Source organism: Pseudomonas sp. Os17 (genome assembly GCF_001547895.1).
Lineage (GTDB): Bacteria > Pseudomonadota > Gammaproteobacteria > Pseudomonadales > Pseudomonadaceae > Aquipseudomonas.
In genome coordinates this window covers 1845085-1901216 of record NZ_AP014627.1, presented here as the reverse complement: position 1 = coordinate 1901216, position 56132 = coordinate 1845085, and the positions used below count along the sequence as shown (strand labels likewise).

At 63.4% G+C, this 56132-nt stretch carries 57 protein-coding genes; 17 read left to right on the top strand and 40 right to left on the bottom strand.

Features of this window, described 5'->3' with window-relative positions:
- Window positions 1–295 precede the first annotated feature (295 nt).
- Window positions 296–1585: a citrate synthase gene (gltA, locus tag POS17_RS08575; protein ID WP_011060047.1), complete on the top strand. Its 1290-nt coding sequence runs from the start codon at window positions 296–298 to the stop codon at window positions 1583–1585.
- 292 nt (window positions 1586–1877) lie between these two features.
- Here the strand turns inward: gltA and POS17_RS08570 are convergent, their stop codons facing one another.
- The 3 genes from POS17_RS08570 to POS17_RS08560 form a co-directional block, all read right to left on the bottom strand.
- The gene (locus POS17_RS08570; protein ID WP_060838187.1) at window positions 1878–3536 is read right to left on the bottom strand and encodes a cation acetate symporter; all 1659 of its coding nucleotides are present in this window, start codon (window positions 3534–3536) and stop codon (window positions 1878–1880) included.
- Complete coding sequence (locus POS17_RS08565) at window positions 3533–3844, bottom strand: DUF485 domain-containing protein (RefSeq protein WP_016968084.1); 312 nt, start codon at window positions 3842–3844, stop codon at window positions 3533–3535. The genes POS17_RS08570 and POS17_RS08565 overlap by 4 nt, the downstream gene beginning before the upstream one ends.
- A 455-nt stretch (window positions 3845–4299) precedes the next feature.
- Window positions 4300–5151, bottom strand: a complete 852-nt coding sequence (locus tag POS17_RS08560; protein WP_060838186.1) for a glycine betaine ABC transporter substrate-binding protein — start codon at window positions 5149–5151, stop codon at window positions 4300–4302.
- A 330-nt stretch (window positions 5152–5481) separates the two neighbouring features.
- On the opposite strand from POS17_RS08560, the gene POS17_RS08555 reads away from it, so the two are divergent.
- Window positions 5482–7035: a glycoside hydrolase family 17 protein gene (locus tag POS17_RS08555; protein ID WP_060841900.1), complete on the top strand. Its 1554-nt coding sequence runs from the start codon at window positions 5482–5484 to the stop codon at window positions 7033–7035.
- Window positions 7036–7092: 57 nt separating this feature from the next.
- Here POS17_RS08555 and POS17_RS08550 read toward each other — a convergent pair whose 3' ends face one another.
- Entirely contained in the window at window positions 7093–7452 is a 360-nt protein-coding gene (locus POS17_RS08550) for a hypothetical protein (protein ID WP_060838185.1), read from the bottom strand.
- A gap of 234 nt (window positions 7453–7686) precedes the next feature.
- Here POS17_RS08550 and POS17_RS08545 point away from each other — a divergent pair, with 234 nt between their 5' ends.
- Both POS17_RS08545 and POS17_RS08540 read left to right on the top strand, forming a co-directional pair.
- Window positions 7687–8985, top strand: coding sequence for a serine/threonine protein kinase (locus POS17_RS08545; protein WP_060838184.1), 1299 nt, complete (start codon window positions 7687–7689; stop codon window positions 8983–8985).
- Window positions 8978–9766, top strand: a complete 789-nt coding sequence (locus POS17_RS08540; RefSeq protein ID WP_060838183.1) for an MlaA family lipoprotein — start codon at window positions 8978–8980, stop codon at window positions 9764–9766. Before POS17_RS08545 ends, POS17_RS08540 begins: the two co-directional genes overlap by 8 nt.
- Window positions 9767–9910: 144 nt before the next feature.
- Here POS17_RS08540 and POS17_RS08535 read toward each other — a convergent pair whose 3' ends face one another.
- Complete coding sequence (locus POS17_RS08535) at window positions 9911–10834, bottom strand: DUF808 domain-containing protein (protein ID WP_060838182.1); 924 nt, start codon at window positions 10832–10834, stop codon at window positions 9911–9913.
- A gap of 168 nt (window positions 10835–11002) precedes the next feature.
- Here POS17_RS08535 and POS17_RS08530 point away from each other — a divergent pair, with 168 nt between their 5' ends.
- Window positions 11003–11611: a TetR/AcrR family transcriptional regulator gene (locus POS17_RS08530; RefSeq protein WP_060838181.1), complete on the top strand. Its 609-nt coding sequence runs from the start codon at window positions 11003–11005 to the stop codon at window positions 11609–11611.
- Window positions 11612–11761: 150 nt separating this feature from the next.
- On the opposite strand, the gene POS17_RS08525 is transcribed toward POS17_RS08530, so the two are convergent.
- On the bottom strand, window positions 11762–12202 hold the full coding sequence (locus POS17_RS08525) for a GlcG/HbpS family heme-binding protein (RefSeq protein ID WP_016968076.1): 441 nt from the start codon (window positions 12200–12202) through the stop codon (window positions 11762–11764).
- A gap of 269 nt (window positions 12203–12471) precedes the next feature.
- Here POS17_RS08525 and gcl point away from each other — a divergent pair, with 269 nt between their 5' ends.
- The 8 genes from gcl (at window position 12472) to POS17_RS08485 (ending at window position 22004) form a co-directional block, all read left to right on the top strand.
- Window positions 12472–14247, top strand: a complete 1776-nt coding sequence (gene gcl, locus POS17_RS08520) for a glyoxylate carboligase (RefSeq protein ID WP_060838180.1) — start codon at window positions 12472–12474, stop codon at window positions 14245–14247.
- Between the two features lie 149 nt (window positions 14248–14396).
- Entirely contained in the window at window positions 14397–15179 is a 783-nt protein-coding gene (gene hyi, locus POS17_RS08515; RefSeq protein WP_060838179.1) for a hydroxypyruvate isomerase, read from the top strand.
- Between the two features lie 123 nt (window positions 15180–15302).
- Window positions 15303–16196 (top strand): 2-hydroxy-3-oxopropionate reductase, encoded by an 894-nt coding sequence (locus POS17_RS08510; protein ID WP_060838178.1) that lies wholly within the window; start codon window positions 15303–15305, stop codon window positions 16194–16196.
- A 153-nt stretch (window positions 16197–16349) separates the two neighbouring features.
- Complete coding sequence (locus POS17_RS08505; protein WP_060838177.1) at window positions 16350–17630, top strand: glycerate kinase type-2 family protein; 1281 nt, start codon at window positions 16350–16352, stop codon at window positions 17628–17630.
- The gene (gene pyk / locus POS17_RS08500) at window positions 17620–19035 is read left to right on the top strand and encodes a pyruvate kinase (protein ID WP_060838176.1); all 1416 of its coding nucleotides are present in this window, start codon (window positions 17620–17622) and stop codon (window positions 19033–19035) included. The genes POS17_RS08505 and pyk overlap by 11 nt, the downstream gene beginning before the upstream one ends.
- 110 nt (window positions 19036–19145) lie before the next feature.
- Window positions 19146–20066 (top strand): urea transporter, encoded by a 921-nt coding sequence (locus POS17_RS08495; RefSeq protein WP_060838175.1) that lies wholly within the window; start codon window positions 19146–19148, stop codon window positions 20064–20066.
- 21 nt (window positions 20067–20087) lie between these two features.
- Entirely contained in the window at window positions 20088–20912 is an 825-nt protein-coding gene (locus POS17_RS08490; protein WP_060838174.1) for an ion transporter, read from the top strand.
- 90 nt (window positions 20913–21002) lie between these two features.
- A complete protein-coding gene (locus POS17_RS08485) occupies window positions 21003–22004 on the top strand; it encodes a sulfate ABC transporter substrate-binding protein (RefSeq protein ID WP_060838173.1) in 1002 nt (333 codons plus the stop codon).
- 63 nt (window positions 22005–22067) lie between these two features.
- On the opposite strand, the gene POS17_RS08480 is transcribed toward POS17_RS08485, so the two are convergent.
- Window positions 22068–22517, bottom strand: a complete 450-nt coding sequence (locus POS17_RS08480) for a RidA family protein (RefSeq protein ID WP_060838172.1) — start codon at window positions 22515–22517, stop codon at window positions 22068–22070.
- A gap of 147 nt (window positions 22518–22664) precedes the next feature.
- Window positions 22665–23294, bottom strand: coding sequence for a DUF5666 domain-containing protein (locus tag POS17_RS08475; protein WP_060838171.1), 630 nt, complete (start codon window positions 23292–23294; stop codon window positions 22665–22667).
- A gap of 255 nt (window positions 23295–23549) precedes the next feature.
- Between POS17_RS08475 and POS17_RS08470 the strand changes: the two genes are divergently transcribed.
- Both POS17_RS08470 and POS17_RS08465 read left to right on the top strand, forming a co-directional pair.
- Entirely contained in the window at window positions 23550–24758 is a 1209-nt protein-coding gene (locus POS17_RS08470) for an MFS transporter (protein WP_060838170.1), read from the top strand.
- 78 nt (window positions 24759–24836) lie between these two features.
- On the top strand, window positions 24837–25721 hold the full coding sequence (locus POS17_RS08465) for a LysR family transcriptional regulator (protein WP_060838169.1): 885 nt from the start codon (window positions 24837–24839) through the stop codon (window positions 25719–25721).
- Window positions 25722–25729: 8 nt separating this feature from the next.
- Here the strand turns inward: POS17_RS08465 and POS17_RS08460 are convergent, their stop codons facing one another.
- The 11 genes from POS17_RS08460 to ccmA form a co-directional block, all read right to left on the bottom strand.
- Window positions 25730–26872 (bottom strand): hypothetical protein, encoded by a 1143-nt coding sequence (locus POS17_RS08460; RefSeq protein WP_060838168.1) that lies wholly within the window; start codon window positions 26870–26872, stop codon window positions 25730–25732.
- Between the two features lie 127 nt (window positions 26873–26999).
- The gene (locus POS17_RS08455) at window positions 27000–27401 is read right to left on the bottom strand and encodes a hypothetical protein (RefSeq protein ID WP_060838167.1); all 402 of its coding nucleotides are present in this window, start codon (window positions 27399–27401) and stop codon (window positions 27000–27002) included.
- A gap of 14 nt (window positions 27402–27415) precedes the next feature.
- On the bottom strand, window positions 27416–28621 hold the full coding sequence (gene ccmI, locus POS17_RS08450) for a c-type cytochrome biogenesis protein CcmI (RefSeq protein WP_060838166.1): 1206 nt from the start codon (window positions 28619–28621) through the stop codon (window positions 27416–27418).
- Window positions 28618–29088 (bottom strand): cytochrome c-type biogenesis protein, encoded by a 471-nt coding sequence (locus POS17_RS08445; RefSeq protein WP_060838165.1) that lies wholly within the window; start codon window positions 29086–29088, stop codon window positions 28618–28620. The genes ccmI and POS17_RS08445 overlap by 4 nt, the downstream gene beginning before the upstream one ends.
- Window positions 29085–29621, bottom strand: a complete 537-nt coding sequence (locus tag POS17_RS08440) for a DsbE family thiol:disulfide interchange protein (RefSeq protein WP_060838164.1) — start codon at window positions 29619–29621, stop codon at window positions 29085–29087. Before POS17_RS08440 ends, POS17_RS08445 begins: the two co-directional genes overlap by 4 nt.
- Entirely contained in the window at window positions 29618–31606 is a 1989-nt protein-coding gene (locus POS17_RS08435; protein WP_060838163.1) for a heme lyase CcmF/NrfE family subunit, read from the bottom strand. The genes POS17_RS08440 and POS17_RS08435 overlap by 4 nt, the downstream gene beginning before the upstream one ends.
- Window positions 31607–31609: 3 nt before the next feature.
- Window positions 31610–32065, bottom strand: coding sequence for a cytochrome c maturation protein CcmE (ccmE, locus tag POS17_RS08430; RefSeq protein ID WP_016965417.1), 456 nt, complete (start codon window positions 32063–32065; stop codon window positions 31610–31612).
- Complete coding sequence (ccmD, locus tag POS17_RS08425; protein WP_060838162.1) at window positions 32062–32238, bottom strand: heme exporter protein CcmD; 177 nt, start codon at window positions 32236–32238, stop codon at window positions 32062–32064. The genes ccmE and ccmD overlap by 4 nt, the downstream gene beginning before the upstream one ends.
- Window positions 32235–32990, bottom strand: coding sequence for a heme ABC transporter permease (locus POS17_RS08420; RefSeq protein ID WP_060838161.1), 756 nt, complete (start codon window positions 32988–32990; stop codon window positions 32235–32237). The genes ccmD and POS17_RS08420 overlap by 4 nt, the downstream gene beginning before the upstream one ends.
- Window positions 32991–33068: 78 nt before the next feature.
- A complete protein-coding gene (gene ccmB / locus POS17_RS08415) occupies window positions 33069–33737 on the bottom strand; it encodes a heme exporter protein CcmB (protein WP_060841898.1) in 669 nt (222 codons plus the stop codon).
- Window positions 33734–34369, bottom strand: coding sequence for a cytochrome c biogenesis heme-transporting ATPase CcmA (ccmA, locus tag POS17_RS08410; protein WP_060841899.1), 636 nt, complete (start codon window positions 34367–34369; stop codon window positions 33734–33736). Before ccmA ends, ccmB begins: the two co-directional genes overlap by 4 nt.
- Before the next feature lie 196 nt (window positions 34370–34565).
- Here ccmA and fliK point away from each other — a divergent pair, with 196 nt between their 5' ends.
- A complete protein-coding gene (gene fliK / locus POS17_RS08405) occupies window positions 34566–36155 on the top strand; it encodes a flagellar hook-length control protein FliK (RefSeq protein ID WP_060838160.1) in 1590 nt (529 codons plus the stop codon).
- Complete coding sequence (locus POS17_RS08400; RefSeq protein ID WP_060838159.1) at window positions 36152–36481, top strand: EscU/YscU/HrcU family type III secretion system export apparatus switch protein; 330 nt, start codon at window positions 36152–36154, stop codon at window positions 36479–36481. Before fliK ends, POS17_RS08400 begins: the two co-directional genes overlap by 4 nt.
- A gap of 57 nt (window positions 36482–36538) precedes the next feature.
- On the opposite strand, the gene POS17_RS08395 is transcribed toward POS17_RS08400, so the two are convergent.
- From POS17_RS08395 to fliM, 21 genes are all read right to left on the bottom strand, one after another.
- Window positions 36539–36931 (bottom strand): DUF2802 domain-containing protein, encoded by a 393-nt coding sequence (locus POS17_RS08395; RefSeq protein ID WP_016965424.1) that lies wholly within the window; start codon window positions 36929–36931, stop codon window positions 36539–36541.
- Window positions 36932–37414: a chemotaxis protein CheW gene (locus POS17_RS08390; RefSeq protein ID WP_011060011.1), complete on the bottom strand. Its 483-nt coding sequence runs from the start codon at window positions 37412–37414 to the stop codon at window positions 36932–36934.
- A gap of 79 nt (window positions 37415–37493) precedes the next feature.
- Window positions 37494–38396 (bottom strand): CheW domain-containing protein, encoded by a 903-nt coding sequence (locus tag POS17_RS08385; protein WP_060838158.1) that lies wholly within the window; start codon window positions 38394–38396, stop codon window positions 37494–37496.
- Between the two features lie 84 nt (window positions 38397–38480).
- Complete coding sequence (locus tag POS17_RS08380) at window positions 38481–39269, bottom strand: ParA family protein (RefSeq protein WP_047302706.1); 789 nt, start codon at window positions 39267–39269, stop codon at window positions 38481–38483.
- 50 nt (window positions 39270–39319) lie between these two features.
- Window positions 39320–40204, bottom strand: a complete 885-nt coding sequence (motD, locus tag POS17_RS08375; RefSeq protein ID WP_060838157.1) for a flagellar motor protein MotD — start codon at window positions 40202–40204, stop codon at window positions 39320–39322.
- 2 nt (window positions 40205–40206) lie between these two features.
- The gene (locus POS17_RS08370) at window positions 40207–40947 is read right to left on the bottom strand and encodes a flagellar motor protein (RefSeq protein ID WP_016963185.1); all 741 of its coding nucleotides are present in this window, start codon (window positions 40945–40947) and stop codon (window positions 40207–40209) included.
- Window positions 40947–42062: a protein-glutamate methylesterase/protein-glutamine glutaminase gene (locus POS17_RS08365; RefSeq protein ID WP_060838156.1), complete on the bottom strand. Its 1116-nt coding sequence runs from the start codon at window positions 42060–42062 to the stop codon at window positions 40947–40949. Before POS17_RS08365 ends, POS17_RS08370 begins: the two co-directional genes overlap by 1 nt.
- 47 nt (window positions 42063–42109) lie before the next feature.
- Window positions 42110–44383, bottom strand: a complete 2274-nt coding sequence (locus POS17_RS08360) for a chemotaxis protein CheA (protein WP_060838155.1) — start codon at window positions 44381–44383, stop codon at window positions 42110–42112.
- A 12-nt stretch (window positions 44384–44395) separates the two neighbouring features.
- Window positions 44396–45184 (bottom strand): protein phosphatase CheZ, encoded by a 789-nt coding sequence (locus POS17_RS08355; protein WP_047284566.1) that lies wholly within the window; start codon window positions 45182–45184, stop codon window positions 44396–44398.
- Between the two features lie 30 nt (window positions 45185–45214).
- Window positions 45215–45586, bottom strand: a complete 372-nt coding sequence (locus tag POS17_RS08350) for a chemotaxis response regulator CheY (RefSeq protein ID WP_003183998.1) — start codon at window positions 45584–45586, stop codon at window positions 45215–45217.
- Window positions 45587–45751: 165 nt separating this feature from the next.
- Window positions 45752–46492, bottom strand: a complete 741-nt coding sequence (gene fliA / locus POS17_RS08345) for an RNA polymerase sigma factor FliA (RefSeq protein WP_011060003.1) — start codon at window positions 46490–46492, stop codon at window positions 45752–45754.
- Window positions 46489–47319 carry a flagellar synthesis regulator FleN gene (gene fleN, locus POS17_RS08340; RefSeq protein WP_016963180.1) on the bottom strand — a complete coding sequence of 277 codons (831 nt, stop codon included), beginning with the start codon at window positions 47317–47319 and terminating at the stop codon, window positions 46489–46491. The genes fliA and fleN overlap by 4 nt, the downstream gene beginning before the upstream one ends.
- 118 nt (window positions 47320–47437) lie before the next feature.
- A complete protein-coding gene (gene flhF / locus POS17_RS08335; RefSeq protein WP_060838154.1) occupies window positions 47438–48760 on the bottom strand; it encodes a flagellar biosynthesis protein FlhF in 1323 nt (440 codons plus the stop codon).
- Between the two features lie 11 nt (window positions 48761–48771).
- The gene (gene flhA, locus POS17_RS08330) at window positions 48772–50901 is read right to left on the bottom strand and encodes a flagellar biosynthesis protein FlhA (RefSeq protein ID WP_060838153.1); all 2130 of its coding nucleotides are present in this window, start codon (window positions 50899–50901) and stop codon (window positions 48772–48774) included.
- Window positions 50902–51199: 298 nt separating this feature from the next.
- Window positions 51200–52375: a flagellar biosynthesis protein FlhB gene (gene flhB, locus POS17_RS08325; RefSeq protein WP_060838152.1), complete on the bottom strand. Its 1176-nt coding sequence runs from the start codon at window positions 52373–52375 to the stop codon at window positions 51200–51202.
- Between the two features lie 3 nt (window positions 52376–52378).
- Complete coding sequence (gene fliR / locus POS17_RS08320) at window positions 52379–53161, bottom strand: flagellar biosynthetic protein FliR (RefSeq protein ID WP_060838151.1); 783 nt, start codon at window positions 53159–53161, stop codon at window positions 52379–52381.
- A 4-nt stretch (window positions 53162–53165) separates the two neighbouring features.
- Entirely contained in the window at window positions 53166–53435 is a 270-nt protein-coding gene (gene fliQ, locus POS17_RS08315; RefSeq protein WP_011059988.1) for a flagellar biosynthesis protein FliQ, read from the bottom strand.
- 24 nt (window positions 53436–53459) lie between these two features.
- Entirely contained in the window at window positions 53460–54209 is a 750-nt protein-coding gene (gene fliP / locus POS17_RS08310) for a flagellar type III secretion system pore protein FliP (protein WP_011059987.1), read from the bottom strand.
- A complete protein-coding gene (gene fliO, locus POS17_RS08305; protein WP_060838150.1) occupies window positions 54209–54646 on the bottom strand; it encodes a flagellar biosynthetic protein FliO in 438 nt (145 codons plus the stop codon). Before fliO ends, fliP begins: the two co-directional genes overlap by 1 nt.
- Window positions 54647–55108 carry a flagellar motor switch protein FliN gene (fliN, locus tag POS17_RS08300; RefSeq protein ID WP_042940599.1) on the bottom strand — a complete coding sequence of 154 codons (462 nt, stop codon included), beginning with the start codon at window positions 55106–55108 and terminating at the stop codon, window positions 54647–54649. It abuts the gene before it with no gap.
- 55 nt (window positions 55109–55163) lie between these two features.
- Window positions 55164–56132, bottom strand: a complete 969-nt coding sequence (gene fliM, locus POS17_RS08295) for a flagellar motor switch protein FliM (RefSeq protein ID WP_011059984.1) — start codon at window positions 56130–56132, stop codon at window positions 55164–55166.

Sequence of the window (56132 nt, the reverse complement as noted above, 5' to 3'; positions counted from 1 at the left end):
AACCACTACCCAGGGAGTGCGACCCCCAATAAAGCGGGCCCAGAAGCCTACGGAGGTCGGTGGCCGAGTATAGACAGTTAGGCTACTAATGACAACGCAAACGCCTTCCCCTAATAGCTGATTGCGTTAGCCATATAAAAGGCGTAAATGGCGGTGAATTTCGCTAAAAAATCCCTCCCAAAGCCTTCTGGGACAAGACTTTAGGCAAATTGACATTCAGATTTATCTCACTATAGTGGTGCGGGCCCTGCGTGGGGGGTCTGTCTGATGATTTCAAGCATAAATAGGAGGCCACATGGCTGACAAAAAAGCGCAGTTGATCATCGAGGGCGCAGCCCCCGTCGAGCTGCCCATTTTAACCGGCACCGTTGGTCCCGATGTAATCGATGTTCGGGGCCTGACGGCCACGGGCCGCTTCACTTTTGACCCGGGTTTCATGTCGACCGCCTCCTGCGAGTCGAAAATCACCTACATCGACGGCGACAACGGCATTCTGCTGCATCGCGGCTACCCGATCGAACAACTGGCTGAAAAGTCGGACTATCTGGAAACCTGCTACCTGCTGCTCAACGGTGAACTGCCCACCGCCGAACAAAAGGCTCAGTTCGTCAGCACCGTAAAGAACCACACCATGGTTCACGAGCAGCTGAAGAGCTTCTTCAACGGCTTCCGCCGCGACGCTCACCCGATGGCGGTGATGTGTGGCGTAGTCGGCGCCCTGTCGGCGTTCTACCACGACTCCCTGGACATCAATAACCCGCAGCACCGCGAAATTTCCGCCGTGCGCCTGGTCGCCAAGATGCCGACCCTGGCTGCGATGGTTTACAAGTACTCCATGGGCCAGCCGATGATGTATCCGCGCAACGACCTGTCGTACGCGGAAAACTTCCTGCACATGATGTTCAACACCCCGTGCGAGATCAAACCGATCAGCCCGGTACTGGCCAAGGCAATGGACCGGATCTTCATCCTCCACGCCGACCACGAACAGAACGCCTCGACCTCCACCGTGCGCCTGGCCGGCTCTTCGGGCGCCAACCCGTTCGCCTGTATCGCTGCCGGTATCGCCGCGCTCTGGGGCCCTGCCCACGGCGGTGCCAACGAAGCTGTACTGACCATGCTCGACGAAATTGGCGATGTATCGAACATCGACAAGTTCATCGCCAAGGCCAAGGACAAGAACGATCCGTTCAAACTCATGGGCTTCGGTCACCGCGTGTATAAAAACCGCGACCCGCGCGCCACCGTGATGAAGCAGACCTGCGACGAAGTCCTGAAAGAGCTCGGCATCAACAACGATCCTCAGCTCGAACTGGCGATGCGCCTGGAAGAGATCGCCCTGACCGATCCGTACTTCATCGAACGCTCCTTGTACCCGAACGTCGACTTCTACTCGGGGATCATCCTCAAGGCGATCGGCATTCCAACCAGCATGTTCACCGTGATCTTCGCCCTGGCGCGGACCGTCGGCTGGATCTCCCACTGGAAAGAAATGCTCTCCAGCCCTTACAAGATCGGCCGTCCACGTCAGCTGTACACCGGCTACGAGTCGCGCGACATCACCAAGCTGGAAGACCGCAAATAAGACCCGCCTTGCGCACACGTCTTAGCTGCACCGAATACGGCCTCTAACAGAGGTCGTATTTGTTTCTGCCCTCCCCTCCCTACACAGCGCAGTACCCGGTTTGCCGGTGAAGAGCCCCGCACTCCCTCCCCCCCTCAAATACGCTTTGCCTGGCAAGCCCGCACCTACGACCCTGCGCCCGAACTCCGCGCCAGTAGTACAGGACGAGCGGACACAAAAATGCCCCGGTCTCTCGACCGAGGCATTTCGCCATTACGCAGCTTCTATATAGAAGCCGATGCCACCCTCTCGCTTAGTGCGACACCGCCCCACTGGCACCCAGACCGGTCTGCGAACGCACGAACTGCGGGAAGAACAGGGCCCGCTCGTTGACTGCCGAAGCCGACTTGTCGGTGATGGAGAAGAACCAGATACCGATGAAGGCGATGATCATCGAGAACAGCGCCGGGTACTCATACGGGAAGATCGCCTTCTCGTGATGCAGGATCTGCACCCAGATGGTTGGACCGAGGACCATCAGCGCCACCGCACTGACCAGGCCCAGCCAGCCACCAACCATGGCGCCGCGGGTGGTGAGCTTCTTCCAGTACATGGAAAGCAGCAGTACCGGGAAGTTGCAGCTGGCGGCGATGGAGAACGCCAGGCCCACCATGAACGCGATGTTCTGGCTTTCGAAGAGAATGCCCAGGCCGATGGCCAGCACACCCAAGGCCACGGTAGTGATCTTGGAAACGCGGATCTCGTCCTTCTCGTTGGCCTTGCCCTTCTTGATCACGCTGGCATACAGGTCGTGGGACACCGCCGAGGCGCCCGCCAGGGTCAGACCCGCCACAACCGCCAGGATGGTGGCGAAGGCCACTGCCGAGATGAAGCCGAGGAACACGCTGCCACCCACCGCATTGGCCAGGTGCACCGCCGCCATGTTGTTACCGCCGAGCAAGGCACCCGCCGCATCCTTGAAGGCCGGATTGGTGCTCACCAGCAGGATCGCGCCAAAGCCGATGATGAAGGTCAGGATGTAGAAGTAGCCGATGAAACCAGTGGCGTAGAGCACGCTCTTGCGGGCTTCCTTGGCATCGCTCACGGTGAAGAAGCGCATGAGGATGTGCGGCAGGCCGGCGGTACCGAACATCAGCGCCAGACCCAGGGAGAAGGCCGAGATCGGATCCTTCACCAGGCCGCCCGGGCTCATGATCGCCTCACCTTTGGGGTGAACCTTGATCGCCTCGGAGAACAGGGTATTGAAGTCGAAGTTGACGTGCTTCATCACCATCAGCGCCATGAAGGACGCGCCGGACAACAGCAGCACCGCCTTGATGATCTGCACCCAAGTGGTGGCCAGCATGCCGCCGAACAGCACATACAGGCACATCAGGATCCCCACCAGAATCACCGCCACGTGGTAGTCGAGGCCGAACAGCAGCTGGATCAGCTTGCCTGCACCCACCATCTGCGCGATCAGGTAGAACGCCACCACCACCAGCGAGCCGCAGGCCGACAGGGTACGGATCTGGGTCTGCCCGAGGCGGTAGGACGCCACGTCGGCAAAGGTGTACTTGCCCAGGTTGCGCAGGCGCTCGGCGATCAGGAACAGAATGATCGGCCAGCCCACCAGGAAGCCGATGGAGTAGATCAGGCCGTCATAGCCGGAAGTGAACACCAGGGCGGAAATCCCCAGGAAGGACGCCGCGGACATGTAGTCACCGGCAATCGCCAGGCCATTCTGGAAGCCGGTGATCTTGCCGCCCGCCGCGTAATAGTCGGCAGCCGACTTGTTGCGCTTGGAGGCCCAGTAGGTGATGCACAACGTAGCCCCGACGAACACCACGAACATGGCAATCGCCGAAACGTTGAGGGGTTGCTTGTGGACTTCGCCTGTCAAAGCGTCTGCGGCCCAGAGGGCGGGAGCGAAAGCGGCAAGACCGAGTGCTGCGAATAGACGTCGGATCATTGCTGAGCCTCCTTCAGGATCGCGTTGTTCAGCTCGTCGAACTCACCGTTGGCGCGTCGCACATAGATGGCCGTCAGGACGAAGGCCGAGACAATCAAGCCGACACCAATGGGAATACCCCAGGTGATGGATGACGTCGGACTGAGTTTGGCGCCCAGGATCTGGGGCCCATAGGCGATCAACAGGATGAAACCCGAGTAAAGCCCAAGCATGATCGCCGAGAGAATCCAGGCGAACCGCTCTCGCTTGCTGACCAGCTCCTTGAAACGCGGGCTGTTTTGAATCGAGAGGTAAATGCTGTCGTTCATTGTTTTTATCCTCGCAGCACAGATTTTAGGTGGAACCTAGGGTCTGTTGGCGCTTGGTGACGACCGCGACGGTGATCCACTTGGTGCAGGGCAAGGCGCGAGGAGCGCAGTTTGGTTGTTCCAAATAAGCTCCGAGAAACGCAGCCCTGCACCAAGTGGACCCCGTCCCTTCGGTTGCGTGCCAACTTGCGCGAGGCTGCGTTGCGGGATTTGCCAAGGGAATAACCATTGGCAGCATCCCGCGCCTTGCCTCGCACAAGCTGGCCCAGCAACGCGGCTCGCCACCAAGCGTCAACAGACCTTCGTCCACTCTATGCGGCTATGGAGCAGGTTCCAGACGACCTTAGTATTAGAACGACATTAGCCAGCTCGCCAATTTTCCCCGCGAAAAAAACAAGGGCCGCCCGCTGCAAGCAGCGGGCGGCCCCGGGACCCTCTATCTAGACGCCTGGCGGCTATTTAGCCGTCCACTCGGCAACGCGTTCCGGGTGCTTGCCAACCCAGTCCTTGGCCGCTGCCTCCGGTTTTGCGCCGTCTTGAATGGCCAGCATGACCTGACCGATTTCATCCTTGGACGCCCACTGGAACTTCTTCAGGAACGCCGCCACTTCCGGCGCCTTCTTCTCCAGCCCCTTGCTGCCGATGCTGTTGACGGTTTCAGCAGCGCCGTAGACGCCTTTCGGGTCTTCAAGGAAACGCAGCTTCCACTTGGCGAACATCCAGTGCGGCACCCAGCCCGTCACGGCGATGGACTCCTGCTTTTCCTCGGCACGTGTCAGCTCGGCGATCATCGCCGCACCGGAACTGGCCTGCAGCTTGTAGTCCAGGCCGTAGTCCTTGATCGCCTGATCCGTCTTGAGCATCACCCCGGACCCGGCGTCGATGCCAACGATCTTGTTCTTGAAGCTGGTGTCGGTCTTGAGGTCGTCGATGGTCTTGGCCTTGACGTACTCGGGCACGATCAGACCGATCTTGGCGTCCTTGAAGTTGGGGCCATAGTCCACCACCTTGTCCTTGTTCTTGGCCCAGTACTCACCATGAGTCACCGGCAACCAGGCCGAGAGCATGGCATCGAGCTTGCCGGTGGCCACGCCCTGCCACATGATCCCAGTCGCAACCGCTTGCAGCTTGACGTCATAACCGAGCTTTTGCTTGATCACCTCCGCGGCCACATAGGTGGTCGCCACGCTGTCGGACCAGCCGTCGACGTAGCCGATGCTCAGGGTCTTGCTGTCGGCACTGGCCAGAGTGGAGCTGATGGCAAGTACCAGTGCGGCACCTGCGCCTAAGAGTCGTCGCATCTTCATCGTTACTTCCCCGAATAGTGCAGTGCCAGGCGGCTGCCAGGCACGTCAACGTATGGTTATGGTGCACAGCGCCCCCATCACGCCTCACCGCGAACGCGTTCGATCATCAGCGGAGTACTGATGCTTCGATCATCAACCTGCCTTCGCCCGCGACCTGCTCTGTCTGCGACCTCAAGACAACCAGCAACGACATCAGATAGCCATTAACCGGCCCGCCGCCGATCCCATGCCGCAGGCCCGCCCGAACTTTGCATGGCTACAGCATGCCGACCACCAAGCCCCGGACAAATACGGGTAAGATGCCGGGCTTTGTTCTGCTATGGCCTGACCATGTCCGCCTCCGCCCGCTTCCCCTTCCCTGCTTATCTGTTTGCCTGCCTGATCGGCCTGCTGGCCCTTTGCGGCTACTGGTACGGCCTTGGCCAGCCAGTGCATCTGCCCGACGTCGCCAGCGCCAGCCACAAACTGCAATGTGCGTCCTACACGCCGTTCGACAAGGATCAGTCGCCCTTCGACCAGCCGTTCGCACTGCGCCCCGAGCGCATGGATGCCGACCTGGCGCTGCTGGCCACACGGTTCGAATGCATCCGCACCTACTCCATGACCGGACTCGAAGCCCTGCCCGAGCTGGCGCGCAAGCACGGCCTGAAGCTGATGATCGGCGCCTGGGTCAACAGCAACCCGGTGGACACCGAAAAAGAAGTCGACCTGCTGATCGCCTCGGCCAACGCCAACCCGGACGTGGTCAGCGCGGTGATCGTCGGCAACGAAGCCCTGCTGCGCAAGGAAGTCACCGGCGCCCAACTGGCGCGGCTGATTCTCAAGGTCAAGGCCGGGGTCAAGCAGCCGGTGACCTACGCCGACGTCTGGGAGTTCTGGCTCAAGCACCCGGAAATCGCCCCGGCGGTGGACTTCCTCACCATCCACCTGCTGCCCTATTGGGAAGACGATCCATCGAACATCGACGCCGCCCTCAACCACGTGGCCGAGGTGCGCCAGGTGTTCGGCAACCGTTTCGCCCCCAAGGACGTGCTGATCGGTGAAACCGGCTGGCCCAGCGAAGGCCGCCAGCGCGAAACCGCAGTGCCGAGCCGGGTCAACGAAGCCAAGTTCATTCGCGGCTTCGTGGCCCTGGCAGAGCACAACGGCTGGCACTACAACTTGATCGAAGCCTTCGACCAACCCTGGAAACGCGCCAGCGAAGGTGCGGTGGGCGGCTACTGGGGACTGTTCGACGCCGATCGCCAGGACAAGGGCATCCTCGCCGGCCCGGTTTCCAACCTGCCTTACTGGCCGCTGTGGCTGGGCGTGGGCGGCGTGATCTTCCTCGGCACCCTGGTGCTGGGCGGACCGGTCCGGACCCGGCGCGCGGCACTGCTGCTGCCGCTACTGGGGGCGCTGGCGGCCTGCGCCATCGGCACCTGGGCCGAACTGGCACGGGTCACCAGCCGTTTCACCGGGGAGTGGGTGTGGGCCGCCTTGCTGCTGGGCCTGAACCTGCTGGTTCTGAGCCACGCCGCACTGACACTGAGCCCTCGCCAAGGCTGGCGCCAACGGGCCTTCAACGCCCTGGAACAACGGGCCGGCTGGCTTCTGGCGGCAGCGGGCTTCGCCGCTGCAGTCATGATGCTGGAACTGGTGTTCGACCCACGCTACCGCAGCTTCCCCAGCGCGGCCCTGGTGCTGCCGGCGCTGGTCTACCTGTGCCGCCCGGTCCGCGTCCCGCGCCGCGAAATTGCCCTGCTGACCTTTATCCTGGGTGCCGGCATCGCTCCCCAGCTGTACCAGGAAGGCCTGGCCAACCAACAGGCCTGGGGCTGGGCCCTGGTCAGCCTGCTGATGGTGGCCGCGCTGTGGCGCAGCCTCAGGGCCCGTCTCGCCTGAATCTTGGCCTGTTGGCCGCGGGACGCCTGGATTGCGCCCGCGGCCGCCACTTCAGGATCACGCAGCCCGCACCAGACGCAATGCACCAATCACCACCGCGAACACCGCCAAGGTGGTGTTGTACAACGCCAGGGCCGGAATGCCGGCCAGCAACGCCAGCACCGCCAGCCACCAGCCGCTGCGCCCCGGCAGGACAAATGCCAGCAGCGCGGTACCCAGGGCGCTCCAGCCCAGCACCTTGAAGTGGATCATCCAGCCCAGGCTGGAACGCAGCGAGCATTCCCAGCGCGCGGCCTCCTCGACACAGGCGCCCACCCAGCGCGCATCCTCCATAAAGCCGTAGCGCAAGCCATAACTGGCGGCCAGCCACAACGGCAGGACGATGAGCAGCACGATCACGGGCAAGCGGCGAGACATGGAACACTCCGAATAGTCAAAACGGCGCCCAGCATAATCCTCCACCAACGCTTGGCAAGGGCGACGCACAGATAACTGTTCAGCAAATAGTGGCAACGTGTATCGTCCGCCTACCAGCAACCTTCGACACGCCTGCGGCAGGGGAAATTTGTGCCACCCCATGGCACTTCGGCAGCAGCGCGGTGGTCATAGCCTGCAAACCTCATTCGGCACCTTCCTTCTAGGGATACAGTCATGCTTCGTTCCTTGCGCTTCGCTGCCCTGCTTGGCGGCCTTATCCTGAGTGCGTCCGCGCTGGCGGTCGATGTCGACCCGGCCAGCTATGGCTACCCGCTGACCAACCCGTTCGAAGCCACCATCGCCACCACGCCGCCGGAGTTGCGCCCGGAACTGCCCGCAAACGAGGACATCCGCCAGTCGGACTACAGCCTGACCCTGCGCCCGGAACGCGAGTTCATCCTCCCGGACAACTTCTGGGCGGTGAAGAAACTCACCTACCGCATCGCCACCCAGGATCACGCCGCGCCGCTGATCTTCCTGATCGCCGGCACCGGGGCGCGCTATGACAGCAGCCTCAACGAATACCTGAAGAAGCTCTACTACAAGGCCGGCTACCACGTGGTGCAGCTGTCCTCGCCCACCAGTTTCGACTTCATCAGCGCCGCCTCGCGCTTCGCCACCCCCGGGGTGACCCAGGAAGACGCCGAAGACATGTACCGGGTCATGCAGGCCGTGCGCGCCCAGCACCCCAAGCTGCCGATCACCGAGTTCTACCTCACCGGCTACAGCCTCGGCGCCCTGGACGCCGCGTTCGTCAGCAAGCTGGACGAGACCCGGCGCAGCTTCAACTTCAAGAAAGTCCTGCTGCTCAACCCGCCGGTCAACCTCTACACCTCGATCACCAACCTCGACAAGCTGGTGCAAACCGAGGTCAAGGGCATCAACAACAGCACCACCTTCTATGAACTGGTGCTGGGCAAGCTGACCCGCTATTTCCAGCAGAAGGGCTATATCGACCTCAACGATGCCCTGCTCTATGACTTCCAGCAGTCCAAGCAGCACTTGAGCAATGAACAGATGGCGATGCTGATCGGCACCTCCTTCCGCTTCTCGGCGGCGGACATCGCCTTCACCTCGGACCTGATCAACCGTCGTGGCCTGATCACCCCGCCCAAGTACCCGATCCGCGAAGGCACCAGCCTCACGCCGTTTCTCAAGCGCGCCCTGCAGTGCGACTTCGACTGCTACCTGACCGAGCAGGTGATCCCCATGTGGCGCGCCCGCACCGACGGCGGAAGCCTGCTGCAACTGATCGACCAGGTGAGCCTCTACGCCCTGCAGGACTACCTCAAGGCCAGCCCGAAGATTGCCGTGATGCACAACGCCGACGACGTGATCCTCGGCCCTGGCGACCTGGGCTTCCTGCGCAAGACCTTTGGCGACCGCCTGACCGTCTACCCCCATGGCGGCCATTGCGGCAACCTCAACTACCGCGTCAACAGCGACGCCATGCTGGAGTTCTTCCGTGGCTAAACATCTCCTGCTTATCGCTGCGTTGTTCTGCGCAGGCTATGCCCAAGCCGACAACAGCAAGGCCAACACCCCGGTCACGCCCGATCCCGACGGCTTCACCGAGCCGTTGAAGAGGCTCAAGTTCAACCCGGGGCTGGACCAGCGCGAATTCGAGCGTTCAACCCTCAATGCGCTGAATGTCTACGACCCGCTGGAGTCCTGGAACCGTCGGGTCTACCACTTCAACTACCGCTTCGACCAGTGGGTGTTCCTGCCGGTGGTGGACGGCTACCGCTATGTGACACCGGGCTTCCTGCGCAGCGGAGTGAGCAACTTCTTCAACAACCTCGGTGACGTGCCCAACCTGGTCAACAGCCTGTTGCAGTTCAAGGGCCAGCGCTCGATGGAAACCACCGCGCGCCTGCTGCTCAACACCACCATCGGTGTCGCCGGCCTGTGGGACCCGGCGACCAAGATGGGCCTGCCGCGCCAAACCGAAGATTTCGGCCAGACCCTGGGCTTCTATGGCGTGCCCGCGGGGGCCTATCTGGTGCTGCCGATCCTCGGTCCGTCGAACCTGCGGGACACCGCGGGGCTGGCGGTGGACTACACCACCGAATCGGCGATCAACTTCCTCAACGTTTCGGAAGTCAGCAGCAATCATCCGGAAATCTGGGTCCTGCGCGGGGTCGACAAGCGTTACCAGACCAGCTTCCGCTATGGCCAGCTGAACTCGCCGTTCGAGTACGAAAAAGTGCGCTACGTGTACACCGAAGCGCGCAAGCTGCAGATCGCCGAGTAATCCCGCCTCGCCCCGCCATCCGGCGGGGCGACACATCCTCACAGCACAACCCACGCAAGTGCAGTTCACCGGGCATCGCGGGCGCCATCAATCGCTCTACGCCAAGCCGCTGGCTGTCATAACAGCCACGGGGTGAGTCAGGCCTCAGCCGCGCAGCGCACGCCAGCCCTTGCCAATCAGGCTCACGGCCAGCAGCACCACTGCGCCAGCAATAATCCCGGCCACCGCATTGAGCAGGGTCGGCATGATCACCGAGGCGCCGCCGATGAACCCGGCGCTGCGCTGGGCCAGACCTTCGATCAGATGATGCACGGCAGGCACGCCGTGGGTGAGGATGCCGCCGCCGACCATGAACATCGCCGCCGTACCGATCACCGACAGGCTCTTCATCATCCAGGGCGCTGCCCGCAGAATAGCGCCGCCGATACCCCTGGCCAGGGCGCCCGGCTTCTGCGCCAGCCACAGTCCCAGGTCGTCCAGCTTGACGATGCCGCCCACCAGGCCATAGACACCAATGGTCATGACGATCGCAATCCCCGACAGCACCACCACCTGCTGGCTCAGGGAAGCACCCGCCACCGTACCCAGGGTGATGGCGATGATTTCTGCGGAAAGGATGAAATCGGTACGGATCGCGCCCTTGATCTTGTCCTTCTCAAAGGCCACCAGATCCACCTGAGGGTCTGCCAGCGCCTGTAAGGTCTGCTCATGTTCGGCCGCATCGTCGCCGTGGGGCAGGTACTTGTGCGCCAGCTTCTCGAAGCCTTCGAAACACAGGTAGGCACCACCGACCATCAGCAACGGCGTCACCAGCCAGGGCGCCAGGGCACTGATGGCCAGGGCCGCCGGCACCAGGATCAACTTGTTGCGAAACGAGCCCTTGGCCACTGCCCAGACCACGGGGAGTTCCCGCTCGGCGCGCACCCCGGAAACCTGCTGAGCGTTAAGTGCCAGATCGTCGCCCAATACGCCGGCGGTCTTCTTCGCCGCCATCTTGGTCATCAAGGCCACGTCATCGAGTACCGCGGCGATGTCGTCGATCAATACCAGCAAACTGCTTCCTGCCATGGGCCAGGCTTCCTGCATGAAAATGAGGCGCGCAGCATACCGCGCCACCGACCGTGCAGCGAGCGCGCGCAAGCAGGAAAAGCAGGCCCTACCCGGCATTCTTGAGCCTCTCGCAAAGCCGGTGCTACCATGCGCAACCGCCCGAACAGGCAAGGAATCCCCCGGTTTATGAGCACCATCCGCGAGCGCAATAAAGAACTGATCCTGCGGGCCGCCAGCGAAGAGTTTGCCGACAAGGGCTTTGCCGCGACCAAGACCAGCGACATCGCCGCCAAGGCCGGATTGCCCAAACCCAACGTCTACTACTACTTCAAGTCCAAGGAAAACCTCTATCGCGAGGTGCTGGAAAGCATCATCGAACCGATTCTCCAGGCCTCCACGCCGTTCAATGCCGATGGCGTGCCCAGCGAAGTGCTCAGCGGCTACATCCGCTCGAAAATCCGCATCTCCCGCGACCTGCCGTTCGCCTCCAAAGTGTTCGCCAGCGAAATCATGCATGGCGCGCCGCACCTGAGCCCGGAGCAGGTGGAACAGCTCAACGCCCAGGCCAAGCACAACATCGAATGCATCCAGACCTGGATCGATCGCGGCCTGATCGCCCCGCTCGACCCCAACCACCTGATGTTCAGCATCTGGGCCGCGACCCAGACCTACGCCGACTTCGACTGGCAGATCTCGGTGGTCACCGGCAAGGCCAAGCTCACCGAAGAAGACTACGAGGCCGCGGCGCAGACCATCATCCGCCTGGTGCTCAAGGGCTGCGAACCGGATCGCTGATCGCGTTTGTGCCCCTTCCCGTGCATTTCTGTTGTTGCTGCAAACTGCGCGCAGAAATATCAAGACACCAGCAAGGTCCTGCGGACCTTTTCGCAGCCTCGCGGGCTCGGCAGCGGCTACAGGCCGGGGCCGGGCCCGCAAGGTTGAGGACTACGCGCTGACGCCGGCGTCCGCCGCCAGGCCCTGAGCTTCGATCGCGCTGATGGCGCATTGCTCGTCGATGTCCGAGGTATCGCCACTGATGCCGATCGCCCCAATCACCGCCCCCGCCTGATCCCGAATCAGCACCCCGCCCGGTGCCGGCACCACGCTGCCCTGCCCCAGGCCATTCAACGCACCGATGAACGCCGGGCGCTGCTGCGCGTCCAGGGCCAGCAGGCGCGACCCCTTGCCCAGGGCAATCGCGCCCCAGGCCTTGCCGATGGCGATCTGCGGACGCAGCAAGCTCGCGCCGTCCTCGCGTTGCAGGGTCACCAGATGGCCACCGGCGTCCAACACGGCGATGGTCAGGGGCGCCGCGCTGATCTGGCGCCCCGCACTGATGGCCTGATTGGCCAGGTTGACTGCGACTTTCAAGGTTAAAGCGCTCATGGGTGCCGTCCTTATCTTGTTATTGAGAAAGCCCGAGGGAAGCTTCTTGTAGGAGAAGTCCGATACGACAAATAGAACACAATGAATTTGTATTTTGTATACAATAAATCGCAAAAGTCGGTACGTGCGACAAATGGACGCCGGTTTATCGGGGCTTGCGCAAAAGCAACTGTAGTTCAAGAAAATCAATTGACCTGCGTCGCTCGCCGTGAATACACTTTGCGGAAAGCCACTTGTATACAATTACAAAACGTAAGAGGCACAAAACCATGAGCAAAATGAGAGCAATCGAAGCCGCCGTTCTGGTGATGCGCCGCGAAGGGGTCGATACCGCTTTTGGCATCCCGGGTGCCGCCATCAACCCGCTGTATTCCGCGCTGCAGAAGGTCGGCGGCATCGATCACGTCCTCGCCCGCCACGTTGAAGGCGCCTCGCACATGGCCGAGGGCTACACCCGCACCAAGGCCGGCAACATCGGCGTGTGCATCGGCACCTCCGGCCCGGCCGGCACCGACATGGTCACCGGTCTGTACAGCGCCTCGGCCGACTCGATCCCGATTCTCTGCATCACCGGCCAGGCCCCCCGCGCCCGCCTGCACAAGGAAGACTTCCAGGCAGTGGACATCACCAGCATCGTCAAGCCGGTGACCAAGTGGGCCACCACTGTGCTGGAGCCGGGCCAGGTGCCCTACGCCTTCCAGAAAGCCTTCTACGAAATGCGCTCCGGCCGCCCCGGCCCGGTACTGATCGACCTGCCGTTCGACGTGCAGATGGCGGAAATCGAGTTCGACATCGACGCCTACCAGCCCCTGCCCCTGGCCAAGCCAAGCGCGACCCGAGTCCAGGCCGAGAAAGCCCTGGCCCTGCTGGACCAGGCCGAGCGTCCGTTGCTGGTGGCCGGTGGCGGCGTGATCAACGCCGATGCCAGCGAGCTGCTGGTGGAGTTCGCCGAGCTGACCGGCATTCCGGTGATCCCGACCCTGATGGGCTGGGGCAGCATCCCCGACGATCACCCGCAGATGGTGGGCATGGTCGGCCTGCAGACCTCCCATCGCTACGGCAACGCCACCCTGCTCAAGTCCGACGCCGTGCTGGGCATCGGCAACCGCTGGGCCAACCGCCACACCGGCTCGGTGGACGTCTACACCGAAGGCCGCAAGTTCATCCACGTGGACATCGAGCCAACCCAGATCGGCCGGGTATTCACCCCGGACCTGGGCATCGTCTCCGACGCCGGCAGCGCCCTGACCGTGCTCCTGGAAGTGGCCCGCGAGTGGCAGACCGCCGGCAAGCTCAAGGACCGCAGCGCCTGGCTGCATGACTGCCAGCAGCGCAAGGCCAGCCTGCACCGCAAGACCCACTTCGACAACGTGCCGGTCAAGCCGCAGCGCGTGTACGAAGAGATGAACCAGGTGTTCGGCAAGGACACCTGCTACGTCAGCACCATCGGCCTGTCGCAGATTGCCGGCGCGCAGTTCCTCCACGTCTACAAGCCGCGCCACTGGATCAACTGCGGCCAGGCCGGCCCGCTGGGCTGGACCATTCCCGCGGCCCTGGGCGTGGTCAAGGCCGACCCGAATCGCCAGGTGGTGGCGCTGTCCGGCGACTACGACTTCCAGTTCATGATCGAAGAGCTGGCGGTAGGCGCCCAGTTCAACCTGCCCTACATCCATGTGGTGGTGAACAACTCCTACCTGGGGCTGATCCGTCAGGCCCAACGCGGCTTCGACATGGACTACTGCGTGCAGCTGTCCTTCGACAACCTCAACGCGCCGGAACTCAACGGCTACGGCGTCGACCACGTGGCGGTCGCCGAAGGCCTGGGTTGCAAGGCCCTGCGGGTGTTCGAACCCAAGGACATCCAGCCGGCCCTGCGCCAGGCCCAGGAAATGCTCCAGACCTACAAGGTACCGGTGGTGGTGGAAATCATCCTGGAGCGGGTGACCAACATTTCCATGGGCACCGAGATCAACGCGGTCAACGAGTTCGAAGACCTGGCGCTGGTGGGCAACGACGCCCCTACCGCGATTTCCCTGCTCGACTAACCCCTGGAGCCGCTGCCACAGGCTGTCATCGGGTTCACCGAACCTGCCGGGATTGCCCCGGGCGCCCTCTTGTCCAGAGAGGTCGCCGGGGCAGCCCGACTGCCACCTTGGCGCCCGCCACAGGCTTCACCGCTTCACAGGAGACCACCATGCCGCGTTTTGCCGCCAACCTGTCCATGCTGTTCACCGAACAGGATTTCCTCGCCCGCTTCAAGGCCGCCGCCGATGCCGGCTTCAGCGGTGTCGAATACCTGTTTCCCTACGAATTCAGCTCCGCCGAGATCAAGGCGCAACTCGATGCCCACGGCCTGACCCAGGTGCTGTTCAACCTGCCGGCCGGTGACTGGGCCAAGGGTGAGCGCGGTATCGCCTGCCTGCCCGATCGGGTCGAGGAGTTCCGTGCCGGCGTCGACCTGGCCATCGCCTACGCCCAGGTCCTGGGCAACACCCAGGTCAACTGCCTGGCGGGCATCCGCCCACAAGGCGCCGATGAAGCCCTGCTGGAAAAAACCTTCGTCGCCAACCTCAAGTACGCCGCCGACAAGCTGCAGGCGGTGGGCATCAAGCTGGTGATGGAGGCCATCAACACCCGCGACATTCCCGGCTTCTACCTCAACAACACCGCCCAGGCGCTGTCGATCCGCGAACAGGTGGGCAGCGCCAACCTGTACCTGCAGTACGACATCTACCACATGCAAATCATGGAGGGCGACCTGGCCCGGACCATGGCCAGCCATCTGAGCCAGATCAACCACATCCAGCTGGCAGACAACCCTGGACGCAACGAACCCGGCACCGGCGAGATCAACTATCGCTTCCTTTTTGAGCACCTGGACCGCATCGGCTACCAGGGCTGGGTCGGCTGCGAGTACAAGCCGCTGACCACCACCGAGGCCGGCCTTGGCTGGCTGAAAACCCACAACGCAATCTGAACCTGGACCTGCGTAGGAGCCGGCTTGCCGGCGAACAGGCCCGCAAGCCTTGCAGCGCCCTTGCGGCCACCTGCGCTGGCCAGCCAGCTCCTGCAAGGCCCCGTTGAATAGAGGATTTTTATCATGGCTAAAATCGGATTTATCGGCACCGGCATCATGGGTCACCCCATGGCCGCCAACCTGCAGAAAGCCGGTCACTCGCTGCTGCTCTCGGAACACCACGGCAAGGCCCCGGCCGACCTGATCGCCGCCGGCGCCGTGGCCCTGGCCTCGCCCCGGGAAGTGGCCCAGGAAGCCGAATTCGTCATCATCATGGTGCCCGATACGCCCCAGGTCGAAGACGTGCTGCTGCGTGCCGACGGCGTTGCCGCCGGGATCGGCAAGGGCAAGATCGTCATCGACATGAGCTCCATCTCCCCCACCGCGACCAAGGCCTTCGCCGCCAAGATCAACGAGAAAGGCGCACAGTACCTGGACGCCCCGGTGTCCGGCGGCGAAGTCGGGGCCAAGGCCGCGACCCTGAGCATCATGGTCGGCGGCGACAGCCAGGCCTTCGAACGCGCCCTGCCGCTGTTCCAGAGCATGGGCAAGAACATCACCCTGGTCGGCGGCAACGGTGACGGCCAGACCGCCAAGGTGGCCAACCAGATCATCGTCGCCCTGAATATCCAGGCGGTGGCCGAAGCCCTGCTGTTCGCCGCGAAGAACGGCGCCGACCCGGCCAAGGTGCGTGAAGCACTGATGGGCGGCTTCGCCTCCTCGAAGATCCTCGAAGTGCACGGCGAGCGGATGATCAAGGGCACCTTCGATCCGGGCTTCCGCATCAACCTGCACCAGAAGGACCTGAACCTGGCCCTCAGCGGCGCCCGCGAGCTGGGCATCAACCTGCCCAACACCGCCGGTACCCAGCAAGTGTTCAGCACCTGCAGCGCCATCGGTGGCGCCAACTGGGACCACTCGGCGCTGATCAAGGGCCTGGAACACATGGCCAACTTCTCGATCCGCGAGAAAAAATAACCCCCCTATGTAGCCGCTGCCCCAGGCTGTACCAAGGTTCGCAGGTCACGCCTCACGGCGGGCCAGGGACCGGCCCTGCCGACCTTGTCGCCGCCTGAGGTGGCGGCTACACCCGCTTCAAGCCCCCCATAACAAGAAATCCGGGAGCCCGCCATGTCGGTCGATCCGCAACAATTCCTTCGTGAGCTGTTCGCCACAGCCATCGACGCCGCCCATCCGCAACAGGCACTGCAAGCCCATCTCCCCAGCGACCGCAGCGGTCGAGTGATCGTCATCGGTGCCGGCAAGGCCGCGGCGGCCATGGCCCAGGTGGTGGAGCACAGTTGGCAGGGCGAAGTCAGCGGGCTGGTGGTTACCCGCTACGGCCACGGCGCCCCCTGCACCAGGATCGAAGTGGTCGAGGCCGCCCACCCGGTGCCCGACGCCGCCGGCCTGGCCGTGGCCAAGCGGGTGCTGGAGCTGGTCAGCAACCTGTCGGAACAGGACCGGGTGATCTTCCTGCTGTCCGGTGGCGGTTCAGCCCTGCTGGCCCTGCCCGCCGCCGGCATCACCCTGGCGGACAAGCAAGCCATCAACAAGGCCCTGCTCAAGTCCGGCGCCACCATCGGCGAGATGAACTGCGTGCGCAAGCACCTCTCGGCGATCAAGGGCGGCCGACTGGCCAAGGCCTGCTGGCCGGCCACGGTCTACACCTACGCGATATCCGATGTACCCGGCGATCTGGCGACAGTCATCGCCTCCGGCCCGACAGTGGCCGACCCGAGCACCTCGGCCGAGGCCCTTGCGATTCTCAAGCGCTACGACATCGACGTCCCGGCGGCCGTGCGCAGCTGGTTGCAGAGCCCCGAGTCGGAAACCGTCAAGCCCGGCGACCCGTGCCTGGAGCGCAGCCACTTCCAACTGATCGCAAGGCCGCAGCAATCCCTGGAAGCCGCCGCGGTGAAAGCCCGCCAGGCCGGCTACAGCCCACTGATCCTCGGCGACCTGGAGGGCGAATCCCGCGAGGTGGCCAAGGTTCACGCCGGCATTGCCCGCCAGGTGGCCTTGCACGGCCAGCCGCTGGCGGCGCCCTGCGTGATCCTCTCCGGCGGCGAAACCACGGTCACCGTGCGCGGCAATGGCCGTGGCGGACGCAATGCCGAGTTCCTCCTGAGCCTTACCGACAGCCTCAAGGGCTACCCGGGCATCTACGCCCTGGCCGGTGATACCGACGGCATCGACGGCTCCGAAGACAACGCCGGGGCCATCATGACCCCGGACAGCTACGCCCGCGCCGCAGCCCTGGGCCTGAGCGCCAGCGACGAGCTGGACAACAACAATGGCTACGGCTACTTCGCCGCGCTGGGCGACCTGATCGTCACCGAGCCGACCCGCACCAACGTCAACGACTTCCGCGCCATCCTGATTCTCGAGAGCCCCAAACATGACGCCTGACAAGAAGGTCAAAATCCTCGCCACCCTGGGTCCGGCCATCGACGGCATCGAGGACATCCGTGAACTGGTGCAGGCCGGAGTCAACATCTTCCGGCTCAACTTCAGTCACGGCAGCCACGCCGATCATGCGCAGCGCTATGAGTGGATTCGCCAGATCGAACGCGAACTGAACTATCCCCTGGGCATCCTCATGGACCTGCAGGGACCGAAACTGCGGGTCGGCACCTTCGCCGAAGGCAAGGTGCAACTGGTGCGGGGTCAGGCGCTGCGCCTGGACCTCGACCCGACCCCGGGCAACGCCGAGCGGGTCAGCCTGCCGCACCCGGAAATCATCGCCGCGCTGGAGCCGGGCATGGACCTGCTGCTGGACGACGGCAAGCTGCGCCTGCGGGTCATCGCCAAGCACGCCGACGCCATCGAGACCACCGTGCTCAATGGCGGCGAGCTGTCGGACCGCAAGGGCGTCAACGTGCCCCAGGCCGTGCTCGACCTCAGCCCACTGACCGCCAAGGACCGCCGCGACCTGAGCTTCGGCCTGGAGCTGGGGGTGGACTGGGTGGCGCTGTCCTTCGTGCAGCGCCCGGAAGACATCCGTGAAGCCCGCACGCTGATCGGCGACAAGGCCTACCTGATGGCCAAGATCGAAAAACCTTCAGCGGTGACCCAACTACGGGAAATCGCCGAACTGAGCGACGCGATCATGGTGGCCAGGGGCGACCTGGGGGTGGAGGTGCCGGCGGAAAGCGTGCCGCAGATCCAGAAAACCATCATCGGCACCTGTCGCCAGCTGGGCAAACCCGTGGTGGTGGCCACCCAGATGCTGGAATCGATGCGCTTTTCGCCCGCGCCGACCCGGGCCGAGGTCACCGACGTGGCCAACGCCGTGGCCGAAGGCGCCGATGCGGTGATGCTGTCGGCGGAAACCGCCTCCGGCGAGTACCCGCTGGAAGCGGTGCAGATGATGGGCAAGATCATCCGCCAGGTGGAGAGCGGTCCCGACTACCAGACCCAACTGGATGTCAGCCGGCCCCAGGCCGAGGCGACGGTGTCCGACGCCATCAGCTGCGCGATCCGCCGGGTGTGCAGCATCCTGCCGGTGGCGGTGCTGGTGAACTACAGCGAATCGGGCAGCTCGACCCTGCGTGCCGCCCGGGAACGGCCATCGGTGCCCATCCTCAACCTGACGCCGAACCTGGCCACCGCGCGCCGCCTGACCCTGACCTGGGGCGTGCACTCGGTGGTCAATGACCGCCTGCGCCAGGTGGACGAGGTGTGTGCCACGGCCCTGGAAATCGCCCAGGCCCAGGGCCTGGCCAAGCGCGGCGATACCGTGGTGATCACCACCGGCGTGCCGTTCGGCCAGCCGGGGACCACCAACTCCCTGCGTGTCGAAACCCTTCTCTGACCCGCCGCCACTGCCCCGCAGCGCACTCGACCTGCAGGAAGCCGCCCGAAGAGGCGGCCACTCGGAGCGAGCGCTGCACGCGGTAGTCGCCGCATCCATCGATTTCCACCATGCCTGCACAGTCTTTCAACGCCTTCTGCCCCGACTGGGCCACTGCCTTGCTCAACGGTTTCAGTCAGATTTTCCTCCAGCGCCATCCGCTGTGCGGCCTGTTGTGCCTGCTGGCGATCCTGATCGGCGCCCCGGCCCAACTCGGGGGCGCCCTGCTTGGCGCCCTGGCCGGACTGCTCACGGCACAACGCCGGGGCTACGCCAAGGCCGACCGGCAAGCCGGGCTCTTCAGCTATAACGGTGTGCTCCTGGGTCTGCTGCTGAGCCTGTACCTGCCCTGGTCGGTGCTGCTGCCGCCGCTGATCATCGCCGCCGCCGGCCTCAGCGCGATCCTCACCCAGCAATGGCTCAAGCGCGCTCGCCAGCCGCGCAGCCTGCCGGCCTATACCGCGCCCTTCGTCGGCCTTGGCTGGCTGTTGCTGAGCCTGATGCAACCCCAGGCGCCCCTCCCCCCGGCAGTGCCCGAGCTGTCGCTGTCGAGCCTGCTGGGCGGCCTGCTCCAGGGCCTGGGCCAGATCATGTTTCTCGGCCAGCCGCTGGCCGGACTGCTGATACTCCTCGGACTGCTGCTGGCCAACCGCCGGGCGGCGACCTGGGCCCTGGTCGGCTCGGCCTGCGGCCTGGCCCTGGCACTGTGGCAGCAGCAACAGGGCCAGGCCCTGTTGGGCCTGGCCGGCTACAACAGCGCGCTGGCGGCCCTGGCCCTGGGCCAGCAGGCCCGTGCTCCGTGGCGGCCCCTGGCGGGGATGTCGCTGGCACTGCTGATCACCCCCGAGATCGTCAGCCTGGGCCTTGCCCCCCTCACCGCGCCCTTCGTCATCGCCTGCTGGCTGGTGCATGCCGCCACCCGGGTCCTGGATCGCACACCCCGGGACAACACACCTTGCGCTCCCCCGGCCTCTCCCCCTAGGCTGCGCTGATCTTTGATTCAGGCGACTTCCATGGGTAATAGCGACAACTGGCGCCAGCGCCTCTACGTGATGATCTTCCAGACCGATACGGTGGCTGGAAGGCGCTTCGACACCGCCCTGCTGCTGATCATCCTCGCAAGCCTGGTGATCGTGATCCTCGACAGCATCGACGAGGTACACAGCAACTACGCCAACGTCCTGGCCTGCATCGAATGGGGCTTCACCCTGATCTTCGCCATCGAGTACGGCCTGCGCCTGTACTGCTCGCCCAAGCCGCTGCGCTACGCCTTCAGTTTCTATGGCCTGGTGGACCTGCTGGCGATCGTCCCCGGCATCCTCGCCCTGTACTACAGCGACGCCCAGTACCTGCTGATCATCCGTATCATCCGCATGCTGCGGATCTTCCGGGTGCTCAAACTGGCGCCCTACCTGAAACAGGCCCATTACCTGCTGGACGCCCTGCGCGGCAGCAAGCAGAAGATCCTGGTGTTCCTGCTCAGCGTCTGCACCCTGGTCACGGTGTTCGGCACCCTGATGTACGTGGTCGAAGGCCCGGAACATGGCTTCACCAGCATCCCCAAGGGCATCTACTGGGCCATCGTCACCCTGACCACCGTGGGTTATGGCGACATCGTGCCCAAGACCGTGATCGGCCAGATGATCTCGTCCATGGTGATGATCACCGGTTACTCGATCATCGCCGTGCCCACCGGGATCTTCACCGCGGAACTGGCCAGCGCCATGCGTGGCGAACAGCTCAAGCATGACTGTCCGGTGTGCCGCAAGAACAGCCACGAACCGTCCGCAGCCTTCTGCTCGCGCTGCGGTAACGCGCTGTTCAAGAAACTGGAATAAGCAAAGTTCTTTTTAATCTTTAAAGAGATATAGCGCCCCGGCTATAGTCGGCGGCAAATTGCCTTCACTCTCGAACAAAAGGAATGTGCAGTGAAAAAACTCTTCAGCGCTTCGCTTCTGGCGGCCGGCCTGGCCCTGGGCAGCGTCGCCCAGGCCGCACCGACCCTGCTCAACGTGTCCTACGACGTGATGCGCGACTTCTACAAGGACTACAACGCCGCCTTCCAGAAACACTGGAAAGCCGAGCACAACGAGAACATCACCCTGCAGATGTCCTTCGGCGGCTCCAGCAAACAGGCGCGCTCGGTGATCGACGGCCTGCCGGCGGATGTCATCACCATGAACATGGCCACCGACATCAACGCCCTGGCGGACAACGGCAAACTGGTGCCGGACAACTGGGTGACGCGCCTGCCGGACAACAGCGCGCCCTTCACCTCGGCCACCGTGTTCATCGTGCGCAAGGGCAACCCCAAGGCCCTGAAGGACTGGCCGGACCTGCTCAAGGATGGCGTGCAAGTGATTGTGCCCAACCCCAAGACCTCGGGTAACGGCCGCTACACCTACCTCTCGGCCTGGGGTTATGTGCTGAAGAACGGCGGCGACGAGAACAAGGCCAAGGACTTCGTCGGCAAGCTGTTCAAGCAGGCGCCGGTACTGGACACCGGTGGCCGCGCCGCCACCACCACCTTCATGACCAACCAGATCGGCGACGTGCTGGTGACCTTCGAGAACGAAGCGGAAATGATCGCCCGCGAATTCGGCCGCGATCAGTTCGAGGTGATCTACCCGAGCGTGTCCGCCGAAGCCGAGCCGCCGGTATCGGTGGTGGACAAGGTGGTGGAGAAGAAAGGCACCCGCGCCGCGGCCGAGGAATACCTGAAGTACCTGTGGTCGCCGGAAGGCCAGGAAATCGCCGCCAACAACTACCTGCGCCCACGGGACCCGAAGGTGCTGGCCAAGTACACCGACCGCTTCCCGAAAGTCGACTTCCTCTCGGTGGAGAAGACCTTCGGCGACTGGCGCAGCGTGCAGAAGACCCACTTCAACGACGGCGGGATCTTCGACCAGATCTACACCAACGCCAAATGACCACTCGCGGGTGAATGAAAAAAGCGACCCGGGCGGTCGCTTTTTTTATGCCTGCTGGCGAGTTCAGAGCGCCCGTGCCGGATTGAACAACGCCGCCGTGGCCACCTGATGCTGCTCCTCCAGCACCGCCTCGGCCTCGACCTCGATCAGCCACTCAGGCAGGGACAGGCCGCTGACGATAATCCACGAAGACGCCGGCGGCTGGCTGGCAAAGCGCTCCAGCAGCACCGCGCTGATGTGATCCTGCTGGTCGCGGGCGGCTTCGGCGATGTAGATCCGCAGCATCACCACATCCGCCATCTGGCCGCCCGCCGCGGCCAGGACGCTTGCGATGTTGTCGAAGGCCTGCTCGGTCTGTTCCCGCAGGCCGGGGCCGACCGTCCGCTCCTGCTCATCCACCCCCACCTGGCCGGACAGCAGCAGGCGTCGGCCGCCCCGCACTTCCACCGCCTGGCTGAAACCGTATTGCAGCGAATTGAACACACTGGCTGGGTTGAACGTCGACTTTTCCATAAGGCACTCCCGGCGCATTGAACGACCGGAAACCGTAAACCAAGGCTTTGGCGACTTCCACCGCAACCCGCGTGCTGCAACATTTGGCAATGCAAGCCTGGGCGGCGCAGAACCGGAGCGGAATCCTCCACCCCGCAGGCAACGGCCCTACATGGGCGGAGCCACCCCATCCTTGCCGGCGGAAATCGACTGCGCGGTGAGTTTGCCGTCGGCGCTCTGGGTGACGAACATCACCACCTTGACCCCGGCCTTGAGCAGGCTGCGATCCCCGGGGGTGAGATTGACGATGGGGACATCGTCCGGCACCAGGATCTTCTGCTGCCCGCCCTTGTAATTGACGGTCAGGGTGCGGCCGTTGCTCACCACCAGATCCCCGACGCTGCCGTTGGTCATGCTGCTGCCCTTGGCCAGGTCGAAGGGCCGATGACCATCCCCGGTGCCGGCCATCTGCGCGGGAAAGACATGCACTTCCAGGGCCTTGAGAGTGCCGTCGGCCATGGGCAGTGCCGCCGAGCCGATGTAGCTGCCGGGCTTGATGTCCTCAATGTTGGCCAGGGTCACCCCGCGTACCTGGGTCTGTGGGGTCAGCTCGACACTGACGTTTTCACCGCTGTTGACATGCACCCGCACCAGGTCGCCGCTGATCCCGGTGATCTCGCCGCGCACGCCCATGCGCATGCCCGGCGCCTCCTGGGCGCGGGCCGCGACGCCCACCAGGGTGAACGCCAGGACAACGCCCTGAGCGGCGCACAACCAACCACGCAAAGACCGATTCATGGGATGGATTCCTCTGTTGAAAAAGGGGCTCGGGCCACTCCGGGGCGAATGGCGAACATGAGCATGCTATCGAACAAGATGTAAGTAAATGTATCATCAGCCCTCGTCAGCGGCATCCGTCCCGGCCGGCAGCGCAACGCCTTGAATCGGTCATTTATTCCCCGCAGGAATGAATGCTATTGCCCCGCCCTCTCTACTGCGTTACCGCGCTGCCTCTTAACCTTGCCCCATCTTTTCGCCGCCAAGAGAATTCCGATGAGCTCAACGACCCAGGCGCTGCCCCTGCGCAGCGTGACAATGACCCGAGGCATGGTGCTGCTGTTCGCCTTCTGCTGCGGCGCCATCGTCGCCAACATCTACTACGCACAACCCATCATCGAGCTGATCGCCCCGGACCTCGGCTTGTCCAGTTCCCTGGCCAGCCTGATCGTGTCCCTGACCCAGATCGGCTATGCCCTGGGCCTGTTCTTCCTGGTGCCCCTGGGCGACTTGCTGGAAAACCGCCGACTGATGGTGATCACCACCCTGGTGGCCATCGCCAGCCTGCTGGGAGCGGCCTGGACCCAGCAGCCCAACGTCTTTCTCCTGGTGTCGCTGCTGATCGGCTTCAGCTCGGTGTCGGTGCAGATCCTCATTCCCCTGGCAGCGCACCTGGCCCCGGAAGAGTCCCGCGGCCGAGTGGTGGGCGGGATCATGGGCGGCCTGCTGCTGGGGATTCTCCTGGCTCGTCCGGTGTCCAGCGTGGTGGCCGATCTGTTTGGCTGGCGCGCGATGTTCATTGCCGCTGCCGTGCTGATGGCGGCCATCAGCCTGGTCCTGATGCTGACCATGCCCAAGCGCCAACCGGCCCATAGCGCCACTTACGGCCAACTGCTGCGCTCACTGGGGAGCCTGCTGCGCCGGCAACCGGTCTTGCGCCAGCGGGCCTTCTACCAGGGCTGCATGTTCGCCAGCTTCAGCCTGTTCTGGACCGCGGCCCCGCTGGAGCTGGCACGCCAGCACGGCCTGTCGCAGAGCCAGATCGCGATCTTCGCCCTGGTAGGCGCCATCGGGGCCATCGCCGCCCCCATCAGCGGACGCCTGGCGGATGCCGGCCACACCCGCATCGCCTCGCTGCTGGCCATGCTCCTGGCGGCCCTGAGCTTTGTGCCGACACTGATCCATCCCGCCTACAGCGTGATCGGCCTGGCGGTGACCGGAGTGGTCCTGGACTTCTGCGTGCAAATGAACATGGTGCTCGGGCAACGGGCGGTGTATGCCCTGGACGCCCACAGCCGCAGCCGCCTCAACGCGCTGTACATGACCAGCATCTTCATCGGTGGCGCCTTCGGCTCATCGATTGCCAGCGCGGTGTACGAACACGGCGGCTGGCTGGGCGTGGCCCTGGTGGGCAGCGCCTTTCCTCTGCTGGCCCTGTTGCGCTTTCTTTTGGTGGCGGACAACCGCCGAGCCGTGCGCGCCTAGGCGACTCGGGCTGAACCCGGTGATAGTGTCGGCTACCGCTCCCGGGGGCCCTGCTCCCCTCTCCTGCAAGGACAACCGATGGACCGCCTAGCCGCGATGGAAACCTTTGTGCATGTGGTGGAAAGCGGGTCCTTCTCCGCTGCCGCCCGCCGCCTGAACCTGGGCCAGCCCGCCGTATCGAAAACCATTGCCCAGTTGGAGGCCCATCTGCAGGTGCGGCTGTTGTTGCGCTCCACCCGCGGCTTGACCCCCACCGAGGCCGGCCTGGCCTATTTCGAACGGGCCCGGCGCACCCTGGAGGAGGCCTGCGAGGCGGAAAACGCTGCTCGCGGGTCGGCGGCGGCATTGCATGGCACCCTGCGCATCGGCGCCGCGGTGACCTTCGCCCGCATGCACATCGTGCCCCACTTGGGGGCCTTTCTTGATCGTCACCCGGGGCTGCAGATCGACGTGGTACTGGACGATCAGCACATCAATCTGGTGGAAGCCGGGGTGGATGTGGCGCTGCGCATGGGCCGCCTGGCCGACTCGACCCTCACCGCGCGCAAAATCGCCGAATGCCCGCGCCTGCTGCTGGCCACCCCGGAGTACCTGGCCACACATGGCGAACCCCGGCATCCGGCCGATCTGAGCGAACACCAGGCCCTGATCTACAGCCGGGGGCCCGGCCATCTCTGGCACTTTTTCCAGGGCGACCAAGAGCAGCAGGTGAGTGTCAGCGGCAGGATCCGGGTCAATGCCGCGGAAGGCTTGCGGGCGGCGGTCCTGGCACATCAGGGCCTGGCAACCGCCTCGCAATGGATGTTCGCCCCGGAATTGGCCAGCGGCGCGGTCAAGGCACTGCTGACCGACTGGCAGCTGCCACGGCAGCAACTGTGGGCGGTGTTTCCCGGCGGGCGCCTGGTGAGTGCCAAGGCCCGGGCCTTCATCGAGTACGTGGAGCAGTTGCTGGAGCGCCTCTGAGACGCACTTCAGATGCGCTCGCGGACCAGCACCTCGATGTTCAGCGCCTCGCCCCAGCGCCGCAGGCGCTCGATCAGGCCCTGATCGGTTTCACCGACCAGGTACAGGATGTCGATGGTCTGGGTCGCGGCCCATTCGACGAACTGACTGCTGTCGAAGTCGGCCAGGGTCTCGAGCCGGAATTCGTTTTCATAGAACCCCGGGGCCACCGCCACCGGGGTGTCCTGGGGACTGGCCGCGGCGATGAAGTCACAGGACAGGTGCACCACGCCCCAACGGGCCACGCGCCAGTTCCTCAGGGCTTCGTCGAGACGCGCCCGGGCACCGCGGACAAAGCCCAGGCCATCGAGCACCACGCGGCGGTTGACGATCAGCCACAGCCTGCGTCGCTGGGGGGCCTTGAGCAGCACCTCGCCCGTCACCTTGGAGGCGCGCAAGGCCAGGGCAATCACCAGCAACAGAGGTGCGCAATAGCCGTAGAGGCGTTCGGCCTGGCTGACCTGGGTCAGCCCATGCAGGCGCTGGACCTCGGCCCGCTGGCGCTCCAACTCCCCGAATGTCTGTCCCAGACGCTGCAACCATTGCTGCACCAGGGGTGCTGAATACTCGCCACGCAGATCATCCAGAGCCTGCTGCACCTTGCTCACCGCCAGGGTCGACGGACGCCCATCGGCGCTGCGTTCCAGCGTGCCAAAGCGCTCGCACAGGCTGCTGACCTGGGCCGCATCCTGGGGCTCATGCAGCTCAAGCGCTGCCTGACAGTGAGCGCTGCCGAGCATGTCGTCGATCTCGGCCAACACCCTGCGCTGCAGGCCGGCCTGCTGGCTTTGCGCCCATTGATAGTCGCTCTGGAACCAGTCCACGCGGACCGCCTGGGTAGCACTGATCAGCGCCAGGGAAGCCAGCAGCAGCCAGCCGTAGTCGACCTTCTTCCAGCCGATCTCGCCCAGGCGGAACACCGAGATCAGGCTCCAGCAGAAGAAGTAATACATGAAGGCGAAGGCCACCAGCAGGTACAGCGGTGCCAGGGACAGATAGATCAGTTCCGGCACGTCTGCCGGCCCCAGGCCATACAGCAACAGCAGGACACAGATCACGGCCAGCCAAAACACCATCGGCGCGACATAGGGTTTGTTCAGGTCTTTCTTCATCGGGCGCTCAACGGCTGATACTCGGGAACACCCCGCTGTATCGGCCAGCCGACCCGAGGCTTAAATAATCCACCCCGGGGCGCGGGCTCTGGCCTGCGCCTCTGCGGTTATCCGGCAGGCGCCGGAATTATTGGAACTGGCGGCCGAGGCCGGCGGGAACACCGTGGATATCGGTGTCTTCCCAAGGCCCGTCGGGGCTGATGGAACGGCTCCAACCGTTGTTCCAGCGGTAATAGGTGCGCTGGCGGTAGAACGTGTTGTTCTGGTCGTCCAGCACATAGACCCCGAGCCGGGCGTCCCAGTGGCTGTGCCCGCCCGGCGGCGGGGCAAAGCTGGCGGAGGTGCGAGGCAGGGGTTTGGTGGTGGGGATCGGCGCGCTGGGCTTGCCCGGGGCCGTGGACGGAGCCGGGCGTGTGCTCGGCCCCGCGGGCGGAATGGGTTCAGAGGAGGTGGGCACCGGCCGCTGGACCGTACAAGCGCTCAACCCCAGGACCAGTGACAACAGGGTGATACGAGCGATGGCGGTCATGGCGGCTTCTCTGGTTATTGATCCGGACTGTCGATGGTCAGCTGTTGCGCGGCGGTGGTGCTGCTGGGCAATGGCTGGCTACGCCCAACCCACTCGCCGGACGTTGGCTTGCCGGCGCGGGAAATGCGCGCAACCAGTTGGACTTCAGGGAAGTTCGACAGTTTCAACTGCGGCATCATCGCGTCGCTATCGCCCAGCTCGACCGTAGCCGGCAGGTCGGCCACGGTCAGGCGCTTGGCCGCCAACGGGGCGGGCGGCCCCTGGGTGGCACGGGCGAAGATGAACACGCTGTCGCCCGGCTGGACCTTGTCCTTGAGCTGCGCAGCCAGATCGACGCGAACCTTGAGCAAGGCGCCCTTGGCCTGAACCGCCGGCTCGGTCGCAACCTTGCCTCCCGCGGCCACCAGCTTCTCGCTGGCCCGTTCGATCCCACCCTGCAGCGCTGCGCGGGAATTGTCGTCCGGCGGCAGTTGCGCCTGCAGCCGTTTCCAGTAGTCGATGGCGTCCTGGTAGCGCCCGCCTTCGAAGGCGGCGATCCCCAGCAGCCCAAGGCTGGTGACTTCGTTGGGATCGGCTTTCAGCGCTTCGTCGGTCAGGCCCTGGACCTTGTCCGACCATTGCTTGTTGTCGGCGAAGTACTGGGCCTGGGCCCATTGCCCCAAGAGCTCGGGCTGGCGGCCGGCCACGGCCACGGTGCGTTCGAAGATCTTCGCCGCGTCCGCCGGGCGATCCTGGGCCATGTAGGTGCGCCCGAGGAAATACAGACCTTCGGCAGAGTCCGGCTGGGCCGCCACCGCGCGCTCCAGGCGCCGGGTCATTTCCTCCATGGACTGCGGCGCCTGGGCAAACGCCCGGGTCAGCTCAACCTTGTCGCTGGCGCCAAAATGCAGGTACAGCCCCAGCCCCAGCACCGGCACCAGCAGCGCCGCCAGCAACGGCAACGGCTTGCCCAGGCGCGAGCTGCGCAGCGGAGCGCTGCCTTCGGTGTCCGCCAGCAGCTCGCGAGCCGCTTCGGCGCGTCCGGCGTCCATCTGTTCGGCACTGAGCACGCCTTCGGCTTGCTGACTGTTGAGCTCGGCCACTCGTTCTTCATAGAGCGCCACGTTCAGCGCGGTACGATCCTCTTCACGCTGGGCACGACGCTCGCGCAATACCGGGATCAACAGGAAACTCAGGGCGATCAGGAGCAGCAGGCCTGCTGCAAGCCAGAAATCAATCATGGGTGGTTTTTATCCAGCAGTTGGTCGAGGCGCTGACGCTCTTCGACGGAAAGCGTGTTCGGGCTGTCACGAAGCTCGACGCGACGACGCCGGACAATCACGGCAATGATCACCAGACCGCCCAGCAGCAGCCCGGCGGGACCGAACCAGAGCAGCGCGGTCTTGCCGGTCAGGGCCGGCCGGTAGCGCACGAAGTCGCCGTAGCGGTCGACCATGAAGTCGATGATCTGCTGATTGTCCTTGCCCTCACCGAGCATGCGGAAAATCTCTTTGCGCAGGTCGGCGGCAATCGGCGCGTTGGAGTCGGCGATGTCCTGGTTCTGGCACTTGGGGCAGCGCAGTTCCTTGGTCAGTTGGTGGAACCTTTCGCGGTCGGCGTCGCTGGCGAACTGATAGGTATCGATAGCGGCGTGGGCCACGCCGGCGATGCTCAGGCCCAGGATGGCGGCGGCTAACCAGCGCTTCATGGCTTGGCCTCATCGACCAGGGCCTGGTACTTGGCGGCCAGCTGTTCGCGCCACACCACTTCGTCGATCACCCCGACGAACTTGTCGCGGATGATGCCCTTGGCATCGATGAAGAAGGTTTCCGGGGCGCCGTAGACGCCGAGGTTGAGTCCCAGGGAGCCCTCCTCGTCGCGCACGTCCAGCAGGTAGGGGTTGTGGAACTCGGCCAGCCACTTCAGGGCGTCGGCGTTGACGTCCTTGTAGTTGATGCCGTAGATCACCACGCCCTTCTCGGCCAGCTTGTTCAGCACCGGGTGCTCGACCCGGCAGGAAATGCACCAGGTGCCCCAGACGTTGACCAGCGCCGGCTTGCCCAGCAGGTCGGCACGGGTCAGGGTCTTGTCGCCCTGCACCGACGGCAGGGAGAACTCCGGGAACGGCTTGCCGATCATTGCCGATGGCAGCTCGGCCGGGTCCAGGTACAACCCGCGATAGAGAAACACCGCCACCACCAGGAACACCGCCAGGGGCAACATCATCATCCAGCGTCTCATGCCGTAGCTCCTGTCATGCCCAGTGCTTCGCGCACGCGGCTTTTAACCTTGATCCGGTAACGCCGGTCCATGGCCGCCAGCAAGCCACCGAAACCGGTGAGCAGGCCGCCGAACCAGATCCAGCGCACGAACGGCTTGACGTGCACCCGCACCGCCCAGGCGCCTTCACCCAGGGGTTCGCCCAGGGCCACATACAGGTCACGGGTGAAACCGGCATCGATCCCGGCCTCGGTCATCATCGAGCTCTGCACGGTGTAGAGGCGTTTTTCCGGGTGCAGCACCGCCACTTCCTTGCCATCGCGCACCACACGCACGGTGCCCTTGTCGGAAGTGAAGTTCGGCCCTTCGAAATGCTTGGCGCCCTCGAAGATGAAGTGATAGCCGGCCAGTTCCATGGACTCACCCGGCTCCAGGCGCAAGTCGCGCTCGGCGCTGTTCTGGCTCGACAGCACCACGCCCAGGGCACAGACGGCGATGCCCAGGTGCGCCAGTTGCATGCCCCAGTAACTGCGGGTCAGGCCTGGCAGGCCCTTGATCAGGCCCTTGTGCCGGGTCTTGTCGAAGATGTCGCGCACCCCGGCCAGCAGCACCCAGGCCGCCAGCAGGAAGGTCGCCAGCACCGCCCAGTTGAAATCGCCGTAGGCAATGCCCGCCACCACGGCCAGGGCCACGCTGCCCAGCAACACCGGACCGAGCATGCCCATCAGCCATTTCACCGGGGTGTCTTTCCAGCGCACCAGTACGCCCACCGCCATCACCACCATCAGCAAGGCCATCAGCGGAATGAACAGCGCATTGAAGTACGGTGGGCCCACCGACAGCTTGGCGCCGGTCAGGGCGTCCAGCACCAGTGGGTACAGAGTGCCCAGCAGAATCATCGAGGCCGCCACCACCAGCACCAGGTTGTTGCCCAGCAGCAGGGTTTCCCGGGACCACAGGTTGAAGCCCACATGGCTCTTGACCACCGGCGCGCGCAGGGCGAACAGGGTCAGCGAGCCCCCCACCACGAACAACAGGAAGATCAGGATGAACACCCCACGCTCGGGATCCGCGGCAAAGGCGTGAACCGAGGTCAGGACCCCGGAGCGCACCAGGAAGGTACCCAGCAGGCTCAGGGAGAAGGCCGCAATCGCCAGCAGCACGGTCCAGCTCTTGAATACGCCGCGCTTTTCCGTGACCGCCAGGGAGTGGATCAGCGCCGTGCCCACCAGCCAGGGCATGAACGAAGCGTTTTCCACCGGGTCCCAGAACCACCAGCCGCCCCAGCCGAGTTCGTAGTAGGCCCACCAGGAGCCCAGGGTGATACCGATGCCGAGGAAGGCCCAGGCGACGATGGTCCAGGGCCGCGACCAGCGGGCCCAGGCGGCGTCCAGGCGACCGCCCAGCAAGGCCGCGATGGCAAAGGCGAAGGCCACCGAGAAACCGACGTAGCCCATGTAGAGCATCGGCGGGTGAACGATCAGGCCGATGTCCTGCAGCAGCGGATTGAGGTCACGGCCATCGGCCGGCACCTGCGGCAGGATCCGCGCGAACGGGTTGGAAGTGACGATCAGGAACGACAGGAAGCCGGTGCTGATCAGCCCCATCACCGCCAGCACCCGGGCCAGCATCACCTGGGGCAACTGGCGCGAGAACACCGACACGGCGAAGGTCCAGCCACCGAGGATCAGCGCCCAGAGCAGCAGCGAACCTTCGTGGGCGCCCCAGACGGCACTGAACTTGTAGTACCAGGGCAAGGCGCTGTTGGAGTTGTGGGCCACATAGGCCACCGAGAAGTCGTCGGTCATGAAGGCATGGGTCAGGCAGCCGAAGGCGAATACCAGGAAGGCGAACTGCCCCCAGGCCGCCGGCTGGGCCAGGCTCATCCACAGCCGGTCGCCACGCCAGGCCCCCAGCAGCGGCAGCACGGCCTGGACCAGGGCAAAGCACAAGGCGAGGATCATCGCCAATTGGCCGAGTTCAGGAATGAACAGTGCGGAACTCATGGCTTAACCCTCTTTCGCTGGTGTCGGTGCCGACTGGCCGCTGTCTTTCAACGCCTTGGTGACTTCCGGCGGCATGTACTTCTCGTCGTGCTTGGCCAGCACTTCATCGGCCACCACCACGCCGTCGGCGTTGAGCTTGCCCAGAGCGACGATGCCCTGCCCTTCGCGGAACAGGTCCGGGAGGATGCCGCGGTAGGTGATGGTCACCGACTTGTTGAAGTCGGTGACCACGAACTTGACGTCCAGAGAGTCGGCGGAGCGCTCCAGGGAACCGGCCTGGACCATGCCTCCGGCACGAATCCGCGTGTCCAGCGGCGCTTCGCCGTTGGCGATCTGGGTCGGGGTGTAGAACAGGTTGATGTTTTCCTTCAGCGCGCTGAGGGCCAGGCCAACGGCGATGCCGACGCCCACCAGGATCGCCAGGATGATCAAAAGACGCTTTTTACGCAGCGGATTCACTTACCGTTCTCCCGGCGCAGACGACGCGCCTCTTGTTGCAGATAACGCTTGCGCGCCAGGATCGGCTCCGCCACGTTGATGATCAGGACTGCCAGGCAGATGCCATACGCCGACCAGACATAGAGGCCGTGATGGCCCATGGCGAGAAAGTCGCTGAAGGATGCAAAGCTCATCGAACAGTCTCCAGACAACCTTGGACTTCGGCCTTGACCCAACTGGCCCGGGCTTCGCGCTTGAGCACTTCCAGGCGCATGCGCAGCAACAGCACGGCGCCGAAGAAGCAGTAGAAGCCCAAGGCGGTGAGCAGCAGCGGCAGCCACATTTCCACCGGCATCGCCGGTTTCTCCGTGAGGGTGAAGGTGGCGCCCTGGTGCAGGGTGTTCCACCACTCCACCGAGTACTTGATGATCGGGATGTTCACCACACCGACAATGGCCAGTACCGCGCAGGCCTTGGCGGCGCTGTCACGATTGCTGATGGCGTTGCCCAGGGCAATCAGACCGAAGTACAGAAACAGAAGAATGAGCATCGACGTAAGTCGTGCATCCCAGACCCACCATGAGCCCCAGGTCGGCTTGCCCCAGATGGCCCCGGTCACCAGTGCCACGGCGGTCATCCAGGCACCGATCGGCGCCGCGCATTGCAGCGCCACGTCCGCCAGCTTCATCTTCCACACCAGGCCAACCACGCCGCAGACCGCCAGCATCACGTAGCAGGACTGCGCCAGCATGGCCGCCGGGACATGAATATAGATGATGCGGAAGCTGTTGCCCTGCTGGTAGTCCGGCGGCGCGAAGGCCAGGCCCCAGGCCACGCCGACAGCAATCAGCAAGACCGCCGCGACGCTGAGCCAGGGCAGCATTTTTCCGCTGATGCCATAGAACCATTTAGGCGAGCCGAGCTTGTGAAACCAGGTCCAGTTCATTCGTTGTTTCCATCACGGTTGCTCTTCGCTCTCACGAACAGCCAGGGTCTTTACTGGTCAAAAAACAACCAGACCTCATTATTCGCCGACGCTGATCTTCAGGCCAGCAGCTATTGCAAAGGGTGTAAGGGTCACTGCCAGGGCGGTCAGGCTCCCAAGCCACAGCAGATAACCTGTCGCCGGCATGCCCTGCAGTGCCGCCTGCAGGGCGCCACTGCCGAGAATCAGTACCGGGATGTACAAAGGCAGGATCAGCAACGCCAGCAGCAAGCCACCGCGCTTCAATCCCACCGTCAGTGCTGCGCCCACTGCGCCCAGCAGGCTCAGCACCGGAGTGCCCAGCAGCAGTGACAGCAGCAACACCGGCAGGCAGGCGGTAGGCAAGCCGAGCATCAAGGCCAGCAAGGGTGCAAGCAATACCAGTGCCAGGCCGGAAAAGGCCCAGTGTGCCAGTACCTTGGCCAAAACCAGAAGAGGCAGGGGGTGCGACGAAAGGACCCACTGTTCAAGGGATCCGTCCTCGAAATCACTGCGAAAAAGCCCGTCCAGCGAGAGCAGGACGGACAATAAGGCCGCTACCCAGACCAGCCCCGGTGACAAGGTTTGCAACAGATTTGTCTCAGGTCCCACGGCCAATGGGAACAGTGCAACGACGATGGCGAAGAACACCAGGGGGTTGGCCAGCTCCGCCGGGCGTCGGAACAGCAAGCGCGCCTCACGGGCCAGCAATTGGGCAAAGACGCTCATGCCGCCCACCGTCCCAGGTCCAGATCGCGGTAGCCCGACGGCATGCGGGTCAGACTGTGGTGAGTGGTCAGGACCACCATGCCGCCGCGTTCGCAATGATTGGCCAGGTGCTCCTCGAGCTGGGCCACCCCCTGTTTGTCCAGGGCGGTGAAGGGTTCGTCGAGGATCCACAGCGGCGGGCCGTCCAGATACAGCCGGGCCAGGGCCACACGGCGCTGCTGGCCGGCGGACAGGGTGTGACAGGCGACGTCCTCGAAACCGCGCAGGCCGACGGCCGCCAGGGCCTGCCAGATAGTCTCGCGCGTGGCCGGCTGGTGCAGGGCACAGAGCCAGTTGAGGTTTTCCTCGGGAGTCAGGACATCCTTGATTCCGGCGGCGTGGCCAATCCACAACAGGTTGCGCGCCAGTTCGGCACGCTGGCCATGCAAGGGCTGGCCATTGAGTAGTACCTGGCCAGCAGTGGGTTGCATCAGGCCGGCGAGCAAGCGCAGCAGGCTGGTCTTGCCACTGCCGTTGGGACCGCTGATCTGCACCATGTCTCCGCCGGTCAGACGCAACTCCAGGTGTTCAAACAGCATCCGCCAGTCGCGCTCACAAGAGAGTGCTACGGCTTCGAGAAGAGGGCTGGTCAAGGGATGGTGGGCCTTCACGGGTTCAAGTCGGCAGTGGCGCGGCCGTTAAAGGGATGCAGAATAAATGCATTGGCGGCCTGTTCTAGAGAGCTGCGTCAAACATTTGCAATGTTTTCCCCACTCCCCCAAAGACGGGCGGCATTATACATGCGAAGCCCTACTCTCAAGAGGGCTAATTTCCACAGGTTGTGTCCGAATGACTGGCGAAATAAACATCCTGCCGCTGCCCCAGGCGCCCGCCCCCGGCCCCTCGCGCCCTCAGCCGATCAGCGGCGAACTGCTCAAGCTGGTGCCGCCCCTGGAAGGCTTGATTGCCGCCGGCCAGAGCGCCAAGGCCGAAGTGCTGTCGCTCAAGCAGACCGACCAGACCTTCCAGCTGCTGCTCAAGGTGACCCTGGACAATGGCCGGCAAACCACCGTGCAGGCCACCAGCAGCCAGCCCTTGCCCCAGGGCACCAGCCTGGCGGTGATCCAGCCTTCGGCCGGCAACCTGGCGATCACCGTGCAGCAGGCCATTGCCTCCAGCGTCGCCGCCCTGACCCGCCTGGACACCAGCCAACTGCCTTCAGGCACCCTGCTCCAGGGCAAGGTCCTGACGAGCCAGCTTCTGCCCCAGGGCAGCAACCAGCCGGCGATCTACCGCTCTCTGGTCAGCCTGCTCAATACCGCTCAAAGCGGCGCCACCTTGAGCATCGACAGCCCGCAGCCGCTGCGTATCGGCAGCCTGCTCAGCGCTCTGGTCTCGGATGCGCAGACCCTGAACTTCGTCCCCCTGGGCAACCGCCAGGAACAACTGGCCATCGCCGCACAACTGGCCAGCCAGCAAAGCCGCCAGGGCTCCCTGAACGGACTGATCAACCTCCTGCAGAGCCTGCCCGCCGACAGCGGACTGTCCACTTCATCGGCCGACCTGCGGGCCGCCGTGGAACGCTTGCTGGCCGGCTTGCCGGACCAGCAGCAACTGAGCACCTCGCGCGGAGTGGCCCAGGCCCTGCTGGGCAGCGGTCTGTTTCTGGAAGCCAAGCTGCTGGCCGGAGCCAATCCCGCTCAGACGCCCGACCTGAAGGCCGACCTGCTGCGCCTGATCGCCCAGTTGACCCCGGGACTGCCCTCCTCCAGCAGCTTCAATGCGATCATCGCCGCCAACACCCTGGCGCAATCGCTGCCGAGCTTCGTGCGCAGCGCCCTGGGCACCCTCGGCCAGGTCAGCGCCAAGACACCACCCGGCGGCTTCCCACTGCCGGAACGACTGCTGCAAAGCCTGGAAGGCGAAGGCGATCTGCAACATTTGCTGCGCCTGGCGGCGGCGGCGGTATCACGCCTGCAAAGCCACCAGCTGGCGAGCCTGGAACAGAGCGGCCTGACCGATGATGGTCGAAAACTGACCACCTGGCAGTTGGAGATCCCCATGCGCAACCTGCAGGACATCGTGCCCTTGCAGGTCAAGCTGCAACGGGAAGAAGCGCCGGATCCCGAACCTGAACCCTCGCACAAGCGTGAAGAGCGTCCGTCCAAGCAGGCGCTGTGGCGGGTCGACCTGGCGTTCGATCTCGACCCGCTAGGCCCGCTGCAGGTCCAGGCGCAACTGATTCAAGGGCGCCTGTCCAGCCAGCTGTGGGCCGAGCGGCCCTACACGGCAAGCCTGATCGAGAGCCACCTGGGCCACCTGCGCGAACGCCTGCTGGCCTCGGGACTGGATGTCGGCGATCTGGACTGCCATCTGGGCATCCCGCCCCGGGGTCCGCAAACCCGATTGGAACAACGCTGGGTCGACGAAACCGCATGAAAGACTCTCCACCACCGCGCCAGGCCATTGCCCTCAAGTACGACGGCCAGCAAGCGCCGACCCTCACCGCCAAGGGCGACGATGAACTGGCGCAAGCCATCCTGAAGATCGCTCGGGACTATGAAGTACCGATCTATGAGAACGCCGAACTGGTGAAGCTGCTGGCCCGCCTGGAACTGGGCGAGAGCATTCCGCCGGAGCTGTACCGGACCATTGCCGAAATCATCGCCTTCGCCTGGAACCTCAAGGGCAAGTTTCCGGCCGGACATGATCCGCAACAGGTCGAACAGGAGAAGGACATCACGGAGGGCAGCTACAAGCTGTAAGCCGCAAGCTTCAAGCTGGAAACTTGCAGCTGACGGCTTGCAGCTTGCCGCTGAAGCTCAACCTTTGTGCAGCTTGCTGACCAGTTCCGCCTCGGCCTGGGTCAGGCCGCAGGACTGGGTCAGTTCGTCGACGCTGGCACCCATGCCCACCAGGCGCGCGGCCTGGGCGAAGGACAGGCTGGAGGGGTCGCGCTGCTCCAGCTGGGCCAGTTTGTCCGGCAACGGCGCCACCACCGCCCGCAGTTCATGCAGATCCTCGCCCATGCGCACCGTACCGTTCTGGTAATGGTCGACACGCTTGGCCAGCTCCTTGATCCGCTGATCGCGCACAGCATCGCCTTCGGCTTGCTGGGCGGCGATCTGCCGCTGATTGCGGGTGTACGACAGAAACAGCGCCACAGTGGCGACCCAGAGGATCGCCAGGACAATCACCGCTACCTCGAGGATCAATCAGATACTCTCCAGTTCCGACCATTCCTCTTCGCTCATCATCTTGTCCAGCTCGACCAGAATCAGCAGTTCGCCGTTCTTGTTGCAGACGCCTTGAATGAACTTGGCCGACTCTTCGTTACCCACATTCGGTGCGGTTTCGACTTCCGACTGACGCAGGTAAACCACTTCCGCCACGCTGTCGACCATGATCCCGACCACTTGCTTGTCGGCTTCGATGATGACGATCCGGGTGTTGTCATTGACTTCGGTGGGCACCAGGCCGAAACGCTGGCGGGTATCGATCACGGTGACCACATTGCCGCGCAGGTTGATGATCCCCAGCACGTAGCTCGGAGCACCCGGCACCGGAGCGATCTCGGTGTAGCGCAGCACTTCCTGGACGCGCATCACGTTGATGCCGTAGGACTCGTTATCCAGCTTGAAGGTGACCCATTGCAGGATCGGATCTTCGGAACCCTGTGCAGACGACGACTTATTCATACCCTGACCCCTCAAAAAACCGTTGAAAACGGCGTGTGTTCTGTGTGGCTGCGCCCAACGGACGCCGCCTGTGTTTGCTTCACTTCGGCTTGTGGGCCGCTTGACTGATAGCCAGCTGCTTGGCACCACCGGTGGCGATCAACTCCGCCAGTTCGGCCACGTCGAGCAAGGCGCACATGTGTTCGATCACGGTGCCGGCGAGCCACGGGCGTTGGCCACGATGACTGCGCCACTTGATTTCGTTGGGGTCCAGGCGCAACGAACGGCTGACCTGATGCACCGCCAACCCCCACTCATAGCCCTGGACCGAGATCACGTACTGCAGGCCCTGGCGGAAATCATCACGGTAACGATCCGGCATGACCCAACGGGCGGTATCCAGCACTTTCAGGTTACCGGCCTGGCTCGGCAGGATACCGAGGAACCACTCCGGCTGACCGAACAGCGGCGTCAGTTCCTGCCCTGCCAAAGAATAGATCGACCCCAGGCACACCAGCGGCACCGCCAGGGTCAGCCCGGCGACATCGAACAACAGGCATTCGAAAGGCTCTGCCGCCCAGCTGGGACGGTCGCTGCCGGTGACCGGAGGCGGTGTATTGCTGGGTGGCAGGTGCACTTCGACCACCGGCGGCACCAGCGCCTGAAGCATCGGCACCACGGGGGAAATCGAAGTCAGCACCGGCGGCGGTGCTTCCAGAATGGCCGGCGCCGGCATCGACTCCGCCACCCGGGCGACGGGAGCCGCCTGCTGCTGAATCAGCGCATCCCGCGCCTGCTCTTCCAGCACTGCTGCCTGGAACTCGTCCAACACTTCAGTGCCGGCCTCGGGCGTGACCAGCGGAGCTGGCGGCGTGACCTCGACGGCAACCGCAACGGCAGGCTCCGGAGCCAGTTCTTCTTCGGTGGCGTCCTGCAGCAAAGCGTCCAGGTACGACTGCAGCGCCAGTTGGGGCCGGCTCTTGATATCCAGAGGACGGTTCATAAGGATACCCACGCGAAAACCTCGACACAGTGACCTGTGGAGGTTATCGGCCAGGCCGTCGGGCGACTTGAATAAGCCTTCACGTCAAGCCACCTGCGCCACGAGCTGCTGGGCCAGCAAGTGCTTGAGCAAGGCCTTGTAGGCCAGTACGCCGCGACTCTTGCCATCGAACTGGGAAGGAGTGACCCCTGCCCGGCTGGCGTCCCGCAGGCGGGTATCCACCGGGATGTAGCCTTGCCAGATTTCGTCGGGAAACTTGTCCCGCAGGATCCGCAGCGTGCCCAGGGACGCCTGGGTCCGTCGATCGAACAGGGTCGGCACAATGGTGAACGGCAGTGGCTGCTTGCGCGAGCGGTTGACCATCGCCAGGGTGTTGACCATGCGTTCCAGGCCCTTGACCGCCAGGTGTTCGGTCTGCACCGGGATCACCAACTGCTGGCTGGCCGCCAGGGCGTTGACCATCAACACGCCGAGCAACGGCGGGCTGTCGATGACCGCATAGTCGAAATCCTGCCACAGCTGCGCCAGGCTCTTGGCGATCACCAGGCCCAGGCCGCTCTGCCCCGGCGACTGGCGCTCGAGGGTGGCCAGGGCGGTGCTCGACGGCAACAGGGAAATGTGTTCATGGCTGGTGCCCAGCAGCAGCTGGCCCGGCAGGTCCTGGGGCACGTTGCCCTTGTGCAGGAACAGATCGTAGCTGCTGTGCTCCAGGCTGTCCGGGTCGTAGCCAAAGTAGCTGGTCATGGAACCGTGGGGGTCGAGATCGACCACAACCACGCGCTTGCCCGCCTCGGCCAGCAAGCCGGCTAAAGCGATGGAACTGGTGGTTTTACCAACACCACCCTTTTGATTGGCGACTGCCCAGACTCTCATTCGGTTGGTTCCTCCCGCCCGGCCACAGCAGGGCGAGACATAGCGCTAAGTTATAAAGCGGGTGACGGAGAATTGACGGCGCTTCCCTGTACCGGCGTTTTGACCGGGGTTGGTGCAGTTTGTGTGCCAGCACGCTTGAGTGCCGCATCCGGTGTTGCATTGGCGGTGCCGGTGCCGGTCAGGCTGCGCCGCACATCGAGATTGCGCGACACAACCAGCACCACCCGCCGATTGCGTGCCCGGCCTTCGGCAGTGGCGTTGTTGGCCACCGGCTGGAACTCGCCATAGCCCACGGAGGCCATCCGCGCCGGATTGACACCCTGCATCGCCAACATGCGCACGATGCTCGCCGAGCGAGCCGAGGACAGCTCCCAGTTGGTCGGGTATTGCGCGGTCTGGATCGGCTGATTGTCGGTGAAGCCTTCGACATGGATCGGGTTGTCGAAGGGTTTGAGGATCTTCGCCACCTTGTCGATGATGGTGAACGCCTGGTCGCTGGGCATGGCGTCGCCACTGCCGAACAACAGGCTGGAGTTGAGTTCGATCTCCACCCACAACTCGTTGCCGCGCACGGTCATCTGGTTCGAGCTGATCAGATCGCCAAAGGCCGCGCTGATGTCATCGGCGATGCTCTTGAGCGGATCGCTGCCAGCGGAAATCCCGGCGTCGGTCTGCTCGCTGTCCTTGACCAGAGGCTTGGCCGGGGTCACGGTCTTGGGCCGCTCATCACCGATGGGAATCGACTTGAGGCTGCGATCGGAGTCGGTAAAGACCCCGATCAGCGCCTCGGAAATCACCTTGTACTTGCCTTCGTTGATCGAGGAGATCGAGTACATGACCACGAAAAACGCGAACAGCAGGGTGATGAAGTCGGCGTAGGAAACCAACCAGCGTTCGTGGTTGACGTGTTCTTCTTGCTGGCGACGACGAGCCATAGTCAGTCCATGAAGCCTTGCAGCTTCAACTCGATGGAGCGGGGGTTTTCGCCTTCGGCGATCGACAGGATGCCTTCGAGCAGCATTTCCCGGTAACGGGACTGGCGCAGGGCGATGGACTTCAGCTTGGCGGCGATCGGCAGCAACACCAGGTTGGCGCTGGCCACCCCGTAGATGGTGGCGACGAACGCCACGGCAATGCCGCTGCCCAGTTGCGACGGATCGGCCAGGTTGCCCATGACGTGGATCAGCCCCATGACCGCACCGATGATGCCGATGGTCGGCGCATAGCCGCCCATGCTCTCGAAGACCTTGGCGGCCTCGATATCACGACTTTCCTGGGTGTAGAAATCCACCTCGAGGATGCTGCGGATGGCTTCCGGCTCGGCGCCGTCCACCAACAGCTGCAGGCCCTTGCGCGAATAGGTGTCCGGCTCGGCATCGGCCACGCCTTCCAGGCCCAGCAGGCCCTCCTTGCGCGCGGTCAGACTCCAGTTGACCACCCGGTCGATGCCGCCGGGCAGATCGACCCGCGGCGGAAACAGGATCCACACCAGGATCTGCATGGCTCGCTTGAAAGCGCTCAACGGCGACTGCAGCAAGGCCGCACCGATAGTGCCGCCGAGCACGATCAGTGCGGCCGGGCCGTTGGCCAGTGCCGACAGGTGACCACCTTCCAGGTAGTTGCCGCCGATGATGGCGACAAACGCCATGATGATCCCGATTAGGCTGAGCACATCCATCAGAGACAGGCCTCGACCAGATGCCGGCCGATGTCGTCCAGGCTGTACACCGCGTCCGCCAGGTTGGCTTTGACGATGGCCATGGGCATGCCATAGATCACGCAGCTGGCTTCATCCTGGGCCCAGACCGCGCTGCCGCCCTGCTTGAGCAGGCGGGCGCCTTCGCGACCGTCGGCGCCCATGCCGGTGAGGACCACCGCCAGAACTTTGTCGCTGTAGGACTTGGCCGCAGAACCGAAGGTGATGTCCACGCACGGCTTGTAGTTCAGACGCTCATCGCCAGGAAGAATCTTCACCGCGCCACGACCGTCGATCATCATCTGCTTGCCGCCCGGCGCCAGCAGCGCCAAGCCTGGACGCAGGATGTCGCCATCCTCGGCTTCCTTGACGCTGATGCGGCAGAGCTTGTCCAGACGCTCGGCGAAGGCCTTGGTGAAGGCCGCCGGCATGTGCTGGATCAGCACGATGGGGGCCGGGAAGTTGGCCGGCAGCTGGGTCAGGACCCGCTGCAGGGCCACCGGGCCACCGGTGGACGTACCGATCGCCACCAGCTTGTAGGCCTTGCGCTTGGGCGCCGGCGATGCCGGACCTGGAGCCGCTGCCGGAGCGCGGACCGGAGCCGGTGCTGGCGCCGGGCGCGCACCGCCGAAGCTCGACGGAGTCGGAGCCGGTGCAGCCGGTTGCGGCGCCGGAGCGCTGTAGCTGCTGAAACGACGATTGCTGCGCGAGATGCTGTGGACTTTCTCGCACAGCAGTTGCTTGACCTTCTCGGGATTGCGCGAGATGTCTTCGAAATTCTTCGGCAGGAAATCCACGGCCCCGGCATCCAGCGCATCGAGGGTCACTCGAGCGCCTTCATGGGTCAGGGAAGAGAACATCAGGACCGGCGTCGGGCAGCGCTGCATGATATGCCGTACTGCGGTGATGCCATCCATCATCGGCATCTCGTAGTCCATGGTGATCACGTCCGGCTTGAGCGCCAGGGCCTGATCGATCGCCTCTTTACCGTTGGTCGCCGTACCGACGACCTGGATATTCGAATCCGCTGAAAGAATTTCCGAGACGCGGCGGCGGAAAAAACCCGAATCGTCCACCACCAGGACTTTGACTGCCATAAACACTCCGTTAGGTGGGGCGAGGCCAACCGCCCCTCCCCGCCGAATCAAATACGCCGTGCGGCGTAACGCTTGAGCATGCTCGGAACATCGAGAATCAGAGCGATGCGGCCGTCACCGGTAATGGTGGCGCCGGACATGCCTGGGGTTCCCTGAAGCATTTTGCCCAAGGGCTTGATGACCACTTCTTCCTGGCCCACCAACTGATCGACGACAAAGCCGATCCGCTGGGTGCCCACCGAAAGGATCACTACGTGGCCTTCACGCTGCTCTTCATGAGCGGCGGAACTGACCAGCCAGCGCTTGAGGTAGAACAGGGGCAATGCCTTGTCACGCACGATCACCACTTCCTGGCCGTCCACCACATTGGTGCGGGACAGGTCGAGGTGGAAGATTTCGTTGACGTTGACCAGCGGGAAGGCGAACGCCTGGTTGCCCAGCATCACCATCAGGGTCGGCATGATCGCCAGGGTCAACGGCACCTTGATGACGATCTTCGAACCCTGGCCCTTGGTCGAGTAGATGTTGATCGAGCCATTGAGCTGGGAAATCTTGGTCTTCACCACGTCCATGCCCACGCCCCGGCCGGAGACGTCGGAGATCTCGGTCTTGGTGGAGAAGCCCGGGGCGAAGATCAGGTTGTAGCACTCGGTGTCGCTCAGGCGGTCGGCGGCGTCCTTGTCCATCACGCCGCGCTTGACGGCAATGGCTCGCAGAACGTTGGGGTCCATGCCCTTGCCGTCGTCGGAAATCGACAGGAGGATGTGGTCACCTTCCTGCTCCGCCGCCAGCACCACTTTGCCGCCACGGGCCTTGCCCGAGGCTTCGCGCTCTTCCGGCGATTCGATGCCGTGGTCCACCGCGTTGCGCACCAAGTGCACCAGCGGGTCGGCCAGGGCCTCTACCAGGTTCTTGTCGAGGTCGGTTTCTTCCCCCACCAGTTCCAGGTTGATCTCTTTCTTGAGCTGCCGGGCCAGGTCGCGAACCAGACGCGGGAAGCGCCCGAACACCTTCTTGATCGGCTGCATGCGGGTCTTCATCACCGCGGTCTGCAGGTCGGCAGTCACCACGTCCAGGTTCGACACCGCCTTGGACATGGCTTCGTCGCCACTGTTCAGGCCCAGGCGCACCAGACGGTTACGCACCAGCACCAGCTCGCCGACCATGTTCATGATTTCGTCCAGGCGCGCGGTATCGACCCGCACCGTGGTTTCCGCTTCGCTGGCCGGTTTTTCCGCTGGCGGCGCCGCTGCGGCACGAGCCGGTGCCGGCGCTGCAGCCGCAGCCGGTTTCGGCGCTTCGGCCTTGGCTTCGGGCTTCTTGGCCACGGGTTTGGCGACGGCGGCGCTGGTTGCTGCAGCCGGAGCAGGGGCAACTGCCGCTGCAGGTTTCGCCGCACCCGGGGCCTCAGAGAACTTGCCCTTGCCGTGCAGCTCATCCAGCAGGGATTCGAATTCGTGATCGGTGATCAGGTCGCTACCGGCTGCTGCGGCGCTGGGCGCCTGCGCGGCAGGCACCGCGGCCACTGCTGACTCCAGTGCGTCCACGGCAAAGTTGCCCTTGCCATGCAACTGGTCCAACAGGGCTTCAAATTCGTCATCGGTGATTTCGTCGCCAGCCGCGGCAGCACCAGCGGCAGCAGCAGGCGCTGCGGGAGCTACGGCATCGGGAGCGAACTGCCCCTTGCCATGCAGCTGGTCCAGCAGGGACTCGAACTCGGCATCGGTGATCTCATCGCTGGCAGGCTCGCCCTCGGCCACCGGTGCGGCAGCAGGCGCAGCCTCGGCGTCGGCCTTGGCGGCATTCAGCGAGTCGAGCAAGAGTTCGAATTCGTTATCGGTGATATCCCCTGATGGGGCCTCAGCCTCGGGCTCAGGCTCGGCAGCGACTTCGGCCACTTCTTCGACCGCCGGCGCTGCAGGTTCGGCACCGGCAGGCTCGGCCAGACGCGCCAACGCGGCCAGCAGTTCCGGTGTCGCAGCAGTGATTTCGGTGCGCTCACGGACCTGGCTGAACATGCCGTTCACCGCGTCCAGCGCCTCGAGCACCACGTCCATCAGCTCCGAATCGACCCGTCGCTCACCCTTGCGCAGGATGTCGAAGACGTTCTCGGCGATGTGGCAGCACTCCACCAGCTCATTGAGCTGGAGGAAGCCGGCGCCCCCTTTAACAGTGTGAAAACCGCGAAAAATTGCATTGAGCAGGTCCGCATCGTCCGGTCGGCTTTCCAGCTCGACCAGTTGTTCGGACAGTTGCTCTAGAATCTCGCCGGCCTCAACCAGGAAATCCTGAAGGATCTCTTCATCGGCGCCGAAGCTCATTAATGGGTGCTCCTAGAATCCAAGGCTGGAAAGCAAATCGTCTACATCGTCCTGACCGGACATAACGTCTTCCCGTTTATCGGCATGAATCTGCGGACCTTCACCCTTGGCGAGATGTTTTTGCGGATCTTTTTCCGCGAGGATCGATTCACGGTCATGTTCGATACCGGCGAAGCGATCGACCTGGCTGGCCATCAAGACAAGTTTGAGCAGATTGCTTTCGACTTCAGTGACCAACTGGGTCACACGCTTGATCACCTGACCGGTCAGGTCCTGGTAATCCTGCGCCAGCAGAATGTCGTTAAGGTGGCCGGAAACGGTGCGGGTTTCCTGCTCGCTGCGCGTCAGGAAACTGTCGACCCGGCGCGCCAGTTCGCGAAACTCTTCAGCACCGACCTCGCGCCGCATGAAGCGTCCCCAATCTGCGCTCAGGGCCTGGGCTTCAGTGCTCAGGCCATTGACCAGCGGGGTGCTGCTCTCTACCAGGTCCATGGTGCGGTTGGCGGCGGCTTCCGTGAGCCGGACCACATAGGACAGGCGCTCAGTGGCATCCGTGATCTGTGAAACTTCCTCGGCTTGCGGCATGTGCGGGTCAATCTGGAAATTGACGATCGCGCTATGCAACTCGCGGGTGAGCTTGCCCACTTCCTGATACAGGCCGCGGTCACGGGTCTGATTGAGCTCATGGATCAATTGCACAGCTTCGCCGAACTTGCCCTTTTCCAGGCTTTCGACCAGTTCCAGCGCATGTTTTTTCAGGGTCGACTCAAAGTCGCCCAGTGAAGATTCGTTATGCTCCATAGCTCCCCCGTGGCGGAATGGCTACGTACATCAACCGATGCGTTCGAAGATCTTTTCGATCTTCTCTTTCAACGCCTGAGCCGTGAATGGTTTGACTACATAGCCGTTAACGCCGGCCTGGGCAGCTTCGATGATCTGCTCGCGCTTGGCTTCCGCAGTCACCATCAACACCGGCAGGTGCTTGAGCTTTTCATCGGCACGCACGTGGCGCAGCAGGTCGATCCCGGTCATGCCCGGCATGTTCCAGTCCGTTACCAGAAAGTCGATGCTCCCGCTGTTGAGTACCGGAATGGCGGTAGTGCCATCGTCGGCCTCGACCGTGTTGGTGAAACCCAGATCACGCAACAGGTTTTTTATGATCCGCCGCATCGTTGAAAAGTCATCAACGATGAGGATTTTCATGTTCTTGTCCAATTCGACCTCCAAGCAGTCTTAAACGCATCCAGCACCTGAACGCGCCATTCAATCAATTCGGCATAACACACAACGACTGCATGGAGCACATACTGCAAGACCGGCGCAGCGCTTGCCTTACCGGTCCCGATCGCAGTGTCCCCACACTGCCTGTCAGCGCGCTCGCCACTCCCCCAAACGCCCCCGCAAACGGGCCGCGCACTGGCTGTGTAACTGGCTGACCCGCGATTCGCTGACCCCCAGGACCTCACCGATTTCCTTGAGATTCAGTTCTTCGTCGTAGTACAGCGCCAACACCAGTCGCTCGCGCTCCGGCAAATTGGCAATCGCATCCGCCAAGGCAGCCTGGAAGCGTTCATCCTCCAGGTCCCGTGACGGCTCGAGATGAGCACTGGCGCCATCCTCATGCAGCCCTTCATGTTCGCCGTCCTGCAACAGGTCGTCGAAACTGAACAGACGGCTGCCCAAGGTGTCGTTCAAAATCCCGTAATAATCGTCGAGACTCAATTGAAGTTCGGCCGCAACTTCGTGATCTTTAGCGTCACGACCGGTTTTAGCTTCAATTGCACGAATGGCATCGCTGACCATGCGTGTATTACGGTGCACCGAACGCGGTGCCCAGTCGCCTTTGCGAACCTCGTCGAGCATCGCCCCGCGGATACGGATACCCGCATAGGTTTCGAAACTCGCCCCCTTGCTCGCGTCGTACTTGGTCGACACTTCCAGCAAACCGATCATTCCGGCCTGAATCAGGTCTTCCACCTGAACACTGGCCGGCAACCGCGCCAGCAAGTGATAGGCAATGCGCTTGACCAGAGGCGCGTAGCGCTCGATCAATTCATATTGGCTGTCACGTGCCGACTTCTTGTAGAGGTTGTAGCCGCTGGCAGTCATAGCACCGGTCCCGCTGTTTGATGCACTAGGCGCTCGACAAAAAACTCCAGATGCCCGCGTGGGTTCGCCGGCAACGGCCAGGTATCGACTTTTTGCGCGATGGCCTTGAACGCCAATGCACACTTCGAACGAGGAAAGGCTTCATAGACCGCACGCTGCTTTTGCACGGCCTTGCGCACGCTTTCGTCGTAGGGAACTGCGCCGACGTATTGTAAGGCTACGTCCAGAAAGCGATCCGTGACCTTGGTCAATTTTGCAAACAGGTTGCGCCCTTCCTGAGGACTTTGGGCCATGTTGGCCAGGACCCGGAAACGGTTCATGCCGTAGTCGCGGTTGAGCAACTTGATCAGCGCATAGGCATCGGTGATCGAAGTCGGTTCGTCGCAGACCACCAGCAACACTTCCTGGGCCGCGCGTACAAAACTGACTACCGAGTCACCAATACCCGCAGCGGTATCGATCACCAGCACATCGAGGTTGTCGCCGATGTCGCTGAAGGCCTGGATCAGGCCGGCATGCTGGGCGGGACTCAGGTGCACCATGCTTTGGGTACCGGAGGCGGCCGGGACGATACGGATACCGCCGGGGCCCTGGAGCAGCACATCGCGCAACTCACAGCGCCCTTCGATGACATCCGCCAGGGTGCGCTTGGGTGTCAGGCCCAGCAGGACATCGACGTTGGCCAGTCCCAAGTCGGCGTCCAGCAGCAAGACCCGCCGGCCGAGCTCAGCCAGAGCCAGGGACAAGTTCACTGACACATTAGTCTTGCCGACGCCACCCTTGCCGCCGGTCACCGCAATCACCTGTACGGGATGCATGCTGCCCATGTTCTTTCTTTACCTTGTCTTACTTAGACGGGGCCACATAACTGGCTGCGCGTTCACCGTTGGAACAATGCATGGCAGACCATCGATGTAGATACACTGCAATCTTTTCATGTCTAACTCAGCCGACCCGCTTGGTCGGGCTGTGGTAGAGGTCAGCGAACATGTCGGCCATGGCTTCTTCGCTGGGTTCTTCCTGCATCTGCACGCTCACTGCGCGGCTCACCAACTGATGCCGGCGAGGCAGGTGCAAATCGTCAGGAATCCGCGGGCCGTCGGTCAGATAGGCGACCGGCAATTCATGACTGATGGCCAGGCTCAAGACCTCGCCAAGACTGGCTGTTTCATCCAGTTTAGTCAGGATGCAACCGGCCAGACCGCAGCGCTTGTAGCTGTGGTAGGCGGCGGTCAGCACCTGCTTCTGGCTGGTGGTCGCCAGCACCAGATAGTTCTTCGCGCGGATCCCGCGACCGGCCAGGCTTTCCAGCTGCATGCGCAATGCCGGGTCGCTGGCCTGCAGGCCGGCGGTGTCGATCAGCACCACGCGCTTGCGCAGCAGCGGGTCCAGCGCCTGGGCCAGGGATTGGCCAGGATCGACATGGGTCACCGAGACATTGAGGATACGCCCCAACGTCTTGAGCTGCTCCTGGGCGCCGATACGGAAGCTGTCCATGCTGACCAGGGCAATGTTCTGTGCGCCGTACTTGAGTACATAGCGTGCGGCCAGCTTGGCCAGGGTGGTGGTCTTGCCCATGCCGGCGGGGCCGACCATGGCAATTACGCCACCTTCTTCCAGGGGCTCGACTTCCGGCGTCAGGATCATCCGCGCCAGGTGCGCCAGCAGCATACGCCAGGCCTGGCGCGGCTCGTCGATATCGGTGATCAATGCCAGCAGATCACGGGCTAGCGGACCGGACAGGCCGATGCGCTGCAGACGGCGCCAGAGGTTGGCCTGCTCCGGGCGACTGCCCTGCAATTGGCTCCAGGCCAGGGAACCGAGCTGCACTTCCAGCAGCTCGCGCAGGCCGTTGAGCTCGAAACGCATCGAGTCCAGCGCGCGGGAATCCGCAGCCGGTGCGACTGGCGCCGGGGCCGGACGCGGACGCTCGGTCAGGGTCGGCTCGATCAGCGGTTCGGCAGCGGTCAGCGGCAGGCCGGCGAACAGCTGGCGATTGGTGATCGAGGCGTTGTCGCCCTCGCCCCGCAGGCTCAGTTCGGCCTGGGCGGTGACGATCCGCGACTGAGTCTTGCGCAGCTCGTCCTCAAGCTCCATGTTCGGAACCCGTGGCGACAGGGCCGACAACTTGTAATCCAGGGCAGCCGTCAGCTCGACCCCGCCGGCAATCCGCCGGTTGCCGATGATGGCAGCTTCAGCGCCCAACTCATCACGAACCAGTTTCATGGCCTGACGCATATCGGCGGCGAAAAAACGCTTAACTTGCATAACCCACTACCTCAGCCGTTGGGCCCTACTGTCGCAACGATGGTCACTTGCTTGTTGTCGGGAATTTCCTGGTACGCCAGCACATGCAAACCTGGAACGGCGAGACGCCCGAACCGCGAAAGCATGGCGCGGACCGGACCCGCTACCAACAGAATCACCGGTTGACCTTGCATCTCTTGACGCTGCGCCGCTTCGATCAGCGAACGTTGCAGCTTCTCAGCCATGCTTGGCTCCAGCAGAACGCCTTCTTCCTGGCCTTGTCCTGCCTTCTGCAAACTGCTGAGCAAAATTTGTTCCAACCTTGGCTCCAAGGTGATCACAGGCAGCTCAGACTCAGTGCCTACAATGCTTTGGACGATTGCACGAGACAGTCCGACGCGAACCGCCGCGACCAAAGCGGCAGTATCTTGACTCTTGGCGGCATTGTTGGCGATGGCCTCGGCGATGCTGCGGATGTCCCGCACCGGCACCTGTTCGGCCAGCAGCGCCTGCAACACCTTGAGCAGTTGTGACAGCGACAGCACCCCCGGCACCAGTTCTTCCGCCAGCTTTGGCGAACTCTTGGCCAGCAGTTGCATCAGTTGCTGCACTTCCTCGTGACCGATCAGCTCGCTGGAGTGCTTGTAGAGAATCTGGTTCAAGTGGGTGGCGACCACGGTACTGGCGTCCACCACGGTGTAGCCCAGGGACTGCGCCTGGGGCCGCTGGCTGATCTCGATCCACACCGCCTCCAGGCCGAAGGCCGGATCCCGGGCGGAAATGCCGTTGAGGGTGCCGTAGACCTGCCCCGGGTTGATCGCCAGCTCGCGATCCGGGTAGATCTCGGCCTCGGCCAGGATCACCCCCATCAGCGTCAGGCGATAGGCGCTGGGCGCCAGGTCCAGGTTGTCGCGGATATGCACGGTGGGCATGAGGAAACCCAGGTCCTGGGAGAGCTTCTTGCGCACCCCCTTGATCCGCGCCAGCAACTGCCCACCCTGGTTGCGATCCACCAGGGGAATCAGGCGATAACCCACTTCCAGGCCGATCATGTCGATCGGAGTCACGTCGTCCCAGCCCAGCTCCTTGGTTTCCATGGCCCGGGCCGGAGACGGCAGCAGATCCTGCTGACGCTGGATCTCTTCCTGCGCCTTGAGCTTGACCAGATTCTGCTTTCTCCAGACCAGATACGCCGCGCCGCCGGCCACCGCCGCCAGGCTCAGGAAGGAGAAGTGCGGCATGCCCGGCACCAGCCCCATCACCGCCATCAACCCCGCCGCCACCGCCAGCGCCTTGGGCGAGGCGAACATCTGCCGGTTGATCTGCTTGCCCATCTCTTCGGAACCCGAAGCCCGGGTGACCATGATGGCCGCCGCGGTGGACAGCAACAGCGATGGCAACTGCGCCACCAAACCGTCACCGATGGTCAGCAAGGCGTAAACCTTGCCGGCATCGGCAAAGCTCATGTTGTGCTGGAAGATACCGACCGCCATGCCGCCGATCAGGTTGATGAAGAGAATCAGCAGACCGGCGATGGCGTCACCGCGGACGAACTTGCTGGCACCGTCCATGGAGCCGTAGAACTCGGCCTCCTGGGCCACTTCCAGACGGCGCAGCTTGGCCTGGTTCTGGTCGATCAGGCCGGCGTTCAAGTCAGCGTCGATGGCCATCTGCTTACCGGGCATGGCATCCAGGGTGAAGCGTGCGCTCACCTCGGAGATCCGTCCGGCACCCTTGGTCACGACCACGAAGTTGATGATCATGAGGATCGCGAAGACCACGATACCGACCACGTAGTTGCCGCCGATCACCACCTCACCGAAGGCCTGGATCACCTTACCGGCGGCGGCATGGCCCTCCTGGCCGTGAAGCATGACCACCCGGGTCGAGGCCACGTTGAGCGCCAGACGCAACAGCGTCGCCACCAGCAGGATGGTGGGGAACACGGCAAAGTCCAACGGCCGCAGGGCATACACGCAAACCAGCAGGACCACGATCGACAGGGCGATGTTGAAGGTGAAGAACACGTCCAGCAGGAACGCCGGCACCGGCAGCATCATCATGGCCAGCATGACCAACAGCAGCACCGGTACACCCAGGTTGCCTCGACCGAGGTCAGCCAGGTTACTGCGAGCCGTGCTGATTAACTGAGAGCGATCCACCGATTTACCCCGTTCCGTAAAGCAAACTTTTGACGCCTGAAGCGGCACGGGGCTGCTACTGCAAGAAGCCTTCCAACTTTGCCGCAGAGCGTGATCGCGCCCTGAACCTGAAGGAATCCGGGTGTCGACGGACAAGATCGCGAGGCCACCCTCATGGGCAAGAGGGACGACGCAGGTCAGCTGCAGGAGCCAGGGTTACAAGGCCAGATAATGGCAATTAGCCATTTTTCTGACTGAATCAGGTCCCGTTCGCCGATAAAGCCGCGCCCGGTCGATGCCCGCCCCTGGATACCCGTACCTAGAGAGGCTCCACCGGGCCGCCGGGGGATTGCTTGCCGGACGTGTCACGCCGCAAGTCTGGCGGAATCGGCAGATCCTTGAGCGGATCGGGGCGCTTGCCCTTGCCCGCGCGATGCTGACGGATCTGGTAGACGTAGGCCAGGACCTGAGCCACCGCCAGGTACAGGCCCGCCGGGATCTCTTCCTCAAGTTCGGTGGAGTAGTAGATCGAACGCGCCAGCGCCGGGGATTCCAGCAGCATCACTTCATGGGCCACGGCAATTTCGCGGATCTTCAAGGCCAGAAAATCGCTGCCCTTGGCCAGCAGCACTGGCGCCCCGCCCTTCTCGGCGTCGTACTTGAGAGCCACGGCGTAGTGGGTCGGGTTGGTGATGACCACGTCGGCCTCGGGAATCGCGGCCATCATCCGCCGCTGGGACATCTCGCGCTGAGTCTGGCGAATCCGCTGCTTGACCTCGGGCCGCCCCTCCTGATCCTTGTGCTCGTCACGCACTTCCTGCTTGGTCATCAGCAGTTTCTTGTGGGCCTGATACATCTGCACCGGCACATCCACCGCGGCGATCAGGATCAGCCCGCACGCCATCCACAAGGTACTCCAGCCCACCACCTGGACGCTGTGGATGATCGCCAGCTCGAGGGGTTCGTGGGCGATCCGCAGCAGGTCGTCAATGTCCGACGACAACACCGAAAGCGCCACGAACAGCACCAGACCGAACTTGGCCAGGGCCTTGAGCAATTCGATCACCGCCGAGAAGGCAAACATCCGCTTGAGGCCGGCGGCCGGGTTCATCCGACTGAACTTGGGCGCCAGGCTCTTGCCCGCGAACAGCCAGCCCCCCAGGGAAATCGGACCGATGATGGCCGCCAGCAGCAAGGTCAAAAGCACCGGCTGCACCGCCAGGATGGCGATCTTGCCCGAGTGCAGCAGGTACTGCCCCATGGCTCCCGGGCTGAGCAGCACCTCCCGGGGCAAGGAAAAATTCAGGCGCATGATTTCCAGCAGGTCCTGGGCCAGGCCACCGCCATACACCAGCAGACCGCCCGCCCCCGCCAACATGATCGCCAGGGTATTGAGCTCCTTGGAACGAGCGATCTCGCCCTTTTCCCGGGAGTCCTTCTTGCGCTTCTCCGTGGGGTCTTCTGTCTTGTCCTGACCGCTTTCGCTCTCGGCCATGGCTCAGCGCGCCTTTGCCAGTTCGCGTAAGAACTGCAGGGCCTCGGAGGCCAGCGGTTGATACTGGTTGAGAATGTCGGCCAGGCTGATCCAGACGATGGCCATGCCCAGCACCAGGGTCAGCGGGAAACCGATGGAGAAGATGTTCAACTGCGGCGCCGCCCGGGTCATCACGCCAAAGGCGATGTTGACCACCAGCAGGGCCGTGATCGCCGGCAGCACCAGCAGCAGCGCCGCCCCCAGCACCCAGCCCAGCTTGCCCGCCAGCTCCCAGTAGTGATTGACCATCAGGCCGCCCCCAACAGGCAGCGTGGTAAAGCTCTCGGTGAGTACCTCGAACACCACCAGATGGCCGTTCATGGCCAGGAACAGCAAGCTCACCAGCATGGTGAAGAACTGCCCGATCACCGCCACCGACACGCCGTTGGTGGGGTCGACCATGGAGGCGAAGCCCATGCCCATCTGGATCGCCACGATCTGCCCGGCAACCACGAAGGACTGGAAGAACAACTGCAGCGAGAAGCCCAGCACCGCGCCGATCAGGATCTGCTCGGCAATCAGCAGCAGGCCGCTGAGGTCCAGGGCATGCACCTCGGGCATGGGCGGTAGGCCCGGAGCGATGACCACGGTAATCGCCAGGGCGAAGTACAGACGCACGCGACGCGGCACCAGGGTGGTACCGAAGATCGGCATCACCATCAGCAGCGAAGTGACCCGGAACAGCGGCAGCATGAAGCTCGCCACCCAGGTACTGATCTGGGTGTCGGTCAACGCCAGCAGGGACATCGGCTCAGCCGATCAGCTGAGGAATACTGCCGTACAACTGACGGATGTATTCCATGAAGGTTTGCACCAGCCAGGGGCCGGCGACGATCAGGGTCACCAGCATCACCAGCAGGCGCGGCAGAAAGCTCAGGGTCTGCTCGTTGATCTGGGTGGCCGCCTGGAACATGGCCACCATCAAGCCCACCAGCAGGCTGGGCACCACCAGCACCGCCACCATCATGGTGGTCAGCCAGAGCGCTTCGCGAAACAGGTCTACCGCGACTTCAGGAGTCATTGTCGAGTACCCGCTAACAAGGTTTTAGACACCGCCGAAACTGCCCGCCAAGGTGCCGATGATCAATGCCCAGCCGTCCACCAGAACGAACAGCATGATCTTGAACGGCAGGGAAATGATCAGCGGCGAGAGCATCATCATCCCCATCGCCATCAGCACACTGGCCACCACCAGGTCGATGATCAGGAACGGGATGAAGATCATGAAGCCGATCTGGAACGCGGTCTTGAGCTCGGAGGTGACGAAGGCCGGCACCAGAATGGTCAGCGGCGCCTGGTCGGGACTGGCGATGTCGGTGCGCTTGGACAGGCGCATGAACAGCTCCAGGTCACTGCTGCGGGTCTGCGCCAGCATGAAGTCCTTGATCGGCACCTGCGCCTTGGCCACCGCATCCTGGGCGGTGAGTTTTTCCGCCAGGTAGGGCTGCAAGGCATCCTGATTCACCCGATCGAATACCGGCGCCATGATGAACATGGTGAGGAACAGCGCCATGCCGGTGAGGATCTGGTTCGATGGGGTCTGCTGCAGGCCCAGGGCCTGACGCAGGATCGAGAAGACAATGATGATCCGGGTAAAGCTGGTCATCAGCATGACGAACGCCGGGATGAAGCTCAGCGCGGTCATGATCAGCAGAATCTGCAGGCTGACCGAGTATTCCTGCTGGCCGCTGGCGTTGGTGCCAAGGGTGATCGCCGGGATCGACAACGGGTCGGCGGCCAGCGCCAGTGGCGCCGCCAACATCAGTGCCAACGTCAAGATGATGCGCAACGGCATTACTTCTTATCCTTCTGATCCTTGCCCAACAGCTCCATCAGGCGCTGGGCGAACTCGGGCGTCGCCTGCTCGGCACTGGGCACCTGCACCGGCTCTTTGAGTACATGCAACGCAGTGATGGTGCCCGGGGTCAGGCCCAGCAGAACCTGCTCATTGCCCACCTGCACCAGCACCAGGCGATCCCGCGGCCCCAATGCGCGGGAGCCGATCAGTTCGATCACCTGGCCCTTGCCCGCAGGACCGGCCTGCTGCACCCGGCGCAACAGCCAGGCGAGGAAGAAGATCAGCCCAATCACCAGCAGTAGCCCCAGCACCAGCTGGGTCAGCTGGCCACTGACGCTGCCCACTGCGGGCGCTGCAGCCGCGGCACTCGCCACCGGCTCCGCAGCCAGGGCGCTCAGAGGCAAACCGAGCACAACGCCAGGCAGCTTGTTCACTTAGCGCAGCTTCTTGATGCGTTCGCTGGGGCTGATCACGTCGGTCAGGCGAATGCCGAACTTTTCGTTGACCACCACCACTTCGCCGTGTGCGATCAGGGTGCCGTTGACCAGCACGTCCAGCGGCTCGCCGGCCAGGCGGTCAAGCTCGATCACCGAACCCTGGTTGAGCTGCAACAGGTTGCGGATGTTGATATCGGTGCTGCCCACTTCCATGGAGATCGACACCGGAATGTCGAGAATCACATCCAGGTTGGGGCCATCCAGAGTGACCGGCTCGTGACTCTTGGGCACGCTGCCGAACTCTTCCATCTGCAAACGCCCGGAACTTGACGCCGCCCCAGCATCGGCCGCCAACAGAGCGTCGATATCCGCTTGACCGGCATCACCGGTTTCTTCCAGTGCAGCAGCCCATTCGTCGGCCAGTGCCTGGTCGTCCTGGGAGTTAATTTCGTCAGCCATCATGGGTCCTCGACGGGCAAAAATTCATTGAACAGCAAACAGGTTGGAGCGCCGCTCAACGGCGCTCGATCGGCTCGATCACTTGCAGCGCCAGGTTGCCCTTGTGGGAACCCAGCTTGACCTTGAACGACGGTACGCCGTTGGCGCGCATGATCATGTCTTCCGGCAGCTCCACCGGGATCACATCGCCCGGCTGCATGTGCAGGATGTCCCGCAGGCGCAACTGACGACGAGCCACGGTGGCGCTCAGCGGTACGGCCACATCCAGCACGTCCTCGCGCAGGGCCTTGCTCCAGCGCTCGTCCTGGTCGTCCAGGTCGGACTGGAAGCCGGCGTCGAGCATTTCCCGGATCGGCTCGATCATCGAGTACGGCATGGTCACGTGCAGGTCGCCGCCACCGCCATCGAGTTCGATATGGAAGGTCGACACCACGATGGCCTCGCTGGGACCGACGATGTTGGCCATGGCCGGGTTCACTTCGGAGTTTATGTACTCGAAGTTGACCGGCATGATCGCCTGCCAGGCTTCCTTCAGATCGACGAAGGCCTGCTCCAGCACCATGCGCACCACCCGCAGCTCGGTCGGGGTGAATTCACGCCCTTCGATCTTGGCGTGACGGCCGTCGCCACCGAAGAAGTTGTCCACCAGCTTGAACACCAGCTTGGCGTCGAGAATGAACAGCGCCGTGCCACGCAGCGGCTTGATCTTCACCAGGTTGAGGCTGGTGGGCACGTACAGCGAGTGCACGTACTCACCGAACTTCATGACCTGCACGCCACCTACCGCCACATCGGCGGAACGACGCAGCATGTTGAACATGCTGATCCTTGTATAGCGGGCGAAACGCTCGTTGATCATTTCCAGGGTCGGCATGCGTCCGCGGACGATGCGATCCTGGCTGGTCAGGTCGTAGCTTTTGACACTGCCGGGTTCGGCAGCGTGTTCGGTCTGTACCAGACCGTCGTCGACACCATGCAACAGTGCGTCGATCTCATCCTGGGACAGCAGGTCCTGCACGGCCAT

Bases quoted from the DNA above. Each gene is read 5' to 3' on its own strand.
- POS17_RS08380 (WP_047302706.1), bottom strand. From the start codon at position 39,269: ATGAGAGTCTGGGCAGTCGCCAATCAAAAGGGTGGTGTTGGTAAAACC.
- ccmI (WP_060838166.1), bottom strand. From the start codon at position 28,621: ATGATTGATTTCTGGCTTGCAGCAGGCCTGCTGCTCCTGATCGCCCTG.
- fliQ (WP_011059988.1), bottom strand. From the start codon at position 53,435: ATGACTCCTGAAGTCGCGGTAGACCTGTTTCGCGAAGCGCTCTGGCTG.
- fliR (WP_060838151.1), bottom strand. From the start codon at position 53,161: ATGTCCCTGCTGGCGTTGACCGACACCCAGATCAGTACCTGGGTGGCG.
- POS17_RS08355 (WP_047284566.1), bottom strand. From the start codon at position 45,184: ATGGAGCATAACGAATCTTCACTGGGCGACTTTGAGTCGACCCTGAAA.
- flhB (WP_060838152.1), bottom strand. From the start codon at position 52,375: ATGGCCGAGAGCGAAAGCGGTCAGGACAAGACAGAAGACCCCACGGAG.
- POS17_RS08470 (WP_060838170.1), top strand. From the start codon at position 23,550: ATGAGCTCAACGACCCAGGCGCTGCCCCTGCGCAGCGTGACAATGACC.
- POS17_RS08455 (WP_060838167.1), bottom strand. From the start codon at position 27,401: ATGACCGCCATCGCTCGTATCACCCTGTTGTCACTGGTCCTGGGGTTG.
- POS17_RS08460 (WP_060838168.1), bottom strand. From the start codon at position 26,872: ATGAAGAAAGACCTGAACAAACCCTATGTCGCGCCGATGGTGTTTTGG.
- flhF (WP_060838154.1), bottom strand. From the start codon at position 48,760: ATGCAAGTTAAGCGTTTTTTCGCCGCCGATATGCGTCAGGCCATGAAA.
- POS17_RS08360 (WP_060838155.1), bottom strand. From the start codon at position 44,383: ATGAGCTTCGGCGCCGATGAAGAGATCCTTCAGGATTTCCTGGTTGAG.
- POS17_RS08420 (WP_060838161.1), bottom strand. From the start codon at position 32,990: ATGAACTGGACCTGGTTTCACAAGCTCGGCTCGCCTAAATGGTTCTAT.
- POS17_RS08570 (WP_060838187.1), bottom strand. From the start codon at position 3,536: ATGATCCGACGTCTATTCGCAGCACTCGGTCTTGCCGCTTTCGCTCCC.
- POS17_RS08400 (WP_060838159.1), top strand. From the start codon at position 36,152: ATGAAAGACTCTCCACCACCGCGCCAGGCCATTGCCCTCAAGTACGAC.
- POS17_RS08370 (WP_016963185.1), bottom strand. From the start codon at position 40,947: ATGGATGTGCTCAGCCTAATCGGGATCATCATGGCGTTTGTCGCCATC.
- POS17_RS08545 (WP_060838184.1), top strand. From the start codon at position 7,687: ATGCTTCGTTCCTTGCGCTTCGCTGCCCTGCTTGGCGGCCTTATCCTG.
- ccmB (WP_060841898.1), bottom strand. From the start codon at position 33,737: ATGAGCGTCTTTGCCCAATTGCTGGCCCGTGAGGCGCGCTTGCTGTTC.
- POS17_RS08495 (WP_060838175.1), top strand. From the start codon at position 19,146: ATGCCTGCACAGTCTTTCAACGCCTTCTGCCCCGACTGGGCCACTGCC.
- motD (WP_060838157.1), bottom strand. From the start codon at position 40,204: ATGGCTCGTCGTCGCCAGCAAGAAGAACACGTCAACCACGAACGCTGG.
- fleN (WP_016963180.1), bottom strand. From the start codon at position 47,319: ATGGGCAGCATGCATCCCGTACAGGTGATTGCGGTGACCGGCGGCAAG.
- POS17_RS08505 (WP_060838177.1), top strand. From the start codon at position 16,350: ATGTCGGTCGATCCGCAACAATTCCTTCGTGAGCTGTTCGCCACAGCC.
- POS17_RS08440 (WP_060838164.1), bottom strand. From the start codon at position 29,621: ATGAGACGCTGGATGATGATGTTGCCCCTGGCGGTGTTCCTGGTGGTG.
- fliN (WP_042940599.1), bottom strand. From the start codon at position 55,108: ATGGCTGACGAAATTAACTCCCAGGACGACCAGGCACTGGCCGACGAA.
- POS17_RS08435 (WP_060838163.1), bottom strand. From the start codon at position 31,606: ATGAGTTCCGCACTGTTCATTCCTGAACTCGGCCAATTGGCGATGATC.
- fliM (WP_011059984.1), bottom strand. From the start codon at position 56,132: ATGGCCGTGCAGGACCTGCTGTCCCAGGATGAGATCGACGCACTGTTG.
- POS17_RS08535 (WP_060838182.1), bottom strand. From the start codon at position 10,834: ATGGCAGGAAGCAGTTTGCTGGTATTGATCGACGACATCGCCGCGGTA.
- fliP (WP_011059987.1), bottom strand. From the start codon at position 54,209: ATGCCGTTGCGCATCATCTTGACGTTGGCACTGATGTTGGCGGCGCCA.
- POS17_RS08365 (WP_060838156.1), bottom strand. From the start codon at position 42,062: ATGGCAGTCAAAGTCCTGGTGGTGGACGATTCGGGTTTTTTCCGCCGC.
- fliK (WP_060838160.1), top strand. From the start codon at position 34,566: ATGACTGGCGAAATAAACATCCTGCCGCTGCCCCAGGCGCCCGCCCCC.
- POS17_RS08555 (WP_060841900.1), top strand. From the start codon at position 5,482: ATGTCCGCCTCCGCCCGCTTCCCCTTCCCTGCTTATCTGTTTGCCTGC.
- ccmD (WP_060838162.1), bottom strand. From the start codon at position 32,238: ATGAGCTTTGCATCCTTCAGCGACTTTCTCGCCATGGGCCATCACGGC.
- POS17_RS08475 (WP_060838171.1), bottom strand. From the start codon at position 23,294: ATGAATCGGTCTTTGCGTGGTTGGTTGTGCGCCGCTCAGGGCGTTGTC.
- POS17_RS08525 (WP_016968076.1), bottom strand. From the start codon at position 12,202: ATGAGCGCTTTAACCTTGAAAGTCGCAGTCAACCTGGCCAATCAGGCC.
- fliA (WP_011060003.1), bottom strand. From the start codon at position 46,492: ATGACTGCCAGCGGCTACAACCTCTACAAGAAGTCGGCACGTGACAGC.
- gltA (WP_011060047.1), top strand. From the start codon at position 296: ATGGCTGACAAAAAAGCGCAGTTGATCATCGAGGGCGCAGCCCCCGTC.
- hyi (WP_060838179.1), top strand. From the start codon at position 14,397: ATGCCGCGTTTTGCCGCCAACCTGTCCATGCTGTTCACCGAACAGGAT.
- POS17_RS08530 (WP_060838181.1), top strand. From the start codon at position 11,003: ATGAGCACCATCCGCGAGCGCAATAAAGAACTGATCCTGCGGGCCGCC.
- POS17_RS08560 (WP_060838186.1), bottom strand. From the start codon at position 5,151: ATGAAGATGCGACGACTCTTAGGCGCAGGTGCCGCACTGGTACTTGCC.
- POS17_RS08565 (WP_016968084.1), bottom strand. From the start codon at position 3,844: ATGAACGACAGCATTTACCTCTCGATTCAAAACAGCCCGCGTTTCAAG.
- POS17_RS08390 (WP_011060011.1), bottom strand. From the start codon at position 37,414: ATGAATAAGTCGTCGTCTGCACAGGGTTCCGAAGATCCGATCCTGCAA.
- gcl (WP_060838180.1), top strand. From the start codon at position 12,472: ATGAGCAAAATGAGAGCAATCGAAGCCGCCGTTCTGGTGATGCGCCGC.
- POS17_RS08350 (WP_003183998.1), bottom strand. From the start codon at position 45,586: ATGAAAATCCTCATCGTTGATGACTTTTCAACGATGCGGCGGATCATA.
- POS17_RS08445 (WP_060838165.1), bottom strand. From the start codon at position 29,088: ATGAAGCGCTGGTTAGCCGCCGCCATCCTGGGCCTGAGCATCGCCGGC.
- pyk (WP_060838176.1), top strand. From the start codon at position 17,620: ATGACGCCTGACAAGAAGGTCAAAATCCTCGCCACCCTGGGTCCGGCC.
- POS17_RS08385 (WP_060838158.1), bottom strand. From the start codon at position 38,396: ATGAACCGTCCTCTGGATATCAAGAGCCGGCCCCAACTGGCGCTGCAG.
- POS17_RS08480 (WP_060838172.1), bottom strand. From the start codon at position 22,517: ATGGAAAAGTCGACGTTCAACCCAGCCAGTGTGTTCAATTCGCTGCAA.
- POS17_RS08510 (WP_060838178.1), top strand. From the start codon at position 15,303: ATGGCTAAAATCGGATTTATCGGCACCGGCATCATGGGTCACCCCATG.
- POS17_RS08490 (WP_060838174.1), top strand. From the start codon at position 20,088: ATGGGTAATAGCGACAACTGGCGCCAGCGCCTCTACGTGATGATCTTC.
- POS17_RS08465 (WP_060838169.1), top strand. From the start codon at position 24,837: ATGGACCGCCTAGCCGCGATGGAAACCTTTGTGCATGTGGTGGAAAGC.
- POS17_RS08550 (WP_060838185.1), bottom strand. From the start codon at position 7,452: ATGTCTCGCCGCTTGCCCGTGATCGTGCTGCTCATCGTCCTGCCGTTG.